This window comes from Stieleria neptunia, from assembly GCF_007754155.1.
GTDB classification, from domain to species: Bacteria; Planctomycetota; Planctomycetia; order Pirellulales; family Pirellulaceae; genus Stieleria; species Stieleria neptunia.
The window spans coordinates 8822452-8880122 of sequence record NZ_CP037423.1 but is presented as its reverse complement, the minus strand read 5'-3'; the positions used below and the strand labels follow the sequence as shown (position 1 = coordinate 8880122).

Annotated in this window: 35 protein-coding genes; 19 read left to right on the top strand and 16 right to left on the bottom strand. The window is 60.3% G+C overall.

Features of this window, described 5'->3' with window-relative positions:
* Positions 1-26 precede the first annotated feature (26 nt).
* On the bottom strand, positions 27-1505 hold the full coding sequence (locus Enr13x_RS30965; protein WP_390621043.1) for a trypsin-like peptidase domain-containing protein: 1479 nt from the start codon (positions 1503-1505) through the stop codon (positions 27-29).
* Positions 1506-1759: 254 nt separating this feature from the next.
* Here Enr13x_RS30965 and Enr13x_RS30960 point away from each other — a divergent pair, with 254 nt between their 5' ends.
* From Enr13x_RS30960 to Enr13x_RS30950, 3 genes are all read left to right on the top strand, one after another.
* Positions 1760-3358, top strand: coding sequence for a DUF4013 domain-containing protein (locus tag Enr13x_RS30960; protein ID WP_231743882.1), 1599 nt, complete (start codon positions 1760-1762; stop codon positions 3356-3358).
* Positions 3359-3637: 279 nt separating this feature from the next.
* Positions 3638-5155, top strand: coding sequence for a S41 family peptidase (locus tag Enr13x_RS30955; protein WP_145390802.1), 1518 nt, complete (start codon positions 3638-3640; stop codon positions 5153-5155).
* Between the two features lie 233 nt (positions 5156-5388).
* On the top strand, positions 5389-6225 hold the full coding sequence (locus tag Enr13x_RS30950; protein ID WP_145390801.1) for a tetratricopeptide repeat protein: 837 nt from the start codon (positions 5389-5391) through the stop codon (positions 6223-6225).
* A gap of 1013 nt (positions 6226-7238) precedes the next feature.
* On the opposite strand, the gene Enr13x_RS30945 is transcribed toward Enr13x_RS30950, so the two are convergent.
* The 6 genes from Enr13x_RS30945 to Enr13x_RS30920 form a co-directional block, all read right to left on the bottom strand.
* Positions 7239-7397, bottom strand: a complete 159-nt coding sequence (locus tag Enr13x_RS30945) for a hypothetical protein (RefSeq protein WP_231743881.1) — start codon at positions 7395-7397, stop codon at positions 7239-7241.
* Positions 7398-7607: 210 nt separating this feature from the next.
* On the bottom strand, positions 7608-9464 hold the full coding sequence (gene glmS / locus Enr13x_RS30940; protein ID WP_145390800.1) for a glutamine--fructose-6-phosphate transaminase (isomerizing): 1857 nt from the start codon (positions 9462-9464) through the stop codon (positions 7608-7610).
* A 175-nt stretch (positions 9465-9639) separates the two neighbouring features.
* Positions 9640-10308 carry a hypothetical protein gene (locus Enr13x_RS30935; RefSeq protein ID WP_145390799.1) on the bottom strand — a complete coding sequence of 223 codons (669 nt, stop codon included), beginning with the start codon at positions 10306-10308 and terminating at the stop codon, positions 9640-9642.
* Between the two features lie 135 nt (positions 10309-10443).
* Positions 10444-13257, bottom strand: a complete 2814-nt coding sequence (locus Enr13x_RS30930) for an Hsp70 family protein (RefSeq protein WP_231743880.1) — start codon at positions 13255-13257, stop codon at positions 10444-10446.
* A gap of 26 nt (positions 13258-13283) precedes the next feature.
* Positions 13284-15128 (bottom strand): Hsp70 family protein, encoded by a 1845-nt coding sequence (locus Enr13x_RS30925; RefSeq protein ID WP_145390798.1) that lies wholly within the window; start codon positions 15126-15128, stop codon positions 13284-13286.
* 121 nt (positions 15129-15249) lie between these two features.
* Entirely contained in the window at positions 15250-15783 is a 534-nt protein-coding gene (locus tag Enr13x_RS30920) for a DUF2760 domain-containing protein (RefSeq protein ID WP_145390797.1), read from the bottom strand.
* A gap of 335 nt (positions 15784-16118) precedes the next feature.
* Between Enr13x_RS30920 and Enr13x_RS30915 the strand changes: the two genes are divergently transcribed.
* Complete coding sequence (locus Enr13x_RS30915; RefSeq protein WP_390621042.1) at positions 16119-17048, top strand: ThuA domain-containing protein; 930 nt, start codon at positions 16119-16121, stop codon at positions 17046-17048.
* Between the two features lie 131 nt (positions 17049-17179).
* Here Enr13x_RS30915 and Enr13x_RS30910 read toward each other — a convergent pair whose 3' ends face one another.
* On the bottom strand, positions 17180-17389 hold the full coding sequence (locus Enr13x_RS30910) for a hypothetical protein (protein WP_145390795.1): 210 nt from the start codon (positions 17387-17389) through the stop codon (positions 17180-17182).
* A gap of 199 nt (positions 17390-17588) precedes the next feature.
* Positions 17589-18944 (bottom strand): hypothetical protein, encoded by a 1356-nt coding sequence (locus Enr13x_RS30905; protein ID WP_145390794.1) that lies wholly within the window; start codon positions 18942-18944, stop codon positions 17589-17591.
* A 240-nt stretch (positions 18945-19184) separates the two neighbouring features.
* Between Enr13x_RS30905 and Enr13x_RS30900 the strand changes: the two genes are divergently transcribed.
* From Enr13x_RS30900 to Enr13x_RS30885, 4 genes are all read left to right on the top strand, one after another.
* Entirely contained in the window at positions 19185-21365 is a 2181-nt protein-coding gene (locus tag Enr13x_RS30900; protein WP_145390793.1) for an FdhF/YdeP family oxidoreductase, read from the top strand.
* Between the two features lie 123 nt (positions 21366-21488).
* Positions 21489-22850 (top strand): sulfatase family protein, encoded by a 1362-nt coding sequence (locus tag Enr13x_RS30895; protein WP_145390792.1) that lies wholly within the window; start codon positions 21489-21491, stop codon positions 22848-22850.
* Positions 22847-23473 carry a thioredoxin family protein gene (locus Enr13x_RS30890; protein ID WP_145390791.1) on the top strand — a complete coding sequence of 209 codons (627 nt, stop codon included), beginning with the start codon at positions 22847-22849 and terminating at the stop codon, positions 23471-23473. Before Enr13x_RS30895 ends, Enr13x_RS30890 begins: the two co-directional genes overlap by 4 nt.
* Positions 23470-23808 (top strand): hypothetical protein, encoded by a 339-nt coding sequence (locus tag Enr13x_RS30885; protein ID WP_197455470.1) that lies wholly within the window; start codon positions 23470-23472, stop codon positions 23806-23808. The genes Enr13x_RS30890 and Enr13x_RS30885 overlap by 4 nt, the downstream gene beginning before the upstream one ends.
* 455 nt (positions 23809-24263) lie before the next feature.
* Here Enr13x_RS30885 and Enr13x_RS30875 read toward each other — a convergent pair whose 3' ends face one another.
* Together Enr13x_RS30875 and Enr13x_RS30870 are read right to left on the bottom strand one after the other, a co-directional pair.
* Positions 24264-27044: an MMPL family transporter gene (locus Enr13x_RS30875; RefSeq protein ID WP_145390788.1), complete on the bottom strand. Its 2781-nt coding sequence runs from the start codon at positions 27042-27044 to the stop codon at positions 24264-24266.
* Positions 27045-28031: 987 nt separating this feature from the next.
* Positions 28032-31127: a secretin N-terminal domain-containing protein gene (locus Enr13x_RS30870; RefSeq protein WP_231743878.1), complete on the bottom strand. Its 3096-nt coding sequence runs from the start codon at positions 31125-31127 to the stop codon at positions 28032-28034.
* A gap of 472 nt (positions 31128-31599) precedes the next feature.
* On the opposite strand from Enr13x_RS30870, the gene Enr13x_RS30865 reads away from it, so the two are divergent.
* The 3 genes from Enr13x_RS30865 (at position 31600) to Enr13x_RS30855 (ending at position 35323) form a co-directional block, all read left to right on the top strand.
* Positions 31600-32787 carry an LptF/LptG family permease gene (locus Enr13x_RS30865; RefSeq protein ID WP_145390787.1) on the top strand — a complete coding sequence of 396 codons (1188 nt, stop codon included), beginning with the start codon at positions 31600-31602 and terminating at the stop codon, positions 32785-32787.
* Positions 32788-32888: 101 nt separating this feature from the next.
* Positions 32889-34220, top strand: a complete 1332-nt coding sequence (locus Enr13x_RS30860) for a nucleotide sugar dehydrogenase (protein ID WP_145390786.1) — start codon at positions 32889-32891, stop codon at positions 34218-34220.
* Positions 34214-35323 carry a tRNA-queuosine alpha-mannosyltransferase domain-containing protein gene (locus Enr13x_RS30855; RefSeq protein WP_145390785.1) on the top strand — a complete coding sequence of 370 codons (1110 nt, stop codon included), beginning with the start codon at positions 34214-34216 and terminating at the stop codon, positions 35321-35323. The genes Enr13x_RS30860 and Enr13x_RS30855 overlap by 7 nt, the downstream gene beginning before the upstream one ends.
* 141 nt (positions 35324-35464) lie before the next feature.
* Here the strand turns inward: Enr13x_RS30855 and Enr13x_RS30850 are convergent, their stop codons facing one another.
* Positions 35465-37894, bottom strand: coding sequence for a hypothetical protein (locus Enr13x_RS30850; RefSeq protein ID WP_145390784.1), 2430 nt, complete (start codon positions 37892-37894; stop codon positions 35465-35467).
* 253 nt (positions 37895-38147) lie between these two features.
* Between Enr13x_RS30850 and topA the strand changes: the two genes are divergently transcribed.
* Positions 38148-40883, top strand: coding sequence for a type I DNA topoisomerase (gene topA / locus Enr13x_RS30845; protein WP_145390783.1), 2736 nt, complete (start codon positions 38148-38150; stop codon positions 40881-40883).
* Between the two features lie 225 nt (positions 40884-41108).
* Here topA and Enr13x_RS40055 read toward each other — a convergent pair whose 3' ends face one another.
* Positions 41109-41669, bottom strand: a complete 561-nt coding sequence (locus Enr13x_RS40055; protein ID WP_231743877.1) for a hypothetical protein — start codon at positions 41667-41669, stop codon at positions 41109-41111.
* A 239-nt stretch (positions 41670-41908) separates the two neighbouring features.
* Between Enr13x_RS40055 and Enr13x_RS30835 the strand changes: the two genes are divergently transcribed.
* The 3 genes from Enr13x_RS30835 to Enr13x_RS30825 all read left to right on the top strand — a co-directional run bounded on the left by Enr13x_RS30835 (position 41909) and on the right by Enr13x_RS30825 (position 47826).
* Positions 41909-42652, top strand: a complete 744-nt coding sequence (locus Enr13x_RS30835; RefSeq protein WP_145390781.1) for an ABC transporter ATP-binding protein — start codon at positions 41909-41911, stop codon at positions 42650-42652.
* 126 nt (positions 42653-42778) lie between these two features.
* Entirely contained in the window at positions 42779-45682 is a 2904-nt protein-coding gene (locus tag Enr13x_RS30830; RefSeq protein ID WP_145390780.1) for a Gldg family protein, read from the top strand.
* A gap of 86 nt (positions 45683-45768) precedes the next feature.
* The gene (locus Enr13x_RS30825) at positions 45769-47826 is read left to right on the top strand and encodes a DUF4340 domain-containing protein (protein ID WP_145390779.1); all 2058 of its coding nucleotides are present in this window, start codon (positions 45769-45771) and stop codon (positions 47824-47826) included.
* 124 nt (positions 47827-47950) lie between these two features.
* Here Enr13x_RS30825 and Enr13x_RS30820 read toward each other — a convergent pair whose 3' ends face one another.
* The 3 genes from Enr13x_RS30820 to Enr13x_RS30810 form a co-directional block, all read right to left on the bottom strand.
* On the bottom strand, positions 47951-48772 hold the full coding sequence (locus Enr13x_RS30820; RefSeq protein WP_145390778.1) for a PEP-CTERM sorting domain-containing protein: 822 nt from the start codon (positions 48770-48772) through the stop codon (positions 47951-47953).
* A 679-nt stretch (positions 48773-49451) separates the two neighbouring features.
* Positions 49452-50075, bottom strand: coding sequence for a superoxide dismutase (locus Enr13x_RS30815; RefSeq protein WP_145390777.1), 624 nt, complete (start codon positions 50073-50075; stop codon positions 49452-49454).
* 357 nt (positions 50076-50432) lie between these two features.
* Complete coding sequence (locus tag Enr13x_RS30810; RefSeq protein WP_145390776.1) at positions 50433-51011, bottom strand: glutathione peroxidase; 579 nt, start codon at positions 51009-51011, stop codon at positions 50433-50435.
* Between the two features lie 363 nt (positions 51012-51374).
* Between Enr13x_RS30810 and Enr13x_RS30805 the strand changes: the two genes are divergently transcribed.
* From Enr13x_RS30805 to rsmH, 4 genes are all read left to right on the top strand, one after another.
* On the top strand, positions 51375-52895 hold the full coding sequence (locus tag Enr13x_RS30805; protein ID WP_145390775.1) for an MFS transporter: 1521 nt from the start codon (positions 51375-51377) through the stop codon (positions 52893-52895).
* Positions 52896-53076: 181 nt separating this feature from the next.
* Positions 53077-54855 carry an aspartate--tRNA ligase gene (gene aspS, locus Enr13x_RS30800; RefSeq protein ID WP_145390774.1) on the top strand — a complete coding sequence of 593 codons (1779 nt, stop codon included), beginning with the start codon at positions 53077-53079 and terminating at the stop codon, positions 54853-54855.
* 94 nt (positions 54856-54949) lie between these two features.
* The gene (locus tag Enr13x_RS30795) at positions 54950-55861 is read left to right on the top strand and encodes a sugar phosphate isomerase/epimerase family protein (RefSeq protein ID WP_145390773.1); all 912 of its coding nucleotides are present in this window, start codon (positions 54950-54952) and stop codon (positions 55859-55861) included.
* Positions 55862-56146: 285 nt separating this feature from the next.
* On the top strand, positions 56147-57049 hold the full coding sequence (gene rsmH / locus Enr13x_RS30790; protein ID WP_390621120.1) for a 16S rRNA (cytosine(1402)-N(4))-methyltransferase RsmH: 903 nt from the start codon (positions 56147-56149) through the stop codon (positions 57047-57049).
* Positions 57050-57671 lie beyond the last annotated feature (622 nt).

The window sequence follows — 57671 nt, the reverse complement described above, 5'->3', positions numbered from 1 at the left end:
CCGGGCCGCCGCCCATGCCGCCGGCGTTAGTGACGGACGTTTTCGTCGCGTGAGGCGAGTTGGAAATGTCCGTACAGGGTTTGTTCGCGGCGGACGATGTAGAACTTTGCTCGGGGGCCTTTTTTCATGTCGGGGTGTTCCAGGATGCCTGCCAGGTCGCCGATGCTGGCGGTTTGCCATCCGTGGATGCCCAGCAGGACATCACCGACTTGAATCCCCTGTTCCGCGGCGGCCGAGCCGGGGCGAACCGAAGTGATGTACAGGCCACCGCGGTAGGGAGTTCGCATGCGTGAGTTCAGCCGGTTCATGGTCGATTGGCTGACCGGTTTGGCGCGAATCCCGATCACGGCCCAGGCGGTGTCGCTGGGGTTGTTCGCGTCGGAGGCCTTCGATGGCGTCGTCGCGACGGCCAGTTCCAGCGTGCTGCCGTCGCGTTCCACGGCGATCGGGACGCGTTGGCCCGGTCGCATTTGCAACAGGGCGAGCGAAAAGTCCAAACGGTCGTCAACCGGACGCGAACCAACGCGGACCACGCGGTCACCCGGCTTCAGCCCCTCTTGTGCGGCGGGGCTGCTAGCGGAGACATGTGCGATGGTGATGCCATCGCCGTCGCGCGGACCGCCGTTGGTTCGCAATCCGATATCCAGACGTTCGGTATTGTGTTCGTCAATCATCGAGGTGACGATTTCGACGACCTGGTCGATCGGAATCGCAAACGCGATCTGCTGAGCACCGACACGGACGGCGACGTTGACGCCGATGATTTCGCCGTCGATGTTCAACAGCGGACCGCCGGAGTTGCCCGGATTGATCCCGGCGCTGATTTGAATCAGGTCTTCGTAGTCTTGTGTGTCGTTGACCGGAACGTCGCGATGCAGGGCGCTGATGATGCCCTGGGTGCAGGTGTGCACGTAACCATAGGCGTTGCCGATCGCGATCACGCTTTCGCCGACCATCAAGTCGCTGCTGGTGCCTCGGGGCACGGTCGGCAAGTCGGATTTGACATCGACTTTGACTAAAGCCAAGTCGTTCCGCGGCCGGGCGGCGATCAGTTCGGCCGATGTCACCGATCCGTCGTGCAGCGTGACGCGGATGTTGTCGACATCTTCCACGACGTGATAGTTGGTGATCACGTAGCCACGCGGATCGATCACCACGCCGGTGCCCATCCCGTTGACCTGTCGGAATCCACCGCCGTCGGTTGCACCGGCCAGGCCGGCGGCGGTGCTGCGGATGGTTTTTTGGCCGTGCAGGTTGACCACCGAGGGGCTGGCGCGGCGGACCGCGAGCACCGTCGGTGTCTCTCGTCGGGAATCGGTCACCCGTCGCGAAGCGGTCGCCGGTTCGAAGGACGTCAGCGATGCGACTTGAGCGTTGACGCTTGTCGCATCAATCGCCGTCATCATCGAAAGTGCGAAGCCGACTTTCGCGATTCGACGCAGCCACTGGGTCGTGGCGTTGCGGAATCGTCCGTTGGTCGGGGCATGTAGGATCGGTGGTCGCATAGGTCCCCGTACCCGGTGAGCAGAACTGGATGCGTATCGTGTCGACCGAAGGTTGCGGGCTTTCGATCGTCATGGGAGCCGGAATCCCCGGCACGAGAGAGTGAATCGGAACAACCAGTAGGATCCCTTGATGGCATGGTCTGAACGCCGCAAGGTTTACCAGCCTTAACAAACCTCCGCCGGGTGGTGTCCAAAACGCACGCTCGGGCAGGGTTTGTGGCTGTCGGTACGAGGTGGTCCGGCGCCGGTCTGAAGTGAATCACGCGAAGAATGAAAAGAAAGTCAGCGAATTCGCGTTTCAGTTTGCCAAGAATGCCCATCTGCCGGGCGAACAAGATAGCCTGGATTTTGGACAGCCCTCCGATCGTGCGATCGTGGCAGGCCGAGGCGCCGTGAAAGCGGACAAGAGTTTGAAAGTTTTTTTCGCCGCGACCGATTGCGGTTCGCCTTGGACCGCTTCACACCGAATTTTGTGCAATGAAGTGATTGAACCAACCAACGAATTGTCTTCCCCAGAGATCGAAACGGGGGGCGTGCCTGGCGGCGAGCGGATCGGTTTGGGGGATGACGTCCAGGCTTCGTCGACCGCGGTCGGCACGATGCCAGCGACCGTGTTGCCGGGAGCAAGCGTGTTGCCAGTTGAAGGCGAGTTGATGACCCGCAGCGATGCGGTGGCTCCCGTGGCGGACGCTTCTCCGCCGGCGCGACGGGGGCTGGTTCGGACCGTGGTCGCGGGCATCACCTGGTTGATCAGTACCCTGTTTTGCCTTGCCTCGTTGATCGTTTGTCTGGCGGTGTTGGCGGCGATCCCGATTCTGCAGTTGATCACGTTCGGCTATCTGTTGGACGTTGCCGGACGTTTGGCGCGTGGGGGAACCGTGCGTGGATCGTTGCCCCATCTTCGTGCGGCCGGTCAAATCGGGATCGTGGTGCTGGCGGTCGTCGTCGGTTCGTTGCCCGTCCAGTTGTTGGCCCACTGGGAAAGCGTCGCTTCCTTGATCGCGCCCGATGCGGCTCAGGCAACCGTTCTCCGCATCGCCGCGATCGCCGCGGCTTGTCTGGGCGTGCTGTACTTGCTCTGGGCGCTGGCCCGTGGCGGACGGTTGGTCCACTTTTTGTGGCCGCAGCCAAAGCGGATGCTGCGACAGGCGTGGCGGCCGAGTACGTATCTGCCGTTGCCGGACCGGTTGTGGGATTTCACGCATTCCTTGGAACTGGGGCGGTTCTTTTGGCTCGGATTGCGTGGTGCACTGGGGACGTTGGTGTGGTTGATTCCGGCGATGATCATCATTGCTGCCAACCGTAACGGTGAGACGGGGTTGGCGGGGCTGGTCGGCGGTTTGGCACTGATCGCTTTGGGGGTAGTGCTGCTGTACCTGCCGATGCTGCAAGCGCACTTTGCGGCGGAGAATCGCCTGCGGGCGCTGTTTGAAGTGCGTCGCATTCGTCGGCTGTTCTGCTATGCACCCTGGGCGTGGCTGACGGCGATGGTGCTGGGGTTGGTGATCCTGCCGATTCCGCTCTACCTGCTGAAGATCGAAGCGACGCCGCGCGAGGTCGTTTGGTTGCCGACGCTGATGTTTGTGGCCTTCATTTTGCCGGCGCGATGGGCCGAGGGGTTGGCGATGCGACGGGCCAAGCGGATCGCCCTCCGCCACAGGGACGGGGCCGTGAAACCGACCGGCACATGGAGTTTTCTTTCGCGTTGGACGGTGCGGTTGTTGATGCCCGGTGTCGTCGCGATCTATTTGTTCTTCGTCACGCTGTCACAGTACACCAGTTGGGACGGATTGCAGACCTGGGTGCAACAGCACGCGGTGTTGATCCCGATTCCTTTTCTGGGCGGGGTGTAGCCTGATGGGACCGTCCGGCAAAGGACGATCCTTTTTTCGAGTACGATGGCCCCTTCCGGGCCGTCGTCGGTAGGACTCTCCTCGACGACGTCGGTAGGACGTCGTACCGGCGAAGGAGCCCGACTCGCGGGGCGTGCCGGCTGTGGGGATTTCCGTCGGGCTGATCGACGCCGTACAATAGGCCGGGCAAGCTGTCGGCGTTTGCTTTGCCGCGATCGCTGGCCGGTTAAACACTGCCCGATCGCTTTTTCCGCTTTCTTTCCGAGTTAGTTTCAGCGCATGCCACCACGCAACTTCAATCTGATTCTCTTTGCGGTGGTCGTCAGCATTTTGTGTCATTTCACCTACCGCAACACCCGCTCGGCGAGCATCTTGGGTGAAGCGATCGAGTTGATCGAACAAAACTATGTCGATCCGGTCGACCGCAAGCAACTGGTGATGGCGGCGATGGAAGGCGTGGTCAGTCAGTTGGACGAACACAGCGGTTATTTCGCGGTCGATGCGTACCGGTCGTTTCAGGACAACATGCATCAGGAATTTGCCGGCATCGGGATCTACGTGGACCAGCCCAACCCGGGGGAGCCGGTTCGGGTGGTCACGCCGCTAGTCAATTCGCCGGCGTTGCGTGCGGGCGTTTTGCCCAATGACCTGATCATTCGGGTGAACGGTCAAGATGTCTCGGACATGCTGTTGGCCGATGTCAGCGATCGATTGAAGGGGCCGCCGGGCACGACGGTGTCACTGACGGTGCTGCGTGGCGATGAGAAACACACGATGTCGGTGCAACGCGCGACGATCGAATTGGAATCGGTTGTCGGCGATCATCGCGACGCCTCCAACCGCTGGGTCTACCGGTTGGCCAGCGAGCCGTCGGTGGCCTACGTCCGGCTGAAAAGTTTCGGAGAAAAAACGGTCCGCGAGCTGGAACAGGTGTTGGCCGAGTTGGACAACGATTTCGACGCTCTGGTGATGGATCTGCGCGGCAATGGGGGCGGGTTGCTGTACGCGGCCCGCGACGTCAGCGACATGTTTTTGTCGAAGGGGCAAATCGTCTCCACCCGGATTCGTGACGGCGAAATCGAGGAGTCTTATGCAGCGACACCCGGAACGCTGGTCGATGCATCCAAGCCGATCGCCATCTTGATCGATGAAAACTCCGCCAGCGCCAGCGAAATCGTCGCCGCCTGTCTGCAGGACAACGGTCGGGCGATCGTCGTGGGCACGCGAAGCTATGGCAAGGGAACCGTGCAAGAAATCATGCCGCTGCAATACGGCCGCAGTGCGCTGCGGTTGACCGTGGCACGCTACTTTCGACCCAACAACAAGAACATCCACCGCACCGCCGATGCGAGCGAAGACGACGATTGGGGGGTGACGCCCGATCCGGGATTCGTGATTCCGATGGAACCCGAAGCGCTCGCCAAGCTGGCCGACCGTTGGCGCGAGGCGTCGTTCCCGATGCTGGTCGGGATCGACCCGCCGCAGGCCGGTCCGCCGAGCGAGTCAGCGGCGACTGGCGATCTCGCCTCACCCGTGCTGGATGCCAGGAAGCGAGAGATTTTGAAGCTGGAAGCCGAATTGAATGCGTTGCAGTCCAAGATGGAGCGGTCCGTCCTTTCCGATCTGGCCAAGGCGAATCTCTCGCGCGGTCCGCAGCAGCTTGCCGACGATCCTCCGTTGCGGGCGGCGGTCGGTCGGCTGCTGGAATTGTCCGGGGCCGGGCAAAACGCTGAACCCGACGCGGCAGAACCGCCCGCAGACACATCGTCGCGGGAACCCCAAGAAAAAGCCGCGTGAAATGCCCCTTGCCGGTTCGGCGAACGGGTAAATTCTGGGCCGACGGCTCGAATCCATTTGCCCGAGCATCTTGGCATAAGTATCCTAGACGGTGTTTCAATGGCCGAACTCTCTTCTCGGTCTGCACGCCGACCTATCGGCAAGGTTGCTGTCGTCTATTCTTCCGCAATATTCGCCTGCAACGGATACTTGCACGAAATCAACCGATCGACTTGTCAGAGGACCCCAAAGTGATGATCCGACGTTCCTTTTCTCTCGCACCGCTGGCCGCACTCGCGCTCATCGGAGCAATGCTCGGCTCACACCAGGCCAGTGCGCAAAACGAATCCATCCTGGCCGAAACCTATGGCCGGGGGGTGCACGCGTATTATGCCGGTCAATACACCGAGGCGTACGACTACCTGTCACAGGCCATCGACGGCGGAACACGGGACCCCCGCGCCTATTACTTCCGCGGCATCGTGGCCCACAACCAGGGGCGGCATGCCGAGGCGGAATCGGATTGGCAGGTGGGGGCGCAGATGGAGGCACGTACCGGAGGCGGAGCCGGCATCGGACGGTCCCTGTCGCGGTTCCAGGGTTCGGCGCGTCTGAAGCTGGAACAGATTCGGCAGAAAGCCCGGATCAATGCGATGATGAACGCGGCGGCTCGATCCGACGCGCGAATGATGGAATTGGGAGTCCAGCCGAGTGCCGCTGCGGCGGCACCGAGCACGACGACTCCGCCGGTTGCTGTCAAACAGCCGCCGCCAGCCCCCAGTGCTCCCGTGCCCGATGACCCGTTCGCAGACGACGGTCCTGCGTTGGCCGGCGGACAGCCAAAAGTCGAAAAGAATAACGCCTTGGAAGGGCTCGATGACAACCCGTTTGCCGACGATGCACCGACCGGGGCTGCAGCCGACGCCGCCGATGCGGGGATGCCGGCCGCAGGCGACAATTCGAACCCGTTCGGCCAACCGGCTGCTCCGGCCGGAGGCGATCCGTTCGGCAGCGATGCGGGAGCCGATCCGTTTGGAGCGCCGGCAGGTGGAGGCGCGGACCCGTTCGGCGGAGATCCGTTCGGAAACTGATTGGTCGGCGAATCGCCGCTCAGATGCGGCTTCAGAGACCGTCCAGCTTGGAGCGACGGCTTTTCACACGTACGATGGCCCTTCCGGGCCGTCGTCTGCAGCTCTCTCCTCGACGACCTCGTAAGGACGTTGTACAACGATCCGATGGTCTGTAGGGAACGGCGGAGTCGGGTGATCCAGCACCGGAACCAGATCACCCGACTCGTAAGCCATCCGTCAAGTTCTGCCCAGCGAGGTGTCTCGGCAGCACTCTCTGATGCCTGAGATGCAATTCCCCGTTGCATCTCAAGCGACCATCCATAGAAGCATGTGCATCCCTGCTTCCTCCCTACACTGCGTCGGTTGCACGCCACGTGCCAGTCCGCCCGCGGGGCGGGCCGGAATTTCGCGGCTCAGTCGCAACGGCGTGCAGGTGAGTTTATTGGATCTGTAGTGGTGTTCTGTGCGCCGTTGGGTTGCCAGGTGGCATCGTTGAAAAAACGCATCAGCGCCCTTGGCAAGCCAGCATTGCATGCGGTCTGCCCACGAAGTGGGCACTGCATCGGAAACACGGTGCAATCAATGGGCACATCGTTGGGCGGTTGCCCCGCGCCGGGGACAGACCCCGGTGGACCCGGTCGATGGGGACAGACCCCGGTGTAAAGGGGGGAATTGGGACGAATAGGACCTATATGACCCATGCGTCCTATAGGTCCTATTTGCCCTGGTGGGCCGTTCGCCTGGGGACAGACCGTTCGCCTGGGGACAGGCCCCGGTGCCACGGGGACAGACCCTGATGTGGTCGGGTGCCACGGGGACAGACCCCGGTGCCACGGGGACAGACCCTGATGTGGTCGCGTGTTCAGTATCGGGGGTTGGCCGCTGGGGACAGGCCGCTGGGGACAGACCCCGGTGCCAGGAGAGAATGGGACGAACAGGACCTATATGACCCATACGTCCTGTATGTCCCATTTGCCCTAAACGGCCGTTCTGTCGGGGACAGACCCCGAGAGCTCGGATTTCGAGTTTTGATGCTAGATGGCGTCTTCGTTGCGGCCGATCAGGTTGACGTTGGTGGCCGGGACGATTCGGGTGACATTGACCTTGTTGCGTCGCAATTCTTCGATTTCGGCGGCCATTTCGGCAATCAGGTTCGCAATTTCGGTCCCGGCGGCCTCGCCGATATTGTTCATCAATGCTTTACGAGAATTAAAGGTTAGGCCGTTACGATTCATCATCTCTCTCATCCGAATAGAAAAGGATTCCTGGTCATGGATTGCCCGCCGGGTCGACTTGGCCCCCGTCTCGGCGACGATCATCTCATGCTCGTTGACTGACAATCAAGAGCGTAATTTCGTTGCGGGTATCCGCAAGGAAAGAATGCCAGATTGGGTGGAATGTCACTACTCCACGGTCACACTTTTCGCCAAATTCCTCGGTTTGTCCACATCGCAGCCCCGCAGCAGCGCGATGTGGTAGGAGAGAAGCTGCAGCGGCACGACGGACACGATCGGCTGGATGATGGCCGGCACGTCGGGGATATGGATCACATCGTCAGCGACGGCTTCGATGTGCGGATCGTTTTTGCTTGCAACGGCGATGATCGGGCCTCCCCGGGCCTTCACCTCCTCCATATTCGCCATCACTTTGTCATACGTGGTGCCTTGGGGGATGATGAACACGCTGGGGGTTTTTTCGTCGACCAGTGCGATCGGGCCGTGTTTCATTTCTGCCGCCGGGTAGCCTTCGGCGTGGACGTAACTGATTTCCTTCAGCTTCAGGGCGCCTTCCAGGGCGGTCGGGAAATTGTATTGGCGGCCGAGGTACAGGATATTCGTGGCATCCTTGTACTTTTCCGCGACGGTTTTGACGTGTTCGTTGCAGTTGAGTGCTTCTTGAACCGCGCCCGGGGCTTGCTGCAGGTCGCGGATGATGTTCCGCCCGGCTTCGAAGCTGAGGTGGCGGATCCGTCCGAAGTAGAGCGCCAGCATGGCCAGGACGCAGCACTGGGACGTGTAGGCTTTGGTGCTGGCCACGCCGATTTCCGGCCCGGCGTGCAAGTAGACGCCGCCGTCGGCGGCCTGGGCGATCGAGCTTCCCACGACGTTACAGAGGGCCAGCGTGCGGTGGCCTTTGCGTTTGGTTTCCCGCAAGGCGGCCAGCGTGTCGGCCGTCTCGCCGCTTTGGGTGATCCCGAACACCAGCGTGTTGTTTTCGATCGGCGGGTTGCGGTATCGCAATTCGCTGGCGTATTCGACACAGACGGGAATCCGCGCGAGTTCCTCGATCAGGTATTCGCCGACCAGTGCGGAATGCCAGCTGGTGCCGCAGCCGGTCAGGATGATCCGTTCGACGCTGCGGAGTTGTTGCGGGGTCAGGTTCAATCCGCCGAACACGGCGGTGGCGTTTTCTTCGTCCAACCGGCCGCGCATCGCGTTTTTCAACGATTCGGGTTGTTCATAGATTTCCTTGAGCATGTAGTGCTCATAGCCCTGCAAGCTGACCTCTTCTTCGGCGGCTTCCAGGGGCTGGATCTGGACCGTCACTTTGCCCTGTTCCCGGTGGGTCACCGAAAATCCGCCGGGGCGGAGCACTGCCAATTGGTGATCGGCCATGTAGACGATGCGATCGGTGCAACCGGCCAGCGGGGACGAATCACTGGCGACGAAGTACTCGCCGTGGCCGATGCCGATCACCAGCGGGCTGCCGAAACGAGCGGCGATCAACAAGTCGGGTTGATCTTGGAATGCGATCACCAGTCCATAGGTGCCGCGCAATTGGGCGACAGCCCACTGGACCGCTTGCACGTATCGCAGCGACGGATCGTCGGGAGTTTCCGGGGTGACGCGTAGGCCTTCGGCGATCAGATGCGCGACGACTTCGCTATCGGTCGCGGACTGAAAGACGTAGTCTTTTTCGATCAGCTCGTTTTTCAGCGTTTGGAAGTTCTCGATGACGCCGTTGTGCACCAGAATCACTTCGCCGGCGCCGCCGACGTGCGGGTGGGCGTTTTCTTGGGTCGCCGGTCCGTGGGTGGCCCAGCGGGTGTGGCCGATCCCGATCGGGCCATCGACCGGATTCTGGCCCAACGAGCTTGCCAGGGCGTCGATTCGGCCGACCGCGCGGGTGATGTGGAACGTGTCACCGCCGTGGATCGCCACTCCGGCGCTGTCGTATCCGCGGTATTCCAAGCGTCGCAGACCACTGAGCAGGAAATCGCCCGCTTTGTCCGAACCGACATATCCGACAATTCCACACATCGCAATTCAATCTGTTTTGGAGGTCTGTCTGTTCCACGCGGCCGGAGCCGGCCGGGAGGCGAAACTTTAGTTGCCGTTTCCGGCATGAACAAACCTAGCTCAAAACACAGACCCTGCCGATCCCAGAAATCTTTCCGGTCCGGTCGACGGTGACGATTGGGACGGTCGGAATCGATCAGGCGGCGCGTTTGCCGGCGGCCAGACCGGGCTGCGTTTCGGTCCAACGCCCGTTTTCTTGAGCGAACACGATCGTGCGAGACTTGCTCAATCGGGCCAGCGCGTTGTGCTGGGCCGGGGTCGGCGGCTGGTCGGCGGACCACAGAATCAGGTCGACTTGGCCGTACGTTCGGACCACGCGATCCAGGCCGGCGTCGATCGCCATCGGCACCAAGTGTGCTTTGGCCGGATATTCACGCAACTGTTTGTGAAAGTCGCGGAGCGAAAGCGCGTTGCTCCCCAATTCAAACTCATCGATCGCGATGTAGTGGATCGGGGTCGAGTGGCCTTTGTGGGTCAGCGCGTGCAACATCGCCAGTGATCGCAGACCGTCACCGACACCGACTTCCAGCACCGATTGAACCGACAGCGACTCCATCCGCCGAAACAGTTTCTTGTCGTCGCGAGTGGCGGCGGCGGAGATGGATTTGGGTGACGCGGGGCGACTCGTCAGGGCCGCGGGGCGTTGCTTCGGCGGGGACGCTGATTTGGCGGCAGGAATCGCCGATGCCGGATTGAAACGCGGCGTCGGCCCCTCGGTCTCCGACCCCGCACTGGTCTTGTCCACATTGTCCGGAGACGTGGACGACTTGCCACGAATCGAGTTCCAGAGCTTTCGAAGTGGCATCACATCCTCACCGATACTTGAGCGCCAAACGAAACAAACACGCACCACACCGGTTTTGAATCGGCGTCCCGTGGCCGCGCAATCGAAGGAAACTGTCGGGTTTTGCTTTGGTGTCGGTTTGGCAAACTGTGCGGGTTATCGTCCGAGTCGAATCCCCAGGGGCAGCGAGTCGCCGAACACGGCGGTCTCTTCGTCTCGATCCAGCGTTCCGCCGTCGGTGAGCAGGGTGACGAAGTGATCCGCCGCTTGCCTGGACTGCAAATACGTTGCGGCTTTGTCACGGGTTGCTGCGGCGATGTCCCGGTAGCGGTCGCCCGTTTTTCGCCCCAGTTGAACGAGTGTCAGCGGCACGTCGGATTCGGGCGGATCGATGGCGACCAGGGACTCGATCCACGATTCAACTTTGGCAACCGGGATCGTGGTATTGAGCGGGCCGTAGGCGGGTTGGCGTCCGCCGAGTCGGCCCAGCGCCCACAGCAGGGCGGGACGCAACCGGACATTTTTTTTGCGGCCGAATTCTTTCAAGGCGATGTCACCGAGTTCGATTTTTTGACGCACGTCCAGCCGTTCCAGCGACGCGATCAACCGCCAGAACTCATTGGCTTCGTGCGGCTCGATGCGTCTGGATTTGCTGCGCAGTGCGGCCAGCATTGGTGCGGCGAGTTGCTGTTGTTGGCCGGCCGTCAGTCCGCCCGCGATCCGCCGCCACAGAATCATCGATTCGGTGCGTGATTGGGACGCCGGGAACGCCAAGCGTCCGTGCAGCATCCGCCACATTTGTTGCACCCGCCAATCATCCACCGCGACGCCATATCCCGGCCGCAGACAGAAGCCGGCCAGGTTCAACCAACGGGCTTCGTGGGCGGGGGTTTTGCGGCGACCGGTTTCGAGGTCGGCCATGAATTGCCACAGTTCGCGAATCAGTGTCGGCGGCCAATCATTGCGGCTGGTTTCGGTGATCGATTCGAGTCGCTTGACGATCTGATTGGGTTTGATGTCGGGTTCGGCACCGAAGGTGGATTCGATCGCATCGGCGCAGGCTTCGACGGTTTCGCTATCGACGATCCCGGCCGTTTCGCCGCTTCCGGTATGCGCGTCGCGGTCGGTTTCCAGCGTGCTGCGGATGTCAAACTCCAGCTTCCATCGTTTGCCGTGTTCGGCGTCGACACAGTACATGCCGACCGTTCCGATCTCGCTCAACTCGGATTCCACGAACACGCTCAATTCGGTTTCTTCGCGGCGTCGGCCGCGGACCAGGGCCGTGCAAATCGGCGGCAGCGCGGACATCTCGTTCGGATCGATCGCGACCAAATCGCCGACGCGATCGGCCAGTCGCGTGCTGCTGACCCAGAGCGGGAACTGCACCGGCGCGCCGACTTGCAGGTGCAGCGGATGATCGTCGGCGCGGAACTGTTGTCCCGCTTCGGCGTTGCCGGGGATCAGGCACAGGGCGCGGGGCGGATCGTGTTGCACTTGCATGTAATACGAACGCCCCAGGTTGGCCGCGATGCGGACGCCCTGGCCGCGGCGGACCATCGCGTAATACGCCGCACCGCGGGCCACGGCCAAGTCCAAACGTTGTGACGCCAGGACCTGGGGTTGCCAGGTTTCGCCGGGGGCTTGAAACCAGTCGCGCAGCGAATCGACGATCCGCTGTCGGATCGCCGGTGCGGCCAACACGCCGCCGTTGAACAAAACCAGATCGGGCCGATCGGCCGACTCGGTGTCCTGTTCGTCGATGCCGCTGCGACGATGTTCGGAGAGAAACTCTGCCAGGTGGCGTGTGATCGCGGGGTCGGCGGCGTAGGGCAACCCGAACTCTTGGAACCCGCTTTGTTGGCGACTCGGGCGATCGGAGAGCGGGACGCGTGGAAAGAAACCGTCCAGCAGCGTGGCATCAATTTCTTCGGCCGTCAGTTCGACCTGGATCGCACCGGCCAACAACTTTGCCCCTTCGGCGGCCACGTTCAGCGTAAACGAGGCTCCCCGCGCTTCGTCCAACATCGATTCTTTGACCGTGCGAGACGCTTGCACCATGCGGTCCCATTGGCTGGCCGACGGTGGTGTGCCGGCTGAGGTCTCGTTGAGTTTTGCCTCGGCCAACTTGGCGACCGCCAAATCCATGTTGTCGCCGCCGAGGATCAGGTGGCGACCGACGGCGACGCGGTGGAACTGAACTTGATCGTTGGACTGGCCCGCCGGCCGTACGCGAATCAGGGTCAAGTCGGTCGTGCCGCCGCCGATGTCACAGACCAAGATCAACTGACCGGGCCGAACCAAGTCTTGCCAATCGTGGCGATGGCCATCGATCCAGGCATAGAAGGCGGCCTGGGGTTCTTCGATCAGATAAACACGTTTCAGTCCTGCCTGCTTGGCGGCTTTGATCGTCAATTCACGAGCGACTTCGTCAAACGACGCCGGCAACGTGATCACCACGTCTTGTTCGTGCAGCGGATGTTCGGCGAAGGCATCATCCCAGGCCCCGCGGAGGTGACGCAGATACTCGCTCGACGCGGCGACCGGGGACATCCGTGGCACGTCGGCATCCCCGTGCCAGGGCAGGAAGTCGGCGGTGCGGTCGACCCCGTCGTGTGACAGCCAACTCTTGGCGGAATGGATGCGTCGCCCGGGATGCCGCGCGCCCGCATCACGGGCAAACACGCCGACACAGGACGTCGGTTTGGCGGAATCGTTTTGCCAGGGCAGCACGCCGGTTTGCCCGCCCGCTTCGCTGGCCGTCAGTTCGTAATGAAACGAAGGCAGCGTCTCGCGCTTTTCGATTTGACCGAGATCGACGCACTGCGGGATTCGAAACGTCGCGACCTGCCAATCCGGTGCGGACGTGTCGACGTAGCACATGGCGCAGTTCGTCGTGCCCAGGTCGATGCCGACGACAAATCGGGGTGGTGTTGATGTGGGGTCCGTTGACGCGTCGTGTTTCTCAGACAAAACCTGGTTCCATCTCGTGTAGATCGTTATCGTTTCTCGCGAACGTTGAACTCCATTTTCCACTGTTCGTCGGTGCGCGTCGAATGGCACCACAGTTCAAACATGCCCAGTTCGGTGACGCGGCTGACAAACCGGACGGGGACGAACGGTTCGCCGCCGCCGGTTTCGCTGCCGGATTCGCCTGCGGACTCGCGCGAGAGTGTCAATTCGATCGGTTCGCTTTCGACCAGTTCGTCCGGTGTCCAACGATTTAGTTGGGTGCCGACGGCATCGTCGCCGCGTTTGGAGGAGGCAAAAAAGCGGAACCGTGCGGGGGCTCCAACGACCAGACCGATCTCATTGCCGGGCACTTCGGCTTCGGTGCCTTCTTCCATTCCCTGTGGGGCGACGCAAAGCGCTCTCAAGGGGCGTGGTGCGCCGGGGATCGCCAAGCCGGCCGTCTCGATTCCGATGTAATACGAACGTGCGGTGCCGCCGCGAATTCGAATGCCGCCGACCTGTTTGGACCAGCCGTAATAGGCGGCACCGAGGGCGACTGCACAGTCCAGGTCTTGCTGTTGGCCGAGCACCGTGGGCGCGGTTTCGCACCAGCTATTGATGACGTCGCGCATCCGGCCGCGCAACGTTTCGCTGCGGAACACGCCGCCGTTGAACAGCAGGTGGGTCAGTCCCGTGCCGCCGCCGGTTTCGGCTTCATCGTCGGACGCGGGAAACGCTTCGGCGTGATCGGCCAAAAAGGCGCTGACTTGTTTGGTGATCGCCGGATCCGCTTCGTAGGGCAGCCCGATGTCTTGGAACCCCGACGCGGTGCGGCGCTCGGGACGTTCTTGGGCGGTGCACTGGGGGAAGAAGCCGTCGACGATCAAACCCTGCGTTTCGGCCGCGGTCAGCGCGGTCGAGATCGTGCCGCCGATCAACGAACTGCCTCGGCCGAGCACGGAGATCGTGTGTTCCTCGGGGCCCTCGGCGGCAAGCAGTTTTTCTTTCGCATCGCGACAGGCGTGCCACAGCGAAACGCTTTGCCAGGGATCCAGATCGTGGCCCTGTTCTTGCAACCGCGTGGCGACGTGGTGGGCCAACGCCAGGTCCATGTTGTCGCCGCCGAGCAGCAAATGGTTGCCGACGGCGAGTCGTTGCAAATTCAGCTCGCCACCGTTTTCTTCGACCGTGACCAGGGTCAGGTCGGTCGTCCCGCCGCCGACGTCGACGACCAGCAGCACGTCACCGGCGCCGAGTTGCTCGCGCCAGTGGTCGGCATTGGAACGCAGCCAGTGATACACCGCCGCTTGCGGTTCTTCCAGCAGGACAAAGTGATCCGGCAAACCGGCTTCGATCGCCGCCTGGCGGGTCAGTTCGCGCGCGGCCGGGTCGAACGACGCGGGCACGGTCAGCACGACTTGCTGGTCCGCTAGGGGAGCTTCGGGATGGGCGGCGTGCCAGGCGGCAACCAGATGTGACAGGAATCGCTGGGTGCAATCAAAGGCCGACACCTTGGTCACCTCTGGCGGGGACTGCCAGGGCAGGACCGCTTCGGTGCGGCCGACGTTTCCATGACACAGCCAGCTCTTGGCGGCCACGACGACGCGTTGTGGGTTTTCAGCCGATTGCTGTCGCGCGTAGACGCCCGCAATGCCGCGACCCGGATCGCCCACCAGTGGCGTCTTCAAGGATTCGATTTCGCCCTCGCGAGGCAAGTACAGAAACGACGGCAGCGACGGCCGCGATTCAATCTGACCCGGCGCGATGACTTGGGGAATCGGAAGCAGTTCCAGTTTCGGTTCCGATTTCTTTCCGTCCTCGGTGAGCGGCGCAAAGGCGACCACCGAGTTGGTGGTGCCAAGGTCAATGCCGATGCAATACCGTGAGCCCATGTCGAATCTGTTGGTGTGAAGTGGAGTGAAGTGAAGAGTCGGGACAATCGTCGTGGGGTCGGCTTCCGGGCTCGGCGATCGCGAAATGACAGGCTGGCAGCCAGTCCCACTTGGCTGATTGCTAATTCGCTTGGACTTGGGCCGCGGCGACGATGTTGGCATCGGCGGCGTCACCGGTCCACGTCGGCAATTCCAGCTTGGAAACTTCCCAACCGTGATGAACCAGTTTGCCGGACGTGGCTGTGCCTTCGCCGATCCACTGATACCGGGTCGGCGAGGCGTCGGCGGCGACCTCTACCACGGCGCCTTCGGCGGCATCGAGCAGGGGTTTCAGGCCCATCACCCGCTGCAACACTCCGCCGCACTGTTGCAGGCACGGACGGGCGGCCGCGCCGACCTGGGCGTCGGAGTATTGGCTGAGGTCTTCTTGGATCAAATCGACCAGCCGGGCTTCCCGCTGCAGCGTCGCCAACAGCGTCACGGCGGGGTCGCGCCGAGGCGGTTGGGGTGGCTTGGCGGCGGGTTTTTCCGCCGGTTTCGCTTCGATGGCCGGGGCACTTGGCTGCTGGCCACGCAGGATCCCATCGATCTGAGTCGCCTTTTCTTTGTTCCCCAACGCGGCGAAAAAAGCCTTCAACGCGATTCCTAAACTCATCTTGCCAACCTGCAATGAACAACGGCCTGAAAATCAACCGTCCAGCTTGGCGTTCCCGCCGATTGCGTCAAGAGGCGGGGCGGAGATTGCGGGGGGAGCGGCCGTAGCGGGGGCGTGCGGCTCGGAATCTCGCAGTGGCAACGAATCGACCCTCCCCTCGCTTCGCTCGACCCTCCCTGCCAGGGAGGGTGACGTCCGAAAACGGCTCGACCCTCCCTGCCCGGCAGGATACTTTCAAGATGTGTCGACACCGAGGCCTGGAAGCTGTTCGAAGCAGGTGCAGCGGCCGAGGGGAGCGATTATGTTATTCGTTCCACGTTTACGTCTTCTTGCGAGTGAGTCTCTTGAAATCAATCATCGCGTTTGGGTTGCTGATCACGTCAGCTTTCTCGTTCGGCCTGGCACACGCCGAGACGAAAAAAATTGTTTTGGTCGCGGGCAAACCGTCCCACCCGCCCCGGATGCACGAATTCAACGCCGGGGTGCAGCTGATGGCGAAATGCTTGTCGGGCGTGCCGGAGGTGGACGTCCAGTTTGTGCTCAACGGCTGGCCCCAGGACGAAACGGTCTTTGATGATGCCGATGCCGTGGTGTTTTTCATGGACGGCGGCGGCAAGCACGAAATCGTCCAGCAGGATGGACGTCGATTGAAATTGATCGACCAATGGGCCGAGCGCGGCGTGGGGCTGGGGTTCATGCATTACGGCGTGGAAGTCCTGGCCGATCAAGCCGGCAACGAGATGAAACGTTGGATCGGAGGCCACTACGAGCACCTGTTTTCGTGCAACCCGATTTGGCAACCGGCGTTTGAGTCCTTCCCCGAGCATCCCGTGACGCGGGGCGTCGAGCCGTTCGAGATCAAGGACGAATGGTATTTCAATATGCGGTTTGTGTCCGACTTCTCCGGCGACCGGTCGGGTGCGTCGGCCGGAATGAAGTTCGTGCCGATTCTGGTCGCGGTGCCCTCGGCGGACGTCCGCGACGGACCCTATGTCTATCCGAGAGGCCCGTACCCGCACATCCAAGCGTCCGAGGGTCGCGCCGAAGCGATGATGTGGACGGTCGAGCGAGAAGACGGCGGCCGCGGATTCGGCTTCACCGGCGGTCACTTTCACGACAATTGGGGCAACGACAACTTCCGCAAAGTCGTGCTCAACGGCCTGCTCTGGATCGCCCAGGCCGAGGTGCCCGAAGGCGGCGTCGAATCATCGTTGACGTCCCAAGACCTGGACGCCAATCTGGACCCCAAGCGGCCGCGGCGATGAGCGTGAGGAACAGAGGACTGGGGAAATCCGGGTAAGAAAGTTTTGTCGGTGGGAAGATCTCAGGCGGCCGCCGACGTTGTTGGGGCCGCAATTTTCTTGCCTTCGAATCCTTCACTCTTTGTCCCCATCACTCAAGTCGTCGAGTCCGCCGTCGGATCCGAGGCGTTGTTCGCTTTCGAACGGGGCATTTCGATGACTTCATCGCCATCGGTCAGCGACGACGGACAGACTTCCTGTTCCTGGCATTGGCGGCACACGACCTTGATCGCGTCTTGGCTGGCGATTTGAAGGTCGTGTTTTTCGCAAAGGTCAAACAGTTCTTGCAAGTGTTCGCAGGGCATGACATTCGTCCGAGTGGGGTGGTCCGAAATCAGAGTGTGATCGGGCACCCTTCATCTTCGCCCTGACGGCGGCCCGACGCAACGTGCCCTGCCCCGGCGATCGGGCCCCGGTGATCGGGCCCGGTGATCGGGCCCCGCGATCGAATCATGCCCCCGCGATCGGATCGGGCCCCGCAAACGAATCGGGCAGATCGACCCCTCAGTGCGATTCGTCTTGGTCGCTCGGGTGCAGTTCTTCGCGTTTGATCCAGCCCGTCCAGAGCTTGAGATTGCCGATCTGGTAGCATTCCAGCTTGACCCACTGCACCGAATCTTGCGTGGCCGAGGCGATGATTTTCAAGCCGGCCGAGGGTGGTGCCCGTCGCATCTGACGCATGCCCGAGAGGGGGTTGGAGGGATGGAATTGGGAGACGGAAAAGGTTCGTCCTTTTTTTCCCACGACGAAGTCCGCCGTTTCCGGGGACTTCGGGTTGCCCGCGGGAGGCGTGTCGTCGCTCTTGCCTGGGGAAGGTTTCGTCGATGAATTGAAAAAGAAGGCCGACTCATCGAAGGTGTCGTTGGCGGGTTGGTCAGCGGTGTCTTCCAGCGGAAACAAAATTGATTTTTCTCCCCGGATGGTTCGCAAGCCTGACGACCGGACGGCTTTCCCGAACAGATTTGCGTTTTGGTGTCCGAAGCGTTTGTCGCTTTGATTGACGTGCAGGACCATCGAGACGTCGATCGTGTCGTCGATCTCAGCGACGTCGAACCCGAGATCGAGTGCCGCCATTTCTCGTTGTTTGGCTTTCATCGACCGCCGCCAGCGATCGGCGTCGACGCGAAACGTTCTGGGGGATCGCCACCGAGCGACCGTCGACTTTTCGGAAAAGTAGTCCAGGTTGTAAACGGCCGAACTGCCGACTTCGCGATAGCTCCGTGAGATGTTGACCATCAACGAGGCACTGTCGGGCAGGTCCGTCGCTAGGGAGATCGTCAGAGTGTCGTCCAAGCGGCTGGCTTGGATCTCGAAGCGATCGCAGATGATCAGCGACGGATCGTTGACACGCGACAGGGGCGGCATGATGCCGCGGGGTCGGGGGCGGTCCTCCGGGAACGGGGGGCTGGGGTGCTGTTCTTCCAACCGTGATTGTTCCTGGACGTATTGAAAGAGGGCCTCGGCGGTTCGAAGGTCGGCGTCGAATTGATCGCTTTCCAGGTAGCTTTCAAGGTTGTCTCGTCCGCGCAGTTCCGTTGCCAGCACGTCGCGATCATAACGGCCCAGGATGACGTAAGCGTCTTTGGCTTGCTCGATCAAATCCGGTAAATCATCGAACGTCAGGATGGGGTTGCGTCGAATCATTTCGTCGGCTTGGACCAGCATGCGTTGTGCTTGGAGTCCCTCGTCGAGTGTTCGGGCGACGTCGGCGGGGATCCGGACCTGGGACGTCGAGGCGACAAGAGAGGGCTCGATCCCGGACTCGCGTTCGGAATGCGAGCTGGCGGGTTGTTCGACCTGTCCGATCGCGATGACCAGGGTGATCGCTAGAATCGCGACCGCGAGCACAACGTACTTCATGATGAATTCTCGGGATTTTCGGCTCGTTGGTTAGCAGGGGTTCACAAACATAGATCACACCTTTCCGGCGGGGGGCTGGAGATTGAACGATGCTGTCGCAGACTTGACGCCAGCGGTTTTGAAGTGGCTCGAATTCCGCCCGCTGCGCTCGAATTCCCCGGACGCTTAGTCCCGCGACCGTCCCAGCGGTGATAAGATTTGGGTTTGGCAAACGCAGATTTCGTTCGAGGATTAATCGCAGTGAAAGTCGGCAGTGGTGGTGGATTTCGGGCGATCTGGTACACCTTCAAAAAGGGGCGTGAGGCGGGTGGCATTTGGAAGCTGTTCAAAGCCATGCGATCGCGCAACAGTTGCAAGACCTGCGCCGTCGGGATGGGCGGTCAAAAGGGCGGCATGGTCAATGAACTGGGGCATTCTTTTGAGGTCTGCAAGAAAAGCATGCAGGCCATGGTCGCCGACATGCAGCCGGGCATCGATCCGAATTTTTGGAAACAGAATTCGATCGAACAACTGAAACAGCTCTCGCCGCGCGAACTGGAATCGCTCGGCCGATTGATCCATCCGCTCCGCTATCGTCAGGGCCAGTCACACTACGAGGTCATCACGTGGAAGGAGGCTTTCGAGAACATCGCGGGAAAGCTTTCGGCGACCGCGGCGGACGAGACGTTTTGGTACTTCAGCGGCCGCAGCAGCAACGAAGCCGGTTTTTTGCTGCAGTTGTTGGCCAGGGTTTATGGCACCAACAACGTCAACAATTGCAGCTATTACTGTCACCAGGCCAGCGGGGTCGGGTTGCAGAGTAGCGTCGGCAGCGGCACGGCAACGATCGTCTTGGACGACCTGGAAAAAGCCGACACGGTCTTTCTGATCGGTGGGAATCCGGCCAGCAATCATCCGCGTTTGATGACCAGCTTGATGCGGGTGCGTCGTGCCGGTGGCAAAGTCATTGTGATCAATCCCGTCCGCGAGACGGGGCTGATCAATTTTCGCATCCCCAGCGATCCGATTTCGCTGTTGGCGGGCACCAAGATCGCCAGTCACTATGTTCAGCCGCACATCGGCGGTGACCTGGCGTTGCTGTGGGGGCTGGCCAAAGCGACGAAGTCTCTGGGGGCGATCGACAACGCGTTCCTGACCGAGCACACCAGCGGGTCCAAGCAGTGGTTGGCGGCCGTCGACGATTTGACGTGGCAGGAGATCGAAACCAAGTCCGGCGTCGCTCGCAGCGAGATCGAATCGATCGCCGAACTTTACGCCGCGTCGAAAAAGTGTGTCTTCGCTTGGACGATGGGTATCACTCATCATGCCCATGGCGTCGACAATGTTCAGGCAATCGCCAATTTGGCGTTCGCCCGCGGGATGGTCGGGCGGCCGGGCTGTGGGCTGATGCCGATCCGCGGCCACAGCAACGTGCAAGGCATCGGTTCGATGGGCGTGACGCCGAAGCTGAAGGATCAGATCTTTGCCGCACTGAAAGACAAGTTCGGGGTCCAGTTGCCCGAGACACCGGGCAAAGACACGCTGGCCTGCATGGAGGCCGCCGCGAGCGGCGAGATCAAAGTCGGCTTCTGCTTGGGCGGCAATTTGTACGGATCCAATCCTGATTCCACGTTCGCCGATCGTGCACTCTCGAGTCTGGAGATGAACGTGATGATGAACACGACCATGAATACCGGCCATGCCCATGGTCTGGCGAAAGAAACGATCGTCCTGCCGGTGTTGGCGCGTGACGAAGAACCGGCACCGACGACACAGGAATCGATGTTCAACTTTGTGCGGCTGAGCGACGGCGGACCGGCTCGGTTGCCAGGACCCCGCAGCGAAGTGGCCGTGATCGCCGCGATCGGGAAAGCCGTGGTGCCTGACGTGCCCGGCGTGGACTGGGATGATCTGGCCAAGCCCTCGACCATCCGCAAGTGGATCGGCGCGGTGGTTCCCGGTTACGGCAAGATCACCGAGATCGATCAGACCAAACAGGAGTTTCAGATCGAAGGTCGCACCTTTCACGATCCGAAATTTGGAACCGCCGACGGGCGTGGCGTGCTGCATTGCCATCGACTGCCGGATTTAAAGGGAACTGAAAACAACCATCTGCGATTGATGACCGTCCGCAGCGAAGGGCAGTTCAACACGGTCGTCTATGAAGAAGAGGACCTGTACCGCAATCAGGAACGGCGCGATTTGATTTTGATTCACCCCGACGATCTGAAGCGATTCGGTTTGCAGAACGACCAACGCGTCACCGTCAAAAGCGAAACCGGGGCGATGAGCGGGATTCTGGCACGCTCCTATGATTCGATTCGAAGCGGGAATGCGTTGATGTATTATCCCGAATCCAACGTGCTGGTCGCCCGTCATGCCGATCCGCAAAGCAAGACGCCCGCGTTCAAGGGCGTCGTCGTCGAACTGATCGCCGAATGACGATGCCGATGACTGACCACGCCGTCTGGTTCCGGCCGATTTGCGCCGCCGCGGCATACGAGTTACAATAACAACCTTGTCCTCGATCCCTGCCCACTCCCACTACCTGCTTTCCGACACACCATGGCTCACCGACTTCGGCTTTTCCTCTCGGTCGTTTTGTTCAGCGCACTGTTTGTTCCCTTCAGCTCCGCCGCTCCGCCCAACATTGTCTTGCTGCTCAGCGACGACATGGCGTGGACGGACTACGGGTTCATGGGCCATCCGGACATCCAGACGCCGAACTTGGACAAGCTGGCATCCGAATCGGCGGTGTTCCCTCGCGGTTATGTACCGACCGGACTGTGTCGACCCTCGCTGGCGACGTTGTTGACGGGACACTACGCGTCCACGCACGGAGTGACCGGCAACGATCCGTCCCCCAAGTACGCACCGCGCGATTCGGAGCTGTTCAACCAGCGGCGCGCTCAATTGATCTCGTATCTGGATCGATTTGAAACCGTCCCCGAAGCGCTCGGCAAACTCGGCTACCTGAGTCACCAAAGCGGGAAGTTATGGGAGGGCAGTTATCAGAACGCCGGTTTCACTCACGGAATGACACGCGGATTTCCGCAGCCCGGCGGGCGTCACGGTGATGACGGCTTGAAAATCGGACGCAGCGGCATCGAGCCGATCAACGAGTTTCTGGATCTGGCCGTCGCGGAGGACAAACCGTTCTATCTGTGGTACGCCCCCTTCATGCCGCACACTCCCCACACGCCTCCCCAGCGGTTGTTGGACAAATACCGCGACGGACGACCGATCACGATTGCCAAGTACTACGCGATGTGTGAGTGGTTTGACGAGACCTGTGGCCAGTTGATGGAGTCGCTTGAAAAACGTGGACTCGACGACAACACGATGATCGTTTACCTGACCGACAACGGTTGGATTCAGAATCCGGACAAGAACGGGTATGCACCGCGGAGCAAGCAAACGCCCTATGAAGGCGGAGTGAGAACACCGATCTTTTATTGGATGCCGGGCAAGATCAAGGCCGGCACACGACCGGAACTGGTCAGCAGCATCGACATCTATCCGACGATGTTGGCCGCCGCCGGTGCTCCCCTGCCCGATGATCGTCCCGGATTGAACCTGTTGCCCCAGCTGACCAGCGGCGACGCGATCCCCCGCGACACCCTGTTCGGCGAAGGGTTCGCGCACGATATCGCGGACATCGAAGACCCCGAAGCTACATTGCTCTACCGCTGGTGCATCGAGGGCAAGTGGAAACTGCTGCTGACCTATGACGGGGAGGTCAATCGCTACCAATCGACTCACCCCAGAACCGAGAAAGGGCCGCAGCTATTCGATCTGATCGCCGACCCCGCCGAGAACAACAACCTGGCCAAAGAGCACCCCGACGTTGTTGCCCGCTTGGCGGAAAAGATCAACAATTGGTATCCCGTCAAACGAGCCCAAACCATCACCACGCCCTCCCCATGATCCGATCCAAGCATTGGTTTTCAGCGACCTTCGTGATGTTCCTGTGTTTGGCGACGAGCACTGCGTCGGCCGGCAAGTACAACACGGTTCTGGACATCGGCGACGCCGCTCCGGCGTGGAGTGAGTTGCCGGGGACCGACGACGGCGTGCATGCGCTCCAGCAGCTTGCGGAGAAAAAGGTCGTCGTCGTCGCGTTTACCTGTAATTCTTGTCCCTATGCGGTCGATGCCGAAGACCGCTTGAATGCGTTGGTCGACCGTTACGCGGGTAAGTCGGTCGCCGTGGTCGCGATCAATGTCAACAAGGTCGAAGAAGATCGGATGGCGGCGATGAAGCAGCGCGCCAAGGAGAAAGGATTCAAGTTTGCGTACCTGTGGGACGAGTCGCAGCAGATTGCCAAAGACTATGGGGCGAAGTACACGCCCGAGTTTTATGTCTTGGACGAGCAGCGCAAGGTGGTCTACATGGGCGCGATGGATGACAGTCCCGCCGGCGACAAGGTGACGAAGACCTACGTCATCGATGCCATCGAAGCCACCCTGGCCGGTCGGGAGGTCGAGGTCACCGAGACGATTCCGATCGGTTGCCGCATTCGGATCGAGCGGCGACGGCGGACGCGGTGAACACGCATCACGGGCCAGACGCTCAAACGCATCGTCGACGCACCGGGTTCCAACCTGCGTCGCGACCACGCAGCGGTGTTTGGGCCGTGTTGGGGGGGCTGGGCGGCGCCCTGTGTTTCGCGTTTTTCACCACGTTGTTGCTGCTCGTCAACGGCACGGCCACCCTGGTCCTGTTCGGCGCCTTGGTCGACGCCGACCCGGCGTGGGCGGATCGAAAAGGGGTGATGCAGTTCGGGTTGTTTGCGCTGCCGTTGGCCATGCTCGTGGTGGAATGGTTGATCTGGGACGTCTTGTGCGGCTTATTGCGGCGCGAATCGTCCGGCGGTGATCAATGAATGTGACCTGATCCGGCGTTTTGAGAGGGGCATGCAGACGCGGTCGGTCCGTTGATCATGGGCGTTGGGGCAGGTTACTTGGGGGCAAAACGATGGGGGCAAGACGATGGGGGCAAGACGATGGGGGCAAGACGATGGGGGCAAGACGATGGGGGCAAGACGATGGGGGCAAGACGATGGGGGCAAGACGATGGGGGCAAGACGATGGGGGCAAAACGATGGGGGCAAAACGATGGGGTGGCAGAATGATGGTGGCAGAATGATGGGGTGGCAGAATGATGGGGTGGCAGAATGATGGGGTGGTGTTTGATCGAGAACAGGACATTGTTTTGCCCCCAACTGCCAACTGCCAACTGCCAACTGCCAACTGCCAACTGCCAACTGCCTACTGCCTACTGCCTACTGCCAACTGCCAACTGCCAACTGCCAACTGCCAACTGCCAACTGCCTACTGCCTACTTCACCACCCGTCGCTGTTTCGATTTCCAGCGTCCGATCAGGGCGACAAAACTGGGGACCAGAATGGTGCGGACATAGAACGTGTCGATCAGAACGCCCAGTCCGAGTGCAAAACCGAGTTCGATGATGCCGCGGAGTCCGATCGAGGCATCGGATTCGATCCCTAGCAGGTGCAGCAAACCGGGCATCCAGGCGGAGGCGGTCATGCTGAAAAACGTTGCCGCCATCACCATTCCGCAGGCCGTGATGATTCCGCCGGTTTTTGAAACGGCGTGGCGGAGTGCTGACAACCAGCCACTCTTGCGTTGTTCTTCGACGATACGCGTGACCAGGTAGACGTTGTAGTCCTGTCCGACCGCGACCAAGATCACGAACAGAAACAGTGGAAGTTTCCAATCCAGGCCGACGTATTGATCGCCATAAACGCCTTGGAAGAACAGCACGGTCAACCCGAGCGTCGCGTAGTAGCTGAGCAGGACGGTAAAGATCAGGTAAAGGCACAGTCCCAGGCGGCGGATAACGGCGACGAGAATCAGGAAAACGGCCAGCACGACCGCGATCTTGATCCGCTGGTTGTCGGCGATCGTGACGCTTCGCAGGTCGATAATCGAAGGGGTTGTGCCGGCCAAGTAAACGCTCGATCCGGTCCAGTCGGAATCCGGGTCGCGGGCGAGTTCGTTCAGGGTGTCACCGATTTGTGCGACCAACCGTTGCGTCGCAAGTGCAAACGGATCGCCTTCGATGATCAGGTCCAGGCGTGCCAAGCGGTCTTGGTATTGCGTGATGTTTGAAAAGAAGTAATTCTGCGCGACGCGGTGCTGTTGGAGCGCACGTCTTCGCCACGCGTCCCCGCTCAGCAGCCCCATGTCTCGGTCCGGGGGGAAATCGCCGAGCGGATCGTTCGGCGTTCGCACGGCGACGACGCCCGGTTGCTGATAAAGCAGATCGGAAAGGCTTTTGAGTTGCAGTTTGAGGGTTTCTCGTGGTTCGTCTTCGCCGCGAACCATCAAGACCGTCACCGGATTGATCTCCCCGATCTTGAAATGATCCGACAGCAATCGATAGCCACGTCGACTCGGGGCGTCGGTGTCCAACTGGCTGCTCAGGTTGTAGGTCACGGAATCTTCGTTGACCCATCCGTACCAACCCGGCGCAGCCAGGCAGATGATGCCCAGCAGAAAGGCGGTCAGCGGGCGCCGGGTCAGGGTGATCGCGATCCACTCCCACAAACCGCTCGAACGTCGTGTCGATTTCGCGTCGGGGCTGACGGGGACCGAGAGCAGCGATCGCGTGCTTTCCGTTTCGGGGGTCACCAGGTTGGGCCAGAACACGTTCGGGCCGAGCGCCCGCAGCAGTGCCGGTGCAAGCGTCAAACAAACGACCAAGCCGACCAGCAAGCAGATCGCGATGATCGGGCCGGTGTAATGGTACTTGCCGAACTGGGCGAACCAGAGCGTTCCGAGTCCGAAGACGGTTGTCAGCGCGCTGCCGAGCAGCGCCGAGGTGACGCCCCTCAAGGCCTTGTGGCAAGCCACGGGCCAAGGCGCCAACGCGGCTTCTTCACGCAACCGCGAGATCAGGAACAGGCAGTAATCCGTTCCGGCGCCGAACAAGATCACCACGATGAAGATACGACTGGTCGTGAACACGCGCATGTCCAGCCAGGGGAGCACGCCGCGGATCGACCAATCCGTCAGTGTGGCCACCATCGACGTCGAAACGATCACCGCGACACCGATCGAGACCATCGGGACGGCGACCAATAACGGTGCCCGATAGACCAGAATCAAGATCAATAGAATCATGATCACGGTGATCGATTCGGTGTAACGAATCGCATCGCGGGCGGCGATCAAGGTCTCGCCGCCGATCGCTGCCGAGCCGGTCATCTCCACCTGCAAACGCTCCGTAGCGTTCTCCGGATGCGGGGCCAGAGCCAGGCTGTAGCGGCGAACCTGATCAAGGATTTTGCCCACCGATTCGACGGTGTTGATGTTCTCGGTCGCCGCCAGTTCGCTGCTCAGTTGCATGACGGCCAACCGCGCCGACGGTTTGGTCAACAAGGACCCCAGCACGGCATCGTCCCAGGAGAGCAGGTCCAGCATCGAGGCCCAGGGAGTCAGGTCTCGTTCGGCGATCGGCTCGGCAAGTGTCTCGATGTCGGGAACCAAGAGGAGCGCGTCGCGATAATCGTCTCCGGACTGCCGCTCGTCGCCACCGATCTGTTCAAGCAATTTGGCGCGATCAAAGTACGCGATTGCCATTCGCGGTTCGGTCAGGGTCGGGGCCAGATCCGGGACCGAGTCGGCGAACCGTTCGTAGAATCGCTGGTCGACGGCGATACAATGATCGAGCGATTCGAGGGCGCGTTGGAGCCACGGCTGTGCGAGTTCGGGAGCCTGGTCGATCGGGCCACCGGAATAGCCTCGCGCGATCGCGCGTTGCCAACACACCTCGCCGAACCGGTGATGCAAGCGGCGGAGCAGATCATCGCCGACCATCAAATCGTCTTTGTCGAGCGATGTTTCTTGGCGGCCGAGCACGATCACGATTTGGCTCCGCGCCCGATCGCCGGGAAAGGCTTCGTCGAGCACCCGCGCGGCGGCGACCGTGGTCATGCGGTCGGGTAAGTACTCGAAATCACCGTCATAGGCGATGTCCTTCCATTTCGGCGCGATCGCGAACAGAACGATCGTTGCGGCGACCCAAAAGACCAGCACGGGCCGCCATCGCTGGGTGACGAGTCTCGCAAGTCGTGCGGTGAAATCAGCGAGCATCGTGGCTTGTGGGCGGTGAGCGTCGTGCGGCAGACATCATGGGGATGTCGACAGCCGGGCATTTTATACATCGCGGCATAAACGTCGTCCGACAAGCGTACACCAATGGGCGCAACTTGTGATGCGGGGGCCTGTTTCCAATGCGGGGGCCTGTTTCCAATGCAGTGGCCATCGCTGGGGGGGTGTGCCTGTGCCCACCCCCTTTTCGCCGCTCAATTTCCACGACGCCTTACGCCAAGAACAAGTCGACGTTGTCGATGGCGTTGGCCAACTCGCGTCCCCGTGGCACGGACTCTTGGGGCGTTGCCGCAATGCCACCTACTTTCAAATTAATTGAGGTGTTGTTTGTTAGCGGTAGCCCGCGAGCCCAATGCCACTAAATCGAGAAGCGAAAATCAAACACCATGGCTCCCCTCTCCCACGATTCCTGACGAGCCTAAGCGAGTCAGGAATTGGGGGAGAGGGGCTGGGGGTGAGGGGGATTTATTCTGTGCGCCGTTGCTGGATGACGGCAACGATGCGTTCTCGAAACCCGGTTGGATCTGGCGGTATTTGGATCTGGCGGTATGTCGTACGCTGGAATGCGAACTGCATCAAATAGACTCAGCAGAAATCAACGGTGTAGCGCCCATCGGATACGCACTTCGAAACTTTCCTCCGGTGCAACCATGATTGCGCGCCATCAGCTCAACCGATTTTTTAAATTCATTCGATCGGTCGCGCTGGTCACAAGCAAACTCGGTGGCCTTGTGATTGCATCGTCGTTTCGTCATGCGGATTCCCCCTCACCCCCTGCCCCTCTCCCCCAAACAAGCCTCTACTCGTCGCAACGTTTTCGCTTACTAAAATCACTTGTCGCGCATGATCAATCCGAATCGACCAAGAGGCTTGTTCGGGGGAGAGGGGAGCCATTTTGGGGTAAGTCGCTTCTCGACTTAGTGGCATTGGGCTCGCGCCCTACCGCTAAAAAATGCTTCACAGCGTTGACTAGCGAGGTTCGCGGTCGTTGACCGGCGGGGGGCCGGGGCGGTCCGGTGCTTGGGGCCGGCTGGATTCGGTAGCCCCCTTGCCGCCGAAGGCTTTCAGGACGTTCTGGATCGATTTTTCGCTGGTGTTACCCGAGAGAGAGATGATTTGCATATCGCCGGCGGGTTTTGCGGCCAGGTCCAATTTGTGAATCATTTCGATCACCAGATCCAGCAGCGGTTCGCCTTCGGCGCTGACCAGCAGTGTGTTGCCGACGGTGTCGACCCCCATGGACAGTTTGCCTTTGAACGAAAAATCGACGTCGCCGCCGTCGCGGCCGTTGTCGCCGTCGACCAGGCCGCTGCCTTGTTTTTCACGTCCAGACGATTTTTCATCGCCTCCCGGTGCTCCACCTCCGCCACCGCCGCCGCGTCCCGCCTTGGCGAACGTCTTGTCGTTGCTGCTGAGCAGATCGCGGTAGGCTTCTTTGACCGTTTCGGCGATCGTCTCGGCGCTGCCGAATTCGATGTTCACCAGTTTGGTGTAACGCATGCGGCGTTTGTTGACCGGTTCGGCGACGTCCCATAATTCGATCAGTTCGCTGATCGTGCGAAGCTGTGACGAGGTCGCACCGCTGACGACGATGGTGTTGGTGTCGGGGTCGTAGACGAATCGCAGTTCGTTGCTCTTTTCCAAACCCTTGGGCCCGTCGTCGGACGAATCGTCGAAGTCATAAAAAAAGTAGCGGTAGAAACCATCCGAGTCGTCTTTCTCCTCTTTATCTTCAAAGTACTCCTCCAGGTTCAACTGGATGTATCCGGCGGTCTGGTGTTTGATTTTGAAGACGTGGTAGGGCCGTTTCGGGGGCGCGACCTGGAGCATCAGATTTTCCAGTTGGTCGAGCGCTTTGGTGTTGGCGCCGAGCAGCAACAGATTGCCGTCTTCGTCCAGCTGGATTTGGATGGGGGACGGATCGGACGAGGAATCGTTTGCAGCCGTCGTGCGTTGGTTCTCGGTCGAGGCTTTCGGTTCGTCGCGGTTTCCGAACAAGCGATCGAAGTCTTGAGAGGATCGAATCGTCGTGTTGCCGCCCGATTCGTTGGCTGACGTCGCCTGCTCGGAGGTTTGCTTGGTTTCCGCCTGGGTTGCCGTCAATTGCTCACCGTTGCCCGGCGGCGATGCTTCGGCCGCGGCGACCGCGACCGTCGGGGAGGGATCGGCGCGTTTGTCGGGCGTTTCGAGTCTGGTTTCCAACCCCATGTCGATGTCCGGTTTCGAGTCGCCTTGCTCCGCGTTTTCTTCGGCGTTTTCTTCGGCGTCGTCGTCTTCATCGCGGGCGACGGGGTCGACGAATTCGGTCGCGTCGGGCAGTTCCAAGGGCGCGTCGGATAGCTGGCTCCATTGTTGTTTCAGACGCATCAGGTAGTCGTAGGTTTCCGGCCCGGAGGTGGCATCGATGCGGCGGACGGTGCGTGGGCTGCCGCCCGGCGGCGGCAGTTCCCCGAGCTTGATCAGCAGATTGCGAACCTGTTCCATCTCCGATTCGTTGGCCCACAACAAGACTTGCCGAAACCGTGAGTTGGCGGCGACTCGAAACTTGTCTTCATCCTTGTCTTTTTCTTGGTTGCCGTAGCTGTAGCCGTAGTAGTAGGAGCGTCGCGAGTTGGAATTTTTCTCATCGTCTTTGTCTTGGCCCATCAGGAACGCGATCGACTCGGCGACTTCGCTGGCCTCGAGCCGGCGTAGCTGGAGCACTTCGAATTGTCGTCCGCTGCCATCGAGCCGCTCGATCAGCCGGTCGATGATGTAGCGGTCCGCGGCCGAACCCGACACGATCAGGGCTTTGTTGGTGTCATCGGCTCGGATCTGAGTGGTGGGTTCCAGGACATTCATTTCGCCGATGATCTCGATCAGCTTTTCGGGGTCGATCGAAGTCAAGCGAAAGACTTGAAGACGCGACTCGATGTCCGACAGCGAGGCGAGTCCTTGGCTGGGGACGTCGATTCGATTGATGAACTCGCCCGCAATCGCGATTCGATCCACCGGGGCCCGAATGAAGACGGAATTTTGTCGCGTGTTGGCGACGATGGAGATCTCGGGTTTTTTTGCTGGCGGCGCCGGTTTTCCCCCGTTCTGCCGCGCCATCTGCTGCATCATGGCCATCTGTTGCGGCGTCATCGGGGCATTGGATTTTTTCTCCACGCCCAGGAACTCTTCCAGCATGGTCTTGGCCGTCTCGGCCGGAATGTAGCGCAAGCGAAACTCCGGTGCGAGCGCTTCGCGGCTGGATTGGTTTCGTTCCTGTTCCAGCAATTCGACGACTTGGCGAAGGTTGATCGCCGCGTCCATCGCCTCGATCCGGTTGGTCGTCGTCAACGCGGTCAGCCGGCCGTTGCTGCTGATCATCGGTTTAAGTTCTTCGGCCATCTTTTCACTTGACAGCCAGCCGAGTTCGAGCGAGGCGCGGACGAAGGTGTGCGGCATCATTTCGTCCAACTCGTCGAGGTCCACTCGGGGCACCATCGCCGCGTTGATGCCTTCGGTTTTCGCGACGGTGATCCCGCCGGGCATTTCCAGCAGGGTGTAGCCGCGGGCCAGCAAATGACGGTTGAACAGGTCTTTGGTTTCTGCGACGGTGTAGCGTCCCGGGGATCGCAGGTTCACGCGATCGGCCGGTAACTCTTGCCAATCCAGCGGTTGATCGGCAATCTCGGCCAGCCATTGAACGAGTTCGACCCAGGGCTGATTGCGGAACTGAAACGCGACCTTGCCGTCGGGACCCACGGTTGCTTTCAACTCTTCCGGGTCCGCCTCACCAGATTTCTGGTCGCCGCGGCGAATGATCTTGGGCTCCGGCGGCGGCTCGGCTTTTTTGTCACCGTCACCCGGCTTCGCATCGGATTTTCCCGGTTCCGGCTTTTCCCCGGGCTTCGCGTTGGGATTGCCCGGCGTCGGGCCTCCAAACGGGTTGCCCGCGACCGGCATGGTGCGCGGCTTCCCGTCCGGTCCGACGACGGTCATGGTGGGGGCCTGACCGCGAAGGGGTGTCGAACCGATGGCGATCATCAGCAGGATCAGAAACGTCAGGGTCGGTCTGTGGATTCGTCGTTGGGGCACCGCGAACAACCGAGAGTGAGAGCAGGGAAGGAGGAGGCAGGGGGCACCCAGTAGTATGACCGGGCGAGCCCACGCGCACAAACAAAAGGGTGGTGATCTTCCTGGGTCAACGCTAAGAATCAGGGTTCACGCCCCGGAACTGAGAAGCTGACGCAGCAGAAGAAAGACGATCGAAGATAGACAAATTGTCTCGTGAAGTGGTTGGCTTCTCTCATTTTTCATGAAAAAACCGGGCTACCCCCGTTTGGCGTGTTTTTGCTACGAACCGATTCCGCAGTGAAGACACGGGGCGATCGGTTGCTTGCCCGGCGCGTCAACGTCGGGTGAGGGAAGGCCCGGGAGCCCGCGTCTGGTGGGGCCGCATGCCTGCATGGCGGCCTGATCACGTGTTTCGTTGGTGTGGCGGTTGGTGCGGGATCCAAACGCTTGGTCTGTCATAGGGTGTCTCGCCGAACGTGAATGAATCCACTTTATGCCCACTCGGCTAACTCGTTACATCTTGGCGGAAATCATGAAGATTTTCGTCGTTGCCTTGATCGCTCTGACGCTGTTGATCTTGTTGATCGGCGTCGGGCGAACGCTGCTGCGCGAGGGGTTGGGGCCGTTTGCGATCGTCCAATTGCTGCCCTTTGTGCTGCCGATTGCGCTTCAATTTGCGTTTCCGGCGACGGCATTGTTCGCTGTTTCGTGTGTTTATGGACGGATGGCCGGCGATGGCGAAGTGGCGACGGTGAAGGCGTCGGGGATTTCGCCGCTGAAAATCCTGCAACCGGCCTTTGTGTTTGCGTTTTTGCTCAGTCCGATCGCGGTCTACATGAGCGATTTGGCGGTGTCCTGGGGGCGTCCGGGCGTCAATCGCGTCGTGATGCTGTCGATCGAGGATATCGTCTATCGGAAGATGCGCAGTCAGCTTTCGTACACCGATGATGGGTTTTCGATTCACGTCCACGACGTGAAGGGTCAGCGATTGGAGTACCCGACGGTGACCGTCCACAGCGGCGGGGCGCCGATGAAGTTGCAGGCCCGTGAGGGTCGCCTGACCTTGGATGTGGAGAACGAAACGCTGCTGTTGGAGCTGACCGACAGCCGATGGGACCGAGGCGGTTCGGTGCAGGGGATCGTGCCGGGCAAAACGGAGGTGCCGATCCCGTTGTCTCGCACCCTGCGGACGCCGTCGCAAGCGGAAACGCGTCCCAGCGAGTTGCCGTTGAGTCTGATCCAGGTCGAACGGCTGAGCCAAGATGCGCGATCGCACGCGGCCATCGGAGAGTTGGCGGCGCACACGGGATTCTCGATTCTCACCAGCCGGACCGAGGCGATCGCCGGGGCGGCCGGACAACAGAAGCTGGCGCAGTTGGAAGCGAGTAAACGGCGATTGACGCGGCTGCGGATCGAACCGTGGCGTCGCTGGGCCGAAGGATTCAGCTGTTTCTTTTTCGTCTTTATCGGCGCCCCGCTGGCGATGCTGGCTCGGACCAGCGACTACTGGACCACGTTTGGACGCTGTTTTCTGCCGACCCTGCTGCTGTACTATCCGCTATTTATCCTGGGATTGAATCAGGCCAAGGACAGCGCCATCCCTCCCTACGGGGTCTGGCTGGGCAACGTTGCGCTTGGCGCGATCGGGGTGATTTTAGTGAATCGGGTGCGGCGCTACTGAGAAAGCTGTCGCGGCGGGCGGTGGTGGGATTTTTCGGCAGGATTAAACTGCGTCGCTCCACACCTTGTCCCGATCCATTGCTTTGTTCTGCAGGTCATTCGATGTCCTCCGATTCTTGTCAGTCGCTTCTCCGTGCCATCGCCGACCGCACTTGCACCGTCGGGGTGATCGGGCTCGGGTACGTCGGATTGCCGTTGATTGACGCGTTCAGTCAGTCCGGTTTCAAGTGCGTCGGATTTGACGTCGATCCGAGCAAGGTGGCGAGTTTGCTGGCCGGCAAAAGTTACATCAAGCACATCGACGATTCCAAAATCGCCGCTTGGCTGGAAAAGGGGCTGTTCGACGCGACCGACGACATGGGGCGTCTGTCCGAGCCCGATGTGTTGTTGATCTGTGTCCCGACGCCCTTGGACGACGCCCGCGATCCAGATTTGAAATACGTCGTCGGCACCTGCCAGGCGATTGCCAAGACGCTGCGTGCGGGACAGCTGGTCGTGCTGGAAAGCACCACCTATCCGACGACGACGCGGGACGTGATGGTACCGATTCTGCAGCAGAGCGGGCTCTCGGCGGGGAGCGATTTCTTCGTCGCCTACAGCCCGGAACGCGAAGACCCGGGCAACCCCGATTTTTCCGCCGCCGGGATTCCCAAGGTCGTCGGCGCGATCAACGAAGACAGCCAGGCCTGTGCCGCGGCGCTCTACGAATCGGCCGTGGCCGGCGTGGTGCCGGTTTCCAATTGCGAAGTCGCCGAAGCGGCCAAGGTGCTGGAGAACATTTATCGCGCCGTCAACATCGCGTTGGTCAACGAGTTGAAAGTGCTGTTTGATGAAATGGGCATCGACGTTTGGGAAGTCGTCAACGCGGCCAAGACCAAGCCGTTCGGGTTTCAGGCGTTTTATCCCGGCCCCGGGCTGGGCGGCCACTGCATTCCGATCGACCCGTTTTACCTTTCCTGGTTGGCACGCAAGCAGGGCTGCAATGCGCGGTTCATCGAGTTGGCCGGTGAAGTCAATCGCTCGATGCCCGCGTATGTCGTCTCGCGGACTTCGGAGTTCTTGAATGAGTTTCGCAAACCCGTCAACGGCAGCAAGATCTGTCTGTTGGGCGTCGCCTACAAAAAGGACGTCGATGATCCGCGCGAGAGTCCGTCGTTTGAGCTGATGGAGTTGTTGCTCGCACAAGGTGCCGAGCTGACGTACAGCGATCCCCACGTGCCCCACCTGCCTTCGATGCGGCACTACGAGCTGCCAGAAATGCACAGCCAAACGCTGACCCCGGAATTTTTGGCGTCGCAAGATGCGGTATTGATCGCGACCGACCACACGGCATTCGATTACAATCAAATCGTCCGGCACAGCGCGTTGGTCGTCGACACGCGCAACGCGACCGCGGCGGTCACGTCGCACCGCGAACGGATTCGTAAGTGCTAAGGCATGTGTTGGCGATTGAGCCCTACTACGGCGGCAGCCATCAGGCCTTTCTGGATGGAGTGATCGCCGCCAGCCGACATCGTTGGTCACTGGCCACCTTGCCGGCGCGTCATTGGAAATGGCGGATGCGGTCGGCGCCGGTCCAGCTCAGTCGGTTGGTTGCCGATTTGGTTCCGGCACGCGGCGTGCCCGATGTGGTGCTGGCCAGCGACATGTTGGATCTGCCGACCTGGTTGGGGTTGGCGTCACGCGATGACAGGTTCAGCTGGCTTGGCGACGTGCCGGTGGTGACCTACTTTCACGAGAACCAGTGGGCCTATCCGGCGGCACCCGATGCCCGGGCGGACCATCATTTCGGTTACACGAATCTGTTGACCGCCGCCGCCTCGGACGCCTGTTGGTTCAATTCCGAGTTCAACCGACGGACGTTTTTTGACCTGTCACGCGACTTCGTCAGCCGCATGCCCGATGCCCGGCAGGCGATCGATCTGGACGGGATCGAACAAGTGAGCCGGGTGATCGCTCCGGGGTTCCGGCCGCCGAAAACCCGAGACGCCGCGGGACGCGATGATGCACCGATTCGACTGGGATGGGTGGGGCGATTCGAGCACGACAAGCGACCCGATCGGTTCTTGGCTTTGCTCGATCGTCTGTCCGACCAAGCGGTGCGATTCGAGTTGATTCTGCTCGGCCAGCGGGGCCGCCGGAGCGAAGTGCTCGATGACATCCGTGCCCGGCATGGGGCATCGATTCGGTTTGACGGTTACGCCGAGTCGCGCCAGCAGTACGAGGACCAGCTCCGACAGATCGACGTGGTCGTCTCGACCGCCGGGCACGAGTTCTTCGGCATCGCGGTGTGTGAAGCGATCTGGGCCGGGGCGATTCCGGTCACGCCCGACGGGTTGAGTTATGTCGAATATGTCCCCGAGTCGCTGCGGTACACGTCGATCGAACAGGCCGCCGAGATCATCAAGGGGTTGCAAACGCCGGCCGACCGACAGAGGCTGAGCGAGCGTTGTCGCCGTGGGATTGCCGATTACCGAATCGATCGGGTCGTGAGTGTGATCGATACGGCGCTGGAGGCGGTTGTTGCCGCGGGATAGGTTTCCAGGCTCGTCAGTGCGGGACTGACGAGCCTGAGACGAAAAGAGGGCAATCGACCGACCGAAGGGGCCACGCGGTGAGCCATCTGTTAGCGGCAGGGCGCGAGCCCTCCGGTCTTTCACCGCGATGCCGTTAACGGGTCACTGCGGCAACTGGTACTGTTCGAAACCCGTTTCTTCGTCGATGGCGTTGAAGAACCCTTGCTGCACCTTGGCGGCGGTTCCATCGGACATGAACATCGCCATGATGCGTTCGGATTGCTGGGAAAAGATCGCTCGCAAATCCGAGGTCGCCGGTTGCAAGCTGGTGCGTTTGACGACGTAGTAAACGCGTTTGGGGCCGTTGGGCGCGACGACGTGTTTGGCTCCGTCGGCATTAAAAACGGTTTTCATGAAGTCTTCATCGATCGAGTCCAGCTCGGGGATGTTGCCGATCGTGAAGCTGCCGAAGCCGACCATGTTTAGCCACGAAAACGGTCCCAGGTCTTTGAAGTAGTTTTCCTGGCGATCTTCGGGGACGAGCTCCTCCAGCGACCCGCCGCCGTTGGCGGTTTCGGCCATCGCTTCGGCGGCCTGTTTGGCCAACTCACGGGCTTGGGCGAAACGAATCGCGGCGACGACTTCGTCGCGGACTTCATCCAGCTCGGGGGTGTACGCTTCTTTTTCTTCCGTTTTCCAGCTCAGGTAGGTCCGCTGGGATTCCAGATCGACCGAGGTGGCCGGCGTGAAGGGTTCCTGTTTGATCACCTGGCCTTCGACGCCGAACATCATCGCGGCAAAGGGGACGCCGCGTTGGGTCAGGGCGGTGCTCTCTTCGACGGAGTTGGCGATCGGTTCGTCGGCCAGCGAGACCGGGTCGAAGGGGCCGATCTTGCGATAGCTGAGTCCGAGTTCGTCGGCGAGGGCTTTCAGGTTCGGGCGTTCCGGCGGCGGCGTGGTCGCGTCGGTCCCGTCACCGTAGATCGCGCGAGCCCGTGAGTACTTTCGCATCACGTTGCGGGCTTTGGCGATCGCCTGATCACGGGCTTCGCGGGCCGGGCCATCGACCATGGTTTGTGCGATCTGGTCGCGCACTTCTTCGAAGGGCCGGTAACGCGGTTCCGGTTGGGGGTCTTCCTTCTCTTCCGACGCGGTTTCTGGTTCTGCCGTGGTCTCGGGCTCGGTGGTGGTTTCGGTTTCGGCCGTTTCCGCGTCTTGCTGGGGTTCGGCGGTTTCGGTGGCCGCGTCGCTTTGCGTCACGACCAGGCGAACGCCGTTGCGTCGCGAGTCGATGGCCGACTGGTCGTCGCTGTCGGGGGTGGCGTCGAGGGTAGCGTCGTCCAGATCGCCGGCTTGTTCGAGTTCCTTGGAGAACGCTTCGACCTGTTCCTGCTGGGCGGCTTGAGTGTCTGCGGCCGAGTCGCTGTCATCGCCAGCCGGGGTGTTTTCGGCCGGCGGTTCGGTGGCGGCTGCTTCCTTCATCTCCTCCGATTCGTCCGCGGCGGCGGGCTCGGCTGGTGCGTCGCTGTCGTCGGTTTTTTCAGCGTCACCGGTCTCCGCCGGCGGCGTCGTCTCGGCCGGTTCGGCCATTTCCGGTTTTGTCGTTTCCGCGTCGGTGCTTTCCGGTTCGGTCGTTTCCGGCATGATCACGACATCTGCTGGCAACTGGAACGCCCCGCCGGCCTTGCGTCGTTCGTATTCGGCTTTGATGTCGTCTTCGGACAATTTGGCGACTTCGGCGTCGCGGAACGCTTGCAGTTCGCCGAGCACGTATTCGAAGGTTGCCGTTTCGCGTCGGCGGAAGCCCGGTTCGGGGGATTGGTCGTCGTCGTAGCGGTCTTTTCCGGCTTCGTAGACGGCGACCACTTCGGATTCGGAGGGGTTGGCGTCGGTTTCGGCGACGTAGTCATCGACCAGCACGCCGTAGGCATTGATGGTCGCTTTTTGGTTCAGTTTCAGGAAGTTGTTCCAGTGATCCAGCGGCGATTGCAGGGGGAACTGGCCGCGGGCGACGGTCGCGCTGGCGCCGCGGAAATAGAGGGCCGACAGGAGCTGTTTTCGCAGCATGTCGTACAGCTGGTACTGGCCCATTTGGTTGTTCGTTTCGCGGCGCAGCAGCGCGAACATCTCGCGCTGGCTGAGCTTGCCGTCGGTGAACTGTTCCATCCAGATGTCCAGCGAGGTGTCATCCAGTTCGAACCCTTGTTTCTGTGCCTCGGCGGCAAATTGCAGGGTCCGGATCGACATGTCGTCGCTGGGCGAGCCGTTGATTCCGACCGACTGGACCTGGTTGGATTGTTGATCGAAGGTGAATCCGGGGACTTTGGGGGTGCCACCGCGGCGGATCGTTTCTTCGGCCAATCTGCGTAGGTACTGCACCGTGGCGTAATGTTTCTGGGTGAATCCGTTGACGCGGCTGGCCGTCAGCGACACGCCGTTGAACTCGGCCAGGACCGGATCGGTCATGCCGGGTCCGGTCCGCCGCATGTACTCGGAAACTGTCGGCAGGACCACAAAGGCGAACATGGCCAGCAGAATCAGGAAGGTCATGGTGACCTTTTGATTGCGTCGGAACAGCTCCAGAGGACTCATAGTGGGGGCTTTCGGAGTGGAGAAAAGGAAAGGGGGTGCAGAAATGGGAAGCGGAAAGCGTATCGCCGCGTCTTTTCAAGGGTCAAGCCGGAATCACGCTAATTCGCGTTGCTAGCCGGCGGCTTGTCGGTTATCCAGACGGATCGCGGCGGCAGCTTCTTGAGCTTAGCGGATTGACGAGATCCTGCCTTCACCGCTACCACTAAACCGAGCGAACCCGATCTACCGACCCCGAGAAGAACAGCTTTTTTTGATGGCAAAGAGCAACGGCAAGAGCCTGGTGATCGTCGAATCACCCGCAAAAGCACGCACGATCTCGAAGTTTTTAGGCGCGGCTTATCAAGTCGAAGCCAGCATCGGGCACGTCCGAGATCTGCCCGAGGGCAAGAAAGATGTTCCCGATAAGTACAAGGATCAGCCCTGGGCCTACCTGGGCGTGAACGTCGACGAGGGGTTCGAACCACTCTATATCGTGCCGACGGAGAAAAAAAAACACGTCAGCAAATTGAAGGCGGCACTCAAGGAAGCGGACAACCTGTATCTGGCGACCGATGAAGACCGCGAGGGTGAGGCGATCAGCTGGCACCTTCACGAATTGTTGAAGCCGAAAGTGCCCGTGCACCGGCTGGTTTTCCACGAAATCACCAAAGAAGCGATCACCGACGCGCTCCAGCACACCCGGGAGATCGACCAGGGCTTGGTCCGGGCTCAGGAGACGCGACGGATTCTCGATCGCCTGTACGGCTACGACATGTCGCAATTGCTGTGGCGAAAAGTCGGCAGCGGGACCTCGGCCGGACGGGTGCAAAGCGTCGCGGTGCGATTGATCGTCCAGCGGGAACGGGAGCGAATCGCGTTCGTCAAAGCGACTTATTGGGACATCGACGCGGTGTTCCAAACCGGCAGCAAGGAATCGTTGCCCGCGACCCTGACCCGGTACAACGACAAAAAAGTGCCGACGGGGAAGGATTTTGATTCCGAAACCGGCAAACCGACCAAGGCCGATTTGCTGTTGCTCAGCGAGCAGGAAACCAACCAGCTGGCCGAAACCTTGCGGACCACCGAGTTCGCCGTTTCCAAGGTCGAGGTCAAACCGTTTTCCGAACGGCCCCGAGCACCCTTTACCACCAGCACCCTGCAACAGGAAGCCAACCGCAAGCTGGGATTTGGTGCCAAACGCGCGATGGGTGCCGCCCAAAAACTGTACGAAAACGGTTACATCACCTACATGCGGACCGACAGCACGACGCTGTCCAAAGAAGCGATCTCGGCGGCCCGTTCGCTGGTCCAATCCGTGTACGGCGAAAAGTACTTGCATCCGAGTGTGCGAGTGTACAAGGGCAAGGTTAAAAACGCCCAAGAGGCTCACGAAGCGATTCGCCCGGCCGGTACCAGCTTTCCGACCCCGGAATCGCTGCGGGGCCAGCTGGATTCGGATCAATTTCGGCTTTACGACCTGATCTGGAAGCGGACCGTCGCCTGCCAGATGGCCGACGCCCGCAAGCAGCGAATCAGCGTGCTGATCGAAGGCGGCGGAGCGACCTTCACCGCGACCGGGACCAGCATTCTGTTCGAAGGTTTTCTGCGAGCCTATGTCGAAGGCAGCGACAACCCGGAAGCGGAATTGGCCGACAAAGAGCGGATCCTGCCCAACGTCGCCGAAAGCGATCCGTTGGTTCCCCAGTCGATGGATCCCAAGAGCCACACGACCCAGCCGCCGGCGCGATTCACCGAAGCCTCGTTGACCCGGACGCTGGAAGAAAAAGGGATCGGGCGCCCCAGCACGTTCGCATCGATCATCGGCACGATCACCGACGAACGCCGAAATTACATCGGCAAGAAAGGCAACGCACTGGTCCCCAGTTGGCGTGCCTTCAGCGTCACGCGGTTGATGGAAGAGCACTTCGGGACGCTGGTCGATTACCAGTTCACCGCCGACATGGAGGACTTTTTGGACTCGATCAGCCGCAACGAAGGTGGATCGGAAGAATACCTGCGACGGTTCTATTTCGGCGACGACGGTCCCGCCAGCGATGCGATCAAGCAATTGGCAGCCGACCACAACGTGGCGCTCAAACCGCGGCTGGAAAAGAAGCTTGAAGAGATCGATCCCCGCGTGACCGCGCGGTTTTTGATCGGGACGCCGACCGAGGGTGAGCACCGCGAAGAAGTGTTCGTGCGGGTCGGCAAGTACGGACCGTTCTTGGAACAGGGCGAGCGCAAGGCGCCGATTCCCGAAGGCCTGCCGCCGGACGAATTGGATTTGACCAAGGCGATCGAATTGCTCGATGCCGGGCAGGTCGAAGAGGAGCCCTTGGGGAACCACCCGGAGACCGGGAAGCCGATCTACGTCAAAATCGGCCGCTTCGGGCCCTATGTTCAGCTCGGCGCACCCGACGACGAAGAAAAGAAAAACCAATCGCTGCTTAAGGGCATGGCGATTGAAGATTTGACGCTGGAGATGGCGTGCAAACTGCTCGAGCTGCCGCGAACGCTGGGGAATTTCCCCGACAACGACCAGCCCATCCAGGCCTTTGACGGTCGCTATGGGCCCTACGTCAAATGCGAAAAGGAAACCCGCTCGCTGCCCGACGGAGTCTCCCCGCTGGAGGTCACGCTTGAGGAGGCGATCAAGTTGCTGCGCGAGCCCAAGCGGCGTGGCCGCGCGGCGCCGAAGGAACCGATCAAGGTGTTTGAGAACAAGTCGCCGGTGACCGAGGCCGAAGTCAAGGTGCTCGACGGGCGCTACGGTCCGTACGTGACCGACGGCGACACGAACGCCTCCTTGCCCAAGGGCGCCGATCCGAAAGAGCTGACGTTCGAGTCGGCGATCGACCTGCTGGCTGAACGGGCCGCCAAGGGCGGATCGAAGAAAAAGAAGAAGAAAAAGGCCGCCAAAAAGAAGAAGGCGACGAAAAAGAAGTCGGCCAAGAAGAAAGCGACGAAGAAAAAGGCCACCAAGAAGAAGGGTGTCAAGAAAAAGGCCTAGCTGAAAGTGGGATAGGCTTCCAGCCTGTCAAATCCGCTGCTCCACTTGTTCCCAGGCTCCGCCTGGCCCGCGAGCGATTTGTTTTCTGTGTTTTAAGAGGTTTTAGCGGCAGGGCGCCAGCGGGTTGTCGTTTTTGTGAGCCGCGGGCGCGTCAGCGGCCGGGCACTGCGACGCTGCCCGAGGCCTTACGGCCAGCGGCTCACCATTGACTCAGCAGATCCCGACTCAATCGACAGCCCGCTCGCGCCCTGCCGCTAAAAAATCATTCACGGCTCCGCCTCTGGACGGGAACCGCGTGTGGCCGAGCCACACCGTCCTCGCGTTGCCAGCCAGAGCCTGGCAACGAGGACGAAGCCTGTCGAATCCGCTGCCTCCCGACAGGCTGAAAGCCTGTCCCACATCGAAACGCACTACTCGGCGGGCCGAAAACTGACTAAACTTCGCGGCCCCACCGAAAACATTCGAACATTTTTTACCCCCACTCACTTTTTGGAGTTCCCTATGCCAAGTGGCATCGAACGAGTCCGCGAGATCAAACGCCTTCGAACGCGACGTAAAAAAGTCGCCAAATTGCTGGCCCGAGCCAAAGCCGGGACGATGGAAAAGTCGGAAGTGGTCCGAAAACTGAAGCGATTGACGCCCGGTGCGGATGTGATCATCGAGCGCGAAGGCCTGAAGTCCTAAGGCATCAAGCCGATCGGTCCTTCCTGTCTCGGGCAGCTGGTCTGAGACGGCCAGAAAGTCGAGCGCCAAGAATTTGAGCGTCAGGATGTCGAGGGTGGGCAAGTCCCGGCCCTCTCACCGCCTGTGTCGCCGCAGGATTCCTCACTCGCCCTGCCCTCCCCTGCCCCGCCGTGAGGCTGTCTCGGCGACAACGCGTTCGGCATAGCGGTTCGCGGTGTCGGCCGTGTCCGTCTCTTCCGCGCGTCTGCCGAAATTTCTCGGCGACGTCTCTGAACCACGCCTCGGCTTGAGGCGTACCTGACGCTTGACGTCTATCCCGACCCCTACCCCCACAGACGAACATGACAACGACGGAACAGCGGCGTCCGATGATCGAAGCGGACGGACTGAGCAAGTTCTATGGTCCGTTCGCGGCAGCCCGCGAGGTTAACTTTTCGGTGTTGCAGGGCGAACTGGTTGCGTTTCTCGGTCCCAACGGTGCCGGAAAGAGCACCACGATGAAGATGCTGACCGGCTACATCGCACCGAGCGAAGGTGAAGCGCGGATCGCCGGGCACAACATGATGGATGACCGCATCGAGGGCAGTCGTCACCTGGGTTATCTGCCCGAGAGTGGTCCGCTGTACATGGAAATGACGCCTTCGGGGATGCTCGATTTCTTCGCCGAGGCCCGCGGACTGGTCGGGGCGAAGAAGCGAGACCGTGTCGAAGCGGTTGTCGAGATCTGTGACCTGTCGTCGGTGATGTACAAACCCATCAGCAAGCTTTCCAAGGGTTTCAAGCAACGGGTCGGGATGAGCCAAGCGTTGTTGCACGATCCGGACGTGTTGATTTTGGACGAGCCGACCGCGGGTTTGGACCCCAACCAAATTCGTGGCGTCCGCAAGACGATGCGGAAGCTGGCCGAGACCAAAACGATTCTGCTGTCGACTCACATTTTGCAAGAGGTCGAAGCGATGGCCAACCGTGTCGTGATGATCAACGAAGGACGTCTGGTCTATGACGGCGACGTCCAAGGATTGCGTGAACACGGCAACGACGATTTGGACCAAGCGTTCCATCAGTTGACGCAGTTCGACGCGTGATAGAACTGTGGGATAGGCTTCCAGCGTGTCATCAACGACAGGCTGGAAGCCTATCCCACGAATGAATGACAGGCTGGAAGCCTATCCCACTGTATCCCACCCCACACCTTCTCTGCCCGATTCGCTATGAACCCCAACATCGCCGCGTTGTTGAACCTGGTCGTCATGGATGCCATTTTTCTGTGCATCGTGTTGGCCGTTTTCGGCTTGGTCGCCGGAACCAAACGCGCCGCCTTTGCGGTCATGAAACGCAACTTCGTCGGCTACTTCAGTAACCCGACCGGCTACGTGTTTCTGTGCATCTTCGTCTTCCTGACGTCGGTCGCCGCGTTTTGGCCTTACGAGTTCTTTAACCAAAACCTGGCGACGCTGGACCAGCTGAATTACTGGTACCCGCTGATCATGCTGGTGTTCATTCCGGCGATCACGATGAGCATCTGGGCCGAAGAGCGGCGCGCCGGGACGGATGAGTTGTTGCTGACGCTGCCGGCGGACGATTTCGACATCGTGATCGGAAAGTACATGGCCGCCGCGGCGATTTTCACCGCCTCGCTGTTGTTCTCGCAGTTGAGCACCTTTGTCACATTGACGATTCTGACCGACGGCGGACTGGACACGGGGCTGATCTTCACCACGTACATCGGGTACTGGTTCGTCGGGGTCACGATGATCGCGATTGGGATGGTCGCGTCGTTCTTGACCGGCAACCTGACCGTCGGATTCATCTTGGGGGCGTTGTTCAACGCACCGTTGGCATTCGCTTCGCTGGCCGATTCGGTGGTCGGCAGCGGCGAAGCGGTGTTCGGGATCAACTTTGCCGAACTGATCAAAGAAAGCGGGATCGCCCGGCCGTTCGACGATTTCGGCCGCGGCGTGATCAGCACGTCCTCGACGATTTACTTTGTCCTGGTCACCGTGGTCGCGCTCTACATGTGCATGGTGCTGATCGGCCGTCGTCACTGGACCGGCGGCAAAGACGGCAACACCATGGCGTATCACTATCTGGGCCGGATCATCGCCCTGGTGGTGGTCACCGCCAGCGCCGTCGTCTTGTTCCGCAACCGCGACATCGTTCGCCATGACATGACCGAAGGCCAAGTCAGTTCGCTGGCCCCGGCGACGACCAAATTGATCCAAAACCTGGAGTCCGATCGGCCGATCAAGATCGACGCGTACATCAGCAAAGACATTCCCGAGATGTACGCCCGGACCCGCTACGAGTTGGTCAACTTGTTGAAAGAGTTTCAAAGCGAAGCCGCCGCCAGCGGACGAACGATCGAAGTCAATCTGTTTGATGAAATCGATTTGTTCAGCGACGAAGCGGCCGAGGCAGCCGATCGTTTCGGGATCGAACCGGTCACGCGAATGGTTCGCGAACAGGGTTCGTATCAGCAAAAACGAATCATCATGGGGGCCGCGTTCCGGGCCGGCCTGGAGAAGGTCGTGGTGCCGATTTTTGAGTACGGCATTCCGGTCGAGTATGAATTGGTCCGGTCGATCAACACCGTCGCACGCGGCGAACGCAAACGTGTCGGCATCGTCCGCACCGATGCCCAGTTGATGGGCGGCATGTCGATGGCCGGCATGCAAATGCGACCGATCGAAAAGCACCCCTTGGTCGATGAGCTGAGCAAGCAATACGAGGTGGAAGAGGTCAGCTTGGAAGCTCCGATCGGTCCCGGCGTCTACGATGCCTTGTTCGTGGTCCAGCCGTCCTCGCTCGCACCGCCGCAGTTCGAACGGCTGCTGGAGGCGATCAAGGCGGGCGTGCCCACGGCGGTCTTCGAAGACCCGCTGCCCTTTGCCCGTCAAGACATCACGGCCACGGGAGAGCCCAAGCAGCAACCCGGTGGCATGTTCGGCATGGGCGGCGGCGGGCAGCAACCCAAGGGTGACATTCGCGAGCTGTGGGACATCTTGGAACTGAAAAGCACCGGCTCGCCCGGCGTCCAGTATTACAACAGCGACATCGTTTGGCAGGATTTTAATCCCTATCCGAACCTGGACATGAACGTCGATCCGTTCTGGTCGTTCATCGATGAAAACGCCCCCGGTGTCGAGCCCGGCCAGGCTCTCAGCGCCGCTAGTCCGATCACCGATGGGCTGCGCCAGGTGTTGGCACTCTACGCCGGAACGGTCCAGCCGGCCGACGGTGCGACGTTGACGCACACGCCGTTGCTGGCCACCGGAACGGCCAGCGGAACGCTGCCGGTCACCAAACTGGTGCAGCTGATGCAGACCGGGATGGAAGGATTGTCTGGTGCCATCGAAGGTCCGTCGCCTAACCAGGTGTTGGCGATGACGGTCGAAGGCAAGCAGACCGCCGCCGATCCGTCGGCCGAGGCAGAGGGCGGATCCGGAGGGGACGAAAACCCGATCCGCGTCGCTTATGTGGCCGACATCGATCTGATGTTGCCCGTGTTCCTGCAGATTCGTGCCGACCCGAATCAAGCAACCGATCTGCGATTCCAGTTCCAAAACGTCACGTTCTTGCTCAACACGATCGATTGGTTGACCGGAGAGACGGACTTTATCGACGTTCGGAAACACGAACCGATCTTCGCCAGTTTGAAGATGATCGATGCGGTGAAAGAAACCGCCAGCATGGATGTCCGCGCCAAACGAAAGGAGTTTCAACGGCAATCCGAAGAAGCGATTCGTGAGGCGGAAGAGGCCCGTGATGAGCAGCTCAAGGAGTTGCGAGAGGAAGTCACCGAGTTGCAGAAGAAGAGCAAGGACGGCAGCATCCCAAGGCCGCTGATCGATGCCAAATCGATCGAATACCAGACAAAGTCCGAACGGCTGCAGCGGGCGCTTGCGGTCAAACGCGAGAAGTTCGAACGCGAAGCCGAGCGGAACATCGCCAAGATTCAACGCGAGTCCGACCAGCAGGTCACGGCGATCCAAAACAAGGTCAAAGCCTATGCGGTTGCGTTGCCCTGCATCCCCCCGCTGATCGTCGGCGTCGTCGTGTTTGCCTCGCGCCGATTGCGAGAACGCGAAAACATCAGCAAGTCGCGGCTGAAATAATTTGATCCCAGCGTCGCAGTCTCTGTCGGCCGCACGCACTCACCTTTCCATAAAGCGTCAACACGTTCGTTACGAGAGATTTGACGGTGAACGAAACACAAAAGACCGGAATTTTCTGGGGCGTCGCTGCCGTGGTGGCATTGATCGCTGCGATCGTCTCCTGGCCTTCGTCCAACAACGATGACGGGGGGGATATCGGCAGCGTGATCGGGACTCCGCTGTTCTCCGAGTTCAAAGATCCGCTGACCGCGGCCAGTTTGAAGATTGTCACCTTCAACGAAGCCCAAGGTGAACTCAAGAATTTCGAAGTCCGCAAGGACGCCGAGTCCGGTCTGTGGACGATCCCGTCCAAGGGCGGCTACCCGGCCGACGCGATCGAGCAAATGCGCGATTCTGCCAATGCCCTGGTCGGTCTGGACGTCTTGGACGTGCCCACCGACAACCCCGAAGATCACCCCGGGATGGGAGTGGTGGAGCCAAAGCTCGAGGATCTGGAGCCGGGTGACGAAGGCGTCGGGCGATTGGTCACGTTCAAGGACAGTTCGCAAAAGGTGCTCGCATCACTGATCGTCGGCAACGAAGTCAAGGGACAGGAAGGCCAGGTCTACGTTCGCAAGCCGGGGCAAGACCCGGTCTATGTGGTCAAGCTGGACGACACCCCGCTGTCGACCGAATTCCAAGAGTGGATCGAAGAAGACCTGCTGCAGCTGAGCAGCATCGACATCGACAACGTCGAACTGAAGGACTACAACGCTTCGTTGGGTTTGCAAGGCGTTTCGTTGACGAAGAATTACGACGTCGAATTGGCCAAAGACAACACCACGTGGACGCTGACGGCGCTGAAGGAATACGACAAGACCAATCCGTTGGCCGAGCCGACCTTGGTTCCGGTTGAACCAGGCAAAGAGCTGAACTCGCAAAAGTTAAACGACCTCGCCAACGCACTGGATGACTTGAAGTTCGTCGACGTCAATCGCAAGCCCGAAGGCATCAGCGCCAACCTGAAGGCCGACAAAGACTTTGCGGCCGACCAAGAAGCCGCCAATCAGCTTGCCGGGCGAGGGTTCATCCCGGTTCCACTGGGCCCCAATCGCGAAATCGAAATCCTGTCCGCCAACGGCGAGCTGACGGCGACGACCAAGGACGGCGTCAAGTACATCTTGCGGTTCGGCAACATCAGCGGGATCGCCGACGATGACAAGGGTGATGAGGACGACGCCTCATCGGCCGATGGCAGCGATGGCTCCGGCGGCGTGAATCGCTACTTGATGGTCAGCACCGTCGTCGATGAGTCGAAATTCCCGGTGCCTGAATTGAAGCCGATCCCCCAAACGCTCGAAGAGTTGGACGCGCTCGACAAGCCGGCGCCGCCGGCGGACGAAACCTTGCCCACGGAACTGAATCCGGCCGCAGAGCCTGCCCCGGCGACGCCGGAAATGAAAGCAGCCGAACCGCAAGCCGCGACCGAAGAACCAGCGACCGAAGAACCGGCCGATTCGAAGGAAGTGGTTGAAACGGAAGTCGCCCCGAAAGAAGACGCTGCGGCGGAATCGCCCGCTGAGAAAGACGGCGAAGAAGCGAGCACGGAAACGGAGCCGGCCGAGCCCGAAGCAACCGAATCCGCTGACTCTGGCGACGACGTCGAGCCTGCGGCGGGTGAGACCGATGCCAGCGGCGAAGGCGAATCGACCACCGTCGGTGAAGCCCAGGAAGAAGTCGACGGGCAAGCGTCTGAGGAAGGCGGCGAAGAAGTGGCGAGCGACGAGGGCGACAGCAAGCCCGCTGAAACAACCGAGCCCGCTGAAATGCCAGAGCCGGCTGCCAGCGATGCACCCTCAGCCGAAGTCGAAGAGACCGAAGAGGAAAAACTGGAACGGTTGGCCGCGGTGCAAGAGAAGATCACCAAGGAAAACGAACGCAAGCTGGAAGACCGCAAGGAGAAGCTCCAGCAGGCACGGCTGACCAGCCAGGCGCTCAACGAGCGTTTCGCCGACTGGTACTACGTGATTCCCGAGGCGACCTATTCCAAGCTGCGAATCAGTCGTGAAGAACTGTTCGACACCTCCGGCAACGCCGCACCCAATCGGGCCGCCATGCCGCCGGGAATGCAGAACATGCAGATACCCGGTTTTCCAGGGAATTAGTGGCCGCTATTCCGCTTGATTTGTGAGACGCCGTTACGTACGACGGCCCTTCCGGGCCGTCGTCTTTAGGTCCAAAACCCGGGGACAGACCCCGGGCAAAGTACTGGTCGTTGAGACCAATCTGCTAAGCGTTCTTACGCTGCCGCGGTCGTCGCAGTGCCAGCCCCATCAATCCGGTAGCGAATATCGCGAACGAGGATGGCTCGGGAACATGTTGCAGCACATGGTTGTCGATTGCGATTCCGCCATTGATGTCGATATTTGTGAACCACGAATATCGGGCACCGCCAGTGGTTGCGATCGGGTCGCCACCGGTTCGGGTTTCTGTAAACAGAAGTGATCCGCTGCTGTCCAGCAAATTGAGATCGGCAAACAGATCGCCTGATTCTTCGCGGAAGATGTGCTCAAAGGTGTACCAGCCGCTACTTGTCACGACGAAGTGATTGAGGGTCTCCAGATCTTCACGCGGATCAAAGTTCGTGTTATTGCTGCCGCCGACCAAGAGGTCGCCGGTCGACGTATCCTTTGTGACGTGAAAGATGAAATCTTGTTGATGGGCACCCGATGAACTGCTCATTGCAGTCGAGTAATCAAAACCTTCGCCAAATGCCCAGCTTGTGTCTAGATAGATGTCAACGGCAACGCGAATGCCGCCGGGCCAGGCGGTGTCGCTGTTGGAGTCGGCAAAATTGGAGAAGGGGCCGGAGAGGCCAGGCCCTGGGGTGGTGGTTTGACTTGCCGTGGCATGGAAGGATCCTGAACTCGATGCGATTCCATTGGTCCCCGATGAGACCTGTTGCAGGCTCCCGGTCCAAGTGCTGCTCTCGTCAAACCATCCGTTGGTGTCGGTCTCAAATCCTTGACTGAAAATCGTTCCGGCGCTCAATTGCTGCGACGACCAGATCAAGGAAAGTCCTAGGGCCAAAACTGTAAGTCGCTTTCTCATTCGTTCTCTCGCGTGTGGGGGAGGGCTAAGTGGGCGCGGTCGACTCGGCCGAAGCTCACTAGCTAAAAAAGGGGGATTCACAGTACCGGAGGGGTGGTGGCTGGCCTTCCGGAGGGGTGTGAAGGTGAGGGCAATGATATTTCGTTCACGTTCGTGTTGCAACTTGTGCACGTTCTGAAACGACTGATCCCACACCGACGAAGCCTCCGTGCCACGCGCGCGGGCTCAAGAACACGTAGAGAGTGAAACGTAGAGGGTGGGCGGCACCAATGCGTTGGCGACACCAATTCGTTCCCGAGATGGGGCGCGGCAAAGAATCCGTGGGTTCGCGCTGCCATCGGTGGGTTTTGTTGCGACGGTCAAAGCCCCGGGGACAGCGAGGTTGAGCAGCTTTTCAAAGACACTCTCCCGCACAGAGGTCGAGCCGTATTGAAGCCGCCCTTCTGGCAGGAGGGGCGATCGCAGCGGGGGGCGAACGGTGAATCGCGAGTTTTACTTTAGCTGCCAGATTCGCGTTCGAAGCAGCAACGAGAACCCTCTCCTCGCTACGCTCGACTCTCCCAGGGGGAGAGTGGCGAAACCCCTTTGAATTCGACGACTCAAGAACTGCACGACCTGCACGCAGGAGGGTTTTCTATGAACTTGATGCGTGGCGGCGTGCCGTTGAGTTCGGCCGCGACTACTTGGCTGCGGCGAAGCGCTCAGCGACGGCGTCCCAATCGACGACGTTCCAGAACGCGCTGATGTAATCGGGGCGACGGTTTTGGTAGTTCAGGTAGTAGGCGTGTTCCCAGACGTCCAGTCCCAGGATCGGCGTGCCGCTGATCCCGGCGATGTCGGCGCCCATCAGCGGGCTGTCTTGGTTGGCCGTGCTGCCGACCTTGAGTGTTCCGCCGTCGACGTACAGCCAAGCCCAACCGCTGCCGAAGCGGGTCGCCGCGGCGTTGTTGAACTGTTCCTTCATCGCATCCAGGCTGCCGAAGGTGGAATCGATCGCTGCGGCCAGGTCGCCGCTGGGGCTGCCGCCTTTTCCGGGGCCCAGAACGGTCCAGAACAACGAGTGGTTGGCGTGTCCGCCGCCGTTGTTTCGGACTGCGCCCTGCTTGTCCGCAGGCACGCTGGCCAGATCCGCGATCAGGTCTTCGATCGACTTGGATCCCAGGTCGGTTCCTTCGATCGCCGCGTTGACTTTGGTCACGTAGGCGTTGTGGTGCTTGCCGTGGTGAATCTCCATCGTCTTGGCGTCGATGTGGGGTTCCAGGGCGTCCAAAGCGTAGGGAAGTTCGGGAAGTGAGTAAGCCATTGCGAGCTTTCTCCGAGTAGAGGGTGGTTTGTTCAGTGATTCGTCTCGCATTGATTTCGTCCCACACTTGGGGGCGAGACCTCTTCTCCAAAACGATAACGACCGTGGCAACCGTGCGCAAGTGGGTCGTGGCGATTGGGGGCCAGCGACAGATGATTTGCGCGCCCGCGCTGGTGTTTCGGCTTCAGAGACCGTCCAGCTTAAGGCGATCGCTTTGCTGATGTACGATGGCCCTTCCGGGCCGTCGTCGGTAGGACTCACCGCGACGCCCCGGAAGGGACGTCGTACAGGTTGTCCGCGACGCCCGGGAAGGGACGTCGTACCGCATCCGCCGACCCCTTAGGTGGACCGCGGCGCCTAAAGCTGGGCTTCGATCGCTTTGACCAATTCCGTGTCGTTGGGTTTGGTCGGTGGGGCGAAGCGGTTGATCAGATTGCCTTCTCGGTCGATCAGGAATTTTTCAAAGTTCCAACTGACGTTGCCTTTTCCGGCCGGTTTGACGTCCTTGCTGGTCAGGTATTGGTACAGCGGCGTGGCGTCGTCTCCGTTGACATTGATCTTGCTGAACATGGGGAAGGACACGTTGTAGCGTGAGTTGCAAAATTCCTTGATTTCCGCCTCAGTGCCGGGCTCCTGGCCGCCGAATTGGTTGCAGGGGAATCCGAGGACGACGAAGCCTTTTCCCTTGTACTTGCCGTACAGCTCTTCCAGGCCGGCATATTGCGGTGTCAGGCCGCACTGGCTGGCGGTGTTGACGATCAGCACGACGTTCCCCTCGTAATCCTCCAAGTCGACCTGTTTGCCGTCGATGTTCTTCATTTTGAAGTCGAGGGCGCATTCATGGTCGTGCTGGTGTTCGCCCTGGGGGGCTTCGTCGGCGTGGGACATCGTGGTCAAGGCTCCGAGACAGAGGACGGCAGAGAGGATCAGTCGCATGGGGAACTCGCTTTGAGGTGGGGAGGGACTTTGGGGGGATTGTTGCAGATTGGCTGGAAAGTCAAGGAGAGTGGTGAAAGAGAGTTCGGTGTTGGTTGCTGTTGGGCTTTTGTTGGTGTGCAGGCTTTAGCCGCCAAGTCGCGGAGGCGGCTGAAGCCTGGGCACCAACGATGGACGCGTCTTTTGGCACAATTTTTGACTTCTGCGGGGAGTATAGCGGGGGTGCTAGTGGCGACGGGGGGCCGTGGGGATTAGGTTTGGCGTTCGGTCATTTAACGCCGTGATTGCTTGACTTCGCTGACCAATAGTGGCAGCATCTCGACCGCCTTCCAATTCTCTCCTCCCCCCGTATAGATACTGACGATGGAAAACCGGAAAAAGCTTCTCACCGCAGGGTTTCTGACCCTGGTTGCCGCAGGGATCGGATTTGCCGTCCGGGCAGGACTGTTGGATGTTTGGTCAAAGCAGTACGGATTCACGATGACCGAGCTTGGCCAGATCACCGGCGGGGGGTTGCTGGGGTTTGGTCTGGTGATTCTGTTCGCGGGCTTGTTGGTCGACTTTGTCGGCTACAAGACGCTGTTGGTGATCGCGATGGCGTGCCACTTGATCTCGGCGGTCATGCTGTTTTCGGCGACGCCGGTGTTTAACGCGGCGGGCAAGGACGCAGTCTACAGCGTCTTGTTTTGGTCGGCGTTTATTTTTGCGTTCGGCAACGGCATTTGCGAGGCGGTCATCAACCCGCTGACCGCGGCGATCTATCCGGAACAGAAGACGCACTACTTGAACATCTTGCACGCCGGATGGCCGGCCGGGCTCGTGCTCGGCGGGCTGATCGTGTTCCTCAAGGGCAGCGTGGGATGGGAGATCCTGTTGGCGACGTATCTGATTCCCGTCGCGATGTACGGATTCATCTCCGTCAAAGAGCCGTTTCCGCAGACCGATGCCCAGCAGGGGGCGATTTCTTACGGCGGGATGTTTGCCAAGCTGATCGGTCCGTTCTTTGTGATTCTGTTGATCGCCCACGCCTGTGTCGGGTACGTGGAATTGGGGACCGACAGTTGGATCAACAAGATCACCAGTGGCATTCTCAAGAGTGCAACCTTGGGGACGGCGTTGTTCATCTACACGTCCTTGTTGATGACCGGGCTGCGTTTCTTTGCCGGGCCGATCGTGCACAAGATCTCGTCGTTGGGGCTGTTGTTGATCAGCGCCTGCACCGGTGCCGTTGGGCTTTATCTGATCAGCATCGGTGACAGCGTGCCGTTCATGTTCTTCGCCGCCACGGTCTACGCGTTGGGCAAAACGTTCTTGTGGCCCACGATGTTGGGTGTCGTTGGGGAACGATTCCCGCAAAGTGCGACCGTCGCGATGGCCCTGATGGGATTTGTCGGGATGACATCCGCCGGTTTGCTCGGCGGCCCGGGGATTGGCTACAAGCAAGACTACTTTGCCTCGCAGTACATTCAGGAGAATGCCCCGGAGACGTTCCAACGTGTCAAAGCACCCAACGAAAACCAGTTCCTGGTGTTCCCTCCGATCACTGGGATCGACGGTGCCAAGGCGGGGATGCTCGCCGACAATGGCGAATCGATCGTGTCGGACGTCGAGATCGCCGGCGATCGCATCGACGAAGAAGAGTTCAAGGGATTGCGGGCGCAGTACAAGTGGTGGCAAGAGAACAAGGACTTTGCGTCGGTGGATGCCGAGCCGGTTGCCGAAGCGACGTTGCACGGCAGCCGAATGGCGATTCGTGTGACGGCCTTGGTTCCGGCGACGATGGCGGTCCTGTATTTGATTTTGCTGTTCGGGTTCAAGGCCCCCAAGCAAGTCGATTCGGAAGAGGCTGAGGAGATTGCCCAGACCGGTCCTGCCGAATATTGATCCGGTCGGTCCTTGAAAAAATGCGTTCAACGCCCCGATTCCAGCTGGATTCGGGGCGTTTTTTGTTGGATTTTTTTCAGCCGCCCTGGGGCCCCTAAGCAATTCGCTCGCCACAGTTTAGAATCCGCCCCAATCGGCAGTTTTGATCCCCTTTCCCTTCCCCCCGAATTAGTCAAGATCCGTGCTACGCACCCACAACTGCGGCGAGCTCCGCAAAGAACACGTCGGAACTGAAGTCACTCTTTGTGGGTGGGTTGAGAATAAACGCGATCACGGCGGCGCGGTGTTTATCGATTTGCGTGACCGATATGGATTGACCCAGGTCGTGATCGGGCCGCCCGAGGCGGATCAGGCCCAGATCGATGCGGCGGGACACGTCCCGGCCGAAAGCGTCATCCTGGTCCGTGGCAAAGTGGCCAACCGCTTGGAAGGCAAGACCAACGACAAACTGGCCACCGGGGCGATCGAAGTGCGTTGCCCCGAACTGGAAATCCTGAACGCCTGCCAGACGCCGCCGTTCACGCCCGGCCAAGCCGATCTTCCCGGTGAGGACCTGCGGCTGAAGTACCGTTTTCTGGATCTGCGGCGGCCCGAGATGCTGCGGGCGATGGTGCTTCGCAGCACGATCATCAAGGAGATGCGTGACTACTTCGCCGAACATGATTTCATCGACGTGGAAACACCCATCCTGGGTCGCAGCACCCCCGAGGGCGCCCGCGATTACCTGGTCCCCAGCCGCGTGCATCCGGGCAGCTTTTACGCGTTGCCGCAATCCCCGCAGCTGTACAAACAGATCTTGATGGTCGCCGGGTTCGACCGTTACGTCCAAGTCGCCAAGTGTTTCCGCGATGAAGACTTGCGTGCCGATCGCCAGCCCGAGTTCACCCAGTTGGACCTCGAGATGTCGTTCGTCGACGCCGATGACATCATGGGGTTGATCGACGGCTTGGTGGCTCAGACGGCAAAAAACGTCCTTGGCAAAGAAGTCCAATTGCCATTGCCACGAATGACCTATGACGAGGCCATGCGACGGTTCGGGCACGACGCCCCCGACCTGCGGTTCGGCATGGAAATCGTCGATGTCACCTCCGTGGCCAAGAAGACCGAGTTCCGCGTGTTCCGGGCGACCGCCGATGCCGGCAACTTCGTCCGCGGCATCCGCGCCGAAGGCGCCGCCGAAAAATATTCCCGTCGCCAAATCGACGAGCTGACCGAATTCGTCAAAGACTTCGGCGCCAAGGGATTGGCCTGGTTCCGCGTCGAAGAAGACGGTTCGTTGTGGAGTCCGGTCGCCAAGAATTTTGATGCCGAACACCTGGCCGAGATCAAGACCTTGATGGCTGGCGAGCCCGGTGACTTGCTGATGTTCCTGGCCGACACCTGGGAAGTCACTTGCAAGGGATTGTACGCACTGCGAAAACGGCTCGGTGCGGAACTGGAGCTGTACGATTCCGAGCAGCTGCATTGCAGTTGGGTCACCGAGTTTCCGATGTTCGAGCGCGACGAAGAATCGGGCCGCTGGGTGGCGATGCACCACCCCTTCACCGCACCGCTGGAAAGCGACCTCGAGAAACTCGAAAGCGATCCGCGGGCCTGTCGTGCCCAAGCCTACGATTTGGTCATCAACGGTAGCGAAGCCGGTGGCGGGACGATTCGGATTCACGACCAGAAGACGCAATCGAAGGTATTTGAGTTGTTGGGGATCGACGAGGCGACCGCAGAAGACCGATTCGGGTTCCTGCTCAACGCGCTGCGGTTCGGTGCACCGCCCCACGGCGGGATCGCCTTGGGGGTCGACCGCTGGGTCATGCTGTTGGCCGGTTTGGAAAACATCCGCGAGGTGATCGCGTTCCCCAAGACGCAAAAGGCGTCGGACTTGATGACCGAGGCTCCCGGGGCGGTCGACCAAGACCAGTTGACCGAACTGCATTTGCGTAGCCTGGCCAAGAAAGCCGAGTAGAATCGAGTCAGCAGCAAGCGGCAAAGATGTGGAGCCCTATCCCACTGATGCACCCAGCGCCTAAACGCCCCAATCCACGACGAGGATATTCGAGATGCGACGACGTACTGCAATTCAAACCCTGGCTGCCTTCGGGGCGGTTGGCCTTTCCGCGACGACGCGATCGGCGGCGCTGTCTGCCGAATCCGGCGACGGACACGATTGGTTGCGCAAGACGCTGAAGATCGGGATGATCGGAGTCAAGGGTTCGCTGGAGGACAAATTTCGGGCGGCCAAAGAAGCGGGATTTGAAGGTGTCGAGGTCAACGTTCCCGGAATCGATGTCGATGAAGTCAACCAGGCGTCCAAGGCGTCGGGATTGATCGTCGACGGCAGCGTGGGCGGCACGCACTGGAACATTCGGCACAGCGATCCTGATGCCGCGGTCCGCGCCCAGGCACTGGACAATCTCAAGCGTGGCATCGAAGAGACCGCAGCGGTCGGCGGTGATTCCTGTCTGTTGGTCGTCGGTCATGGCAAAGACGGCACCGTTGAAGAGGTGAACCAGCGCTCCAGTGACAATATTCGCGCCGCGTTGCCGACCGCCGAAAAACACAACGTCGCGATCCTGGTCGAAAACGTTTGGAACCATTTCTTGTATGACCACGCCGGCGGAAGCGATCAGTCGGTCGAGCCGCTGGCTGAGTACATCGACCAGTTCGACTCGCCCTTGGTCGGGTTGCAATTCGACCTCGGCAATCATTGGAAGTATGGTGACGTGGCACAGTGGGTGCGAGACCTTGGGCCGCGGATTAAAAAGCTGGACATCAAAGGGTTTTCAAGAGCCGAGAACAAGTTCACCAAGATCACCGAAGGCGATGTCGATTGGCCCGCGGTCGAAGCGGCGTTGCGAGAAATCGGGTTCAAGGGTTGGTGCGCAGCCGAAGTCGGCGGTGGTGACCTGGCGCGTTTGAAGGAAGTTGCCGGCAACATGGAAGCCGCCCTGCACTGTTCAGTCAACGCGTAGTAAGTAGGTCACGCTGTGCGTGACGGGTGGCTAGCAGAAAACTTCTTCCGTCACGACTCGTTCCCAGGCTCTGCCTGGGAACGCAATGCACCGCCGGCTCTGCCGGTGCACTCGGAAGGCGGAGCCTTCAAGACCGTGAGTTCCCGGGCGGAGCCTGGGAACAAGGCTGAGACCCTACCGCTACCAGAAAAGGGGCAGTACGACGCCCCTTCCGGGGCGTCGTGCGGAGCCGCACGAGCGACGGCCCGGAAGGGCCGTCGTACAACCAAGATTTCTTCCAACGGTCTGACACCCGTGCCTGAACCAAACGAAAACAGCCCCTGCCATGTCTCGGTGATGCCCGACGAGATCGTTCATGGGGTGAGTGAATGTTCTCCAAGGATCGTGATCGATGGGACCTACGGGGCCGGCGGTCATTCGCGTCTGTTGTTGGATGTGGTCGGCGACGGTGGGATGGTGATCGGGCTTGATCGCGATCCGGCAGTGCTCGCCCGCGTCGAATCCGAACCTGCGGTGGATCGCTTGTCGGTGTTCTTGGGCAGTTACGAGCAGGCCGCCAAGGCGCTCGAGGCCAGCGGGCTGGAGTACGCCGATGCGATGGTGTTGGACCTGGGGCTGTCGAGTGATCAGTTGGCCGATCGGGATCGTGGGTTCAGTTTTCAGCACGACGGTCCGCTCGATTTGCGGTTTGATCCGGAGAACGGAATTCCGGCCAGTGAATGGTTGGCCAGGAACAACGAAAAGGCGATTGCCGACGCGATCTACCAATTCGGCGAAGAACGGTTCAGTCGACGGATCGCGCGGGAGATTGTGGCGCGGGCCAAGCGTCGTGAACCGGTGCGGACGGTGGCGGCGCTTGTTGAAATTTGTCGTCGTTGTGTCCCGCGCGGCAAGCATCACGACATCCATCCGGCGACGCGGACGTTTCAAGCGTTGCGGATCGCCGTCAATGAAGAGTTGGAGATTCTCACTCGCACGTTGGAGCAGGCGCCCGAGTGGTTGTCGTCGGGCGGCCGACTGGCGGTGATCAGTTTTCACTCGCTGGAAGACCGGATCGTCAAGAATGCATTCCGCGACGACGATCGCTGGAACGTGTTGACCAAGAAGCCATTGCGTCCCAGTCAGGAAGAGGTCGCGGTCAATGCGCGGTCTCGCAGTGCCAAGTTGCGTGTGGCAGAGCGGGTGTAACAGCTCTACCTTCGCGAGCGTTCGCGACCGGGCACGTCGTGTACCCGGTCCGTGAGGTTTTCGGAGATGACTGTAGCGGAGGACTCCGTGCCATCAACGATCGTCAGCCCGTGGCCGCAAGCTGACCGCGTGAACCCCACGCGAGGCGAACTCGCGGAAGATAGGTAGGTCGAATCGACGGCGCGGTGCCGGAGTGGTTTGCCAGGGCCTCCTTTTTCCGCAAACCAATAGATAGCAATGGTTTACGTTCCGGGAGTGGATTTCCAGCGGGCACCTGAACTGCGTCGATTCAACCCAATCGGTAGCCTAAGAGTACGCAGCGAGCCGGTGTGGTCAACCGCAGATTCCGGAGTTTTGAGACTGCCAACGCAGCCCCGTGACGGTAACCCGTTGAGCGATGACGAGTTAAGTCTCGGAGGCCGCTCGCCGACTTTTTTCGGTAATTTGAGGCGACCGCGAAGGTCCACCACTTAGGGTGGTGTTGGTTAGGCCCGGCGGGACGTCTTGGGGCCCCCTCCGTCTCCGGAGGTCGTGCGGTTTTAAGGTCACGCTCCCTGGTAACCAGGTCGTGCAGGTTTTAAGTGGTTGATAGGAAGGGGTTTTCGTCACCCTCCCCCTGGGA

Excerpts from the sequence above, each read along its gene's own strand:
- Enr13x_RS30965 (WP_390621043.1), bottom strand. The coding sequence starts at position 1,505 with ATGCGACCACCGATCCTACATGCCCCGACCAACGGACGATTCCGCAAC.
- Enr13x_RS30955 (WP_145390802.1), top strand. The coding sequence starts at position 3,638 with ATGCCACCACGCAACTTCAATCTGATTCTCTTTGCGGTGGTCGTCAGC.
- Enr13x_RS30950 (WP_145390801.1), top strand. The coding sequence starts at position 5,389 with ATGATCCGACGTTCCTTTTCTCTCGCACCGCTGGCCGCACTCGCGCTC.
- Enr13x_RS30945 (WP_231743881.1), bottom strand. The coding sequence starts at position 7,397 with ATGAACAATATCGGCGAGGCCGCCGGGACCGAAATTGCGAACCTGATT.
- glmS (WP_145390800.1), bottom strand. The coding sequence starts at position 9,464 with ATGTGTGGAATTGTCGGATATGTCGGTTCGGACAAAGCGGGCGATTTC.
- Enr13x_RS30935 (WP_145390799.1), bottom strand. The coding sequence starts at position 10,308 with ATGCCACTTCGAAAGCTCTGGAACTCGATTCGTGGCAAGTCGTCCACG.
- Enr13x_RS30925 (WP_145390798.1), bottom strand. The coding sequence starts at position 15,128 with ATGGGCTCACGGTATTGCATCGGCATTGACCTTGGCACCACCAACTCG.
- Enr13x_RS30920 (WP_145390797.1), bottom strand. The coding sequence starts at position 15,783 with ATGAGTTTAGGAATCGCGTTGAAGGCTTTTTTCGCCGCGTTGGGGAAC.
- Enr13x_RS30910 (WP_145390795.1), bottom strand. The coding sequence starts at position 17,389 with ATGCCCTGCGAACACTTGCAAGAACTGTTTGACCTTTGCGAAAAACAC.
- Enr13x_RS30905 (WP_145390794.1), bottom strand. The coding sequence starts at position 18,944 with ATGAAGTACGTTGTGCTCGCGGTCGCGATTCTAGCGATCACCCTGGTC.
- Enr13x_RS30895 (WP_145390792.1), top strand. The coding sequence starts at position 21,489 with ATGGCTCACCGACTTCGGCTTTTCCTCTCGGTCGTTTTGTTCAGCGCA.
- Enr13x_RS30890 (WP_145390791.1), top strand. The coding sequence starts at position 22,847 with ATGATCCGATCCAAGCATTGGTTTTCAGCGACCTTCGTGATGTTCCTG.
- Enr13x_RS30875 (WP_145390788.1), bottom strand. The coding sequence starts at position 27,044 with ATGCTCGCTGATTTCACCGCACGACTTGCGAGACTCGTCACCCAGCGA.
- Enr13x_RS30865 (WP_145390787.1), top strand. The coding sequence starts at position 31,600 with ATGCCCACTCGGCTAACTCGTTACATCTTGGCGGAAATCATGAAGATT.
- Enr13x_RS30860 (WP_145390786.1), top strand. The coding sequence starts at position 32,889 with ATGTCCTCCGATTCTTGTCAGTCGCTTCTCCGTGCCATCGCCGACCGC.
- Enr13x_RS30850 (WP_145390784.1), bottom strand. The coding sequence starts at position 37,894 with ATGAGTCCTCTGGAGCTGTTCCGACGCAATCAAAAGGTCACCATGACC.
- topA (WP_145390783.1), top strand. The coding sequence starts at position 38,148 with ATGGCAAAGAGCAACGGCAAGAGCCTGGTGATCGTCGAATCACCCGCA.
- Enr13x_RS30835 (WP_145390781.1), top strand. The coding sequence starts at position 41,909 with ATGACAACGACGGAACAGCGGCGTCCGATGATCGAAGCGGACGGACTG.
- Enr13x_RS30830 (WP_145390780.1), top strand. The coding sequence starts at position 42,779 with ATGAACCCCAACATCGCCGCGTTGTTGAACCTGGTCGTCATGGATGCC.
- Enr13x_RS30820 (WP_145390778.1), bottom strand. The coding sequence starts at position 48,772 with ATGAGAAAGCGACTTACAGTTTTGGCCCTAGGACTTTCCTTGATCTGG.
- Enr13x_RS30815 (WP_145390777.1), bottom strand. The coding sequence starts at position 50,075 with ATGGCTTACTCACTTCCCGAACTTCCCTACGCTTTGGACGCCCTGGAA.
- Enr13x_RS30810 (WP_145390776.1), bottom strand. The coding sequence starts at position 51,011 with ATGCGACTGATCCTCTCTGCCGTCCTCTGTCTCGGAGCCTTGACCACG.
- Enr13x_RS30805 (WP_145390775.1), top strand. The coding sequence starts at position 51,375 with ATGGAAAACCGGAAAAAGCTTCTCACCGCAGGGTTTCTGACCCTGGTT.
- Enr13x_RS30795 (WP_145390773.1), top strand. The coding sequence starts at position 54,950 with ATGCGACGACGTACTGCAATTCAAACCCTGGCTGCCTTCGGGGCGGTT.